Here is a 57,671-nt window from a genome sequence, read left to right as displayed (position 1 = left end):
GGGCACGTTGCTGGAAGCCAACGGCCGTGGCTACTGGGATACGAGCGACGAAAACCTCGATCGCCTGCGGGATCTCTACCAAGAAGTGGAAGACCGAATCGAAGGCATTGAATAACGTCTTCGGCTGGCATACCCAGCGCTGATTGCTAGCATGGAGATAGGTCTTCTGTCTCCATGCTTTTGTTTGTGGAAGGATATGGTTTGAAATGTATATAAAACGTCTAGCGCTAGAAAATTATCGAGGCTTTCAAAACCTCAACATCGACTTTCCAAAAGAAAATCGCAATCTAAGTGTTTTTGTCGGAATAAATGGTGCTGGCAAATCTTCCATCCTTGATGCTCTATCTGTAGCGCTGCAAGGTTTTGTTTATAGTCTTTACTCGCTACAAGACGAAAATGTTGAGTGGTCTCTTCGTGACTTGCACCAATTTGATATTCATCCTGATGATATTCAGGTTGACTCTGACCACCTCCTTATAGCAGCCGACTGGGGAGATGACTATAAAACAATTTCATGGTCGATTGGATATGCACAATACATCCAACAGTTATCACTTTTTGGCTTGGCGGATGTAGATAAACAAGCCAATACCGATTTTCTTTTGTCAATTCATGCTCAAGAGTTATCCGATTACTTTAAGTCAGTTGGTATCAATTCTGAACAATTTAATTCCTCAAAAGCAATTGATATCCGATTCTTGCCGGTAATAGCATACTATCGAGCTAGAAGAACAGAAGTTTATTCGTCGCATAATCGACGAACTCGACCCCCAATCTATAGCTTGCAGTCTCCTTATGGCGACTATCCCAACTCATTTAGCATTTCATCTCAAGATATTACTTCTCTTTCTGAATGGTTCAAGAGTGAAGAAGATATTGAAAATGCTGAACGATTAACATTCAATATTGAATATCGACGACCCAACTTACAAGTTGTCAGGTCTGCACTAGAAACATTTTCTAAGCAGATTGGTGGTAGTTTTTTTCGAGAAGTTCAGGCTTTACGATTACAGAAAAATCTTTGGAACCCTAGAACCTTACTAACAGTTCAAAAAGAGTCAGCCAGATTAAAGGTTCAGCAACTCTCTGATGGAGAGAAAATGCTGTTGGTGCTGGTGCTTGATATTGCTCGTCGCATGGCTGTTTTCAATCCTTTCTTTAGTACGCCTGAAGAGGCTTTGCAGGGAAAAGGAATTATTTTAATTGACGAAATTGATGCACATTTACATCCCACCTGGCAACGTATGGTTTTACCTGCGTTGACATCAACTTTTCCCAACTGTCAGTTTATTGTGACAACTCATTCACCTCAGGTCATTAGTTCAGTACCTAGCGAATCAATCTTTGTCCTAGATGGTGGCTCAGTGATCTACAATCCTGGCTATACCCACGGTAGAGATACCAATTCAATTCTTCGAGAATTAATGGATGTCTCTGATCGGATGCCTAAAATTCAGGAAAAAATTGATGAATGCTTTTGCCTCGTTGATGATGAAAATCTAGAAGAAGCCAAGCTAAAGCTGAAAGCACTCAACGAGGTTTTGGGTAACAATGATCCAGATATCATTCATCTTAAAACCATGATTGATTTTCTTGAGGAAAATCCTTCTTACCCTGAGCTAACGAGCTGATCGCAAAGATTTATGAAATATATCTCAAAAGCCAAAAAAGAGCCTACTTACTGGCAGGAATACTGTGCAAAGGTTCAAGCTTCTGGCATGTCTGCAAAAGAAGGCTATGAAGCCAGTGATGTGCCTAAAGCTAGACTCTTAGAAGACTTGGTAAAAGAGCAGGGAGCAATCTGTTGCTACTGTATGCGTAGAATTCAGAAAAATTCGAGCGCACCACCACATATCGAACATTATTTACCACAGTCCCTATACCCTGCTCTGGCTCTTGATTACAAAAACTTATTAGCTGTTTGCCAGGGGAGGTCAGCGGATGGAAAAAATATCTCCTATCACTGCGATCATGAAAATGCTAAATCTAATCAAGAATTAAATTGTCTCGATCCACGCGATCAGAGGTGTGAATCCGCTATCAGATACCGTCCCAGTGGAAGAGTAGACGGTCAAAATAACCTTGATGTAGAGGAAGATATTCAGACACTGAATCTGAATTCACCTGTTTTGGTCAACGGGAGACGTGACACCCTCAAGGAAATAGAGAAAATGATTCAGAAAGCTTTTAAAACAAAAACTGTTACCAAAGCATTTATCCAAAAGCAAATAGAACGATATAGTAGCCGTGACTCGGATGGATACTTTAAGGAGTATTGCCAAGCCATAGTTTATGTTTTGAAGAAACGCTATTTACCAAAAGCTCAGTGATCTACGAGGGCCGGAACACCAGACGGGAACCCTACCATGCGAGAAAATCGTTGGCTTTTGAAGTGAATCGGGCTGGCGGAATGGCGACCTAAGGATGAGCGATATCGCTTTGCTGACCTTTACGTTTATGGGTTTAATATGAACAAAAAAGGGATGCGATAAAGCATTTTGTTGATGTAGCTGGTTACGGGCTGGCCAAGATAGTACGGAACCGGGGATCAGGAAGAGCGTTGAAGAAACTACAAGCCGATCGCCCTGTTTAAGAATATCGATTTCATTGCTGATCTTAGTGTGGAAGTAATGCATCGCATCGCTTCCACACCAAAGTTTGCACCTATCAAAACCAATGAGTCAACAACTGGGCACTGTTAGAAATGACTTGCCAAAGTCCGATGAAAGCTAAGATTTTGGTGATGTAGGCTAGCCAGTCAGTTTTAGCTGTTGACCTAGCAGCAGCATGGCGCTGTTTCATGGTTGATGCTCCTGGTTACCATTTTTTGTAGGGCAGGAATTTTCCATTCATGGTGATTTTCACGCGATCGCCCTTGGGATCTTCTTCTTTTTCAATGTCCAAGGTGAAGTCGATCGCGCTCATGATCCCATCACCAAACTTCTCATGAATCACAGCTTTCATCGGCATTCCATAGACCTGCATGATTTCGTAGAACCGATAAATCAGCGGATCGGTAGGAACCACGGGCCCCAGCCCTTTGACCGAAGATTCTGTCAGTTCTGGCACTAAATCTTCGCTGAGTCCCAGAGCGTTGAGCAGCTTGCTAGCTTCATCAGCAGAGGCAGAAGCTTGGCGATAGATCACCGCTGCAATCCACACTTCATCCCGACCGATCGCCTGTTCTAGCTCCGTGAATGTCACCCCCTTTGCCTTTTTAGCTGCCAATAGGGTTGCGGTGATTGCGGGAATTTCAGTGGTAGACATATTTTTTCCTTTCAATGTTTGGGTTGCGTTGCTGATTTTGACGGGGTTGATTCTGTCTGCGGCCAACGGTGGTTATTTCCGCACCCGAGACTCTTCCACAGCCCGTGTTTCGTAGGACAAATGCTGTTCCATGGCCGCTTTCAGTTCGTGATAGCCCGGATATTGATCCAGTTCTTCCCGACGGCGCGGCCGAGGAAATGGCACATCCAGCACCTGAGCAATGCCCGCAGCCGGGCCCCGTGTCATCATCACAATCTTGTCAGACAACAGCAGCGCTTCTTCAATGCTGTGAGTAATCAAGATCACGGTCTTCCGTTCTTGCTCCCAAATTCGCTCAATTTCGTCTTGGAGAAAACCGCGTGTGAGCGCATCCAAAGCGCCAAAGGGTTCATCCATCAACAAAATTTGTGGATTGATTGCCAGCGCCCTAGCAATGCCTACCCGTTGCTTCATTCCCCCTGAAAGTTCATGGGGGTGTTTAGCCTCAGCTCCCCGTAGCCCCACCAAACCGATGTAGTCTTGGACGATCGATTTCCGTTGGGCAATTCCCATGGTTGGGTAGACTGTTTCCACCGCAAAATCGATGTTTTCGGCAACCGTCATCCAGGGCATCAGGGCATAGTTTTGAAACACAACGCCGCGATCGGGCCCAGGTGCAGAAACCGGCTGACCATTGATGCTGACTTGTCCCGTGGTGGGCTGAGATAATCCCGCAATAATGTTCAGCAACGTGGACTTTCCACAACCCGATGGCCCAATGATCGAAACGAAGGTGTTAGGCTCCACTTCCAGATCAATATCCGCGATCGCCACAAAAGATTTTGAGGTGCGCCGCAGCAATTTGTCCATTGTGCCCGTGCGTCCCGGGAATACTTTGGAAATACCGTGCAGTGTCAGATGCGCTACAGGCGTTTCAAGGGAGGGGAGCGCCATTTTAGATGCAGGAACTTGCATGGATTAAGACCTTTGACCAAAGGAAACTCGATGTTGTAATACACCAAATAGGTAGTCCATCAGCAGCCCTACCAGCCCAACAATCAAGATGGCAGTAATGATGCTGGTGATCTTCAAGTTATTCCATTCATTCCAAACGAAATAGCCAATTCCACCACTCAACAGAATCTCCGCCGCCACAATCACCAACCAAGCAATTCCTAGGCTAATTCGTAGCCCGGACACAATGTTGGGGGCAGCAGCCGGCAAAATCACTTTGGTAACGATTCGCCAGCGGGAAGCGCCTAAGGTGTGGGCCACGTTCAGATAGGCTGGATCTACATTACTGACCCCGAACTTGGTGTTAATTAGGGTCGGCCAGATGCTGGTGATTGCGATGACAAACAGGGCTGTTCTTTCCGAATCTCGCATGAGTGCCAAACCCAATGGCAGCCAGGCGAGCGGAGAAACAGGACGCAGAATTTGAATGAAGGGGTCAACGGCTTTGGAAACCACGGGCGATAGACCAATCAAAATTCCCAGGGGAATGGCGATCGCCGTGCCAATCAAAAACCCACTCAAAACTCGGCGCAAACTGGTCAATAACAAAAGACCAATGCCCTGATCATTGGGCCCATTATCAAAAAATGGGTTCGAGATCCAAAACCAAAGATCGGCGATCGTTTGGCTAGCAGAGGGCATGATGGGCAAGAAGAGTTTGGAATTTGCGCCCAACTCCCACAGACCCAAAAACACTAGCAGAATTCCCACAAACAACAAGAAGGCTTGTTGGTCGGTATTCAGCCGAAATGGCTTAACCTTTGATGGAGCAGAGCGGAGTACTTCATTGGTCACGATGGTAAACCTCGCTAGACTTTAAACCGCTTGATTTGCTCATCAACGTAAGCAGCAGGGTCTTTGGGATCGAAGGTGTCATACTTCAGCTTTTCAGACCGCTCGACAGTGCTGGGCGGCGTTTGACCCAGTTCTTTTTGCAGTTCCGCTGCCAAATCCGTCAAGAAGATATCTTGGGCCATCTTGTCGTAATCTGCCTTGTCTTTGGGCATCAGATCCCAGCGGACTAATTGTGCTGCAATCCACTTGGAAAAACTCTTCCAAGGATAGGGATCAAACCCGATGCGATCGGGCACATCCTGCGTATTGCCCAGCCCATCTTCAAATTTGCCCGTTAGCACAGCTTCCACCACAGGCAAGGGTTGATTGAGATACTTACGCTCAATCAAAGCCCTGGCAATTTCAGGACGATTAGCTGGCGTATTTGCATAGGCAGCCGCATCAATAATCGACTTGTTTACGGCCCGGAAGGTGTTGGGATTTGCATCAATCCACGATTGACTAGCGGCAAAAGCACAGCAGGGGTGTCCATCCCACAGATCTTTCGTCAACATGTGAATGAACCCAACCTGTTCAAAAACAGCCCGTTGATTGAAGGGATCAGGCATCAACATGGCATCAATTTCACCTGCTGCCATTTTGGCAACACTGTCCGGCGGTGGCACGGGTGAAATTTGCACATCCTTATCTGGATTCAGTCCCCCAGCCGCTAGGTAATAGCGAATCAGCATATTGTGCATCGAAAATGGGAAGGGCACGCCAATTTTGAAGCCCTTGAAGTCTTTGGCTTCCTTCACCTTGCCTTTATGCTTGGCAGCAACGGTAATTGCCTGACCATTGATGTTTTCAATGCTGGCCAGCTTGATAGGAAATGCTGCTGAACCTAAGCCGAGGGTGATCGCGATCGGCATGGGAGAAAGCATGTGGTAAGCATCGAGTTCACCCGCGATCGCGGAGTCCCGAACAGCGGCCCAGTTGGGCATCTTTTTCACTTGCACATTCAAGCCATATTTGCTGTAGAAACCCAGCGGCTCCGACATCACGATCGGGGTGGCGCAGGTGATAGGAATGAACCCGATCGTTAAATCCTTTTTCTCCAAATTCGTTGGCGCATCCGCCGCAGGGGACTGATCTGTTGTAGGGGCTTGACCCTGTTGTGGGCCGCAGCTAGCAGCGGCGATCAATGCTCCAGCCACCACCACCCGTTTTAGGAATTCTCGTCGGCTAAATTCACTGTTGTGAATGGTGTTGCTAAAAAATTCCGTGGAGTGAACACCGAATGCGGCTGCAAATACCTGATCAAGCCCGCCTGCTTCCTTAATCAGCGCCTGACAAAAGCGTTCTCGCTCTGGGTTGCCGCCCATTTGTCGCAGCAGCAGCGCTTCTTTCATCTCCACTTCAGTCAGTGTCCTGGCCAGCTCTAGGGTTTCAGGCTTGTACAAACCCATCCGAATGAGATCATTAACGAGTTCTGCTGGATCGTGGGGCATTCCTTCGGCCGCTTGCCAGTGATCCTGAGGAAAATGAGTTCCTCCGCAGGGACAACGACTGAGTTCGACTTGAGCCTGAGAGCGAATATCCACTGATGACATGAGCTGCTCCAATTGGTATTGCGCAGGACAACATTCGGGTCTGTTGCTTTGCACAATACCAAGGAACAATGGGCGATCGCATTAGAATTTTTTTGGCAAGAGTAGGATTTTTTTTCGCTCTTCAAAGAACAACCTAGAACTTTGTGGGAAGTTTAGAAAATTCTCATTTGGAAAATAATGCGCTAGAAGTCCCTAATTTCGGAAAAATTAAGCAAAAAGCGTCAATTTTTCTGAAATTCTGGAATCACATCTGCGCTTTATGCAGAGATAGTTCTATACACAAATAATTGATCTATTTTGTTGTATTCAATACCATTCCTATGCGAATCGTAGTCGCACAGAGTTTCGCCAGGACTGGGGCGGATCGCCATAGAGCTGCCGAAATTGGCGAGTGAAGTAAGCCACGTCTGCATAGCCCACTCCCGCTGCAATTTGGCGCACGGGTTGATCGGTTTCACAAAGTAACATTCGTGCCTGGGACATACGGCGTTCCGTAATCCAACGCTTGATGCTGTAGCCCGTTAGCTCTTGGGTCAAATTCGTTAAATAGGCAGGTGAATAGCCGACCGCCTTGGCCACATCATTTAACCCGATCGGGCGGTGATAATTAGCTTCAATGAATGCAAATACTTGTGATAAACGAGAACAGTCAGGAAAAATTCCGTTTTCGGATTGACTGTTTATTTTGCTTTCTGCTGGGGATGCATGAAAACTCGCTGCCAATTGGGCTTTTCGTTCTAGGCGAGTAGTGATCGCCGCCAACAATTGTTCAACGCTACAGGGCTTGGTTAAATAATCATCTGCGCCCAATTCCATCCCCTGGCGCAAATCTGCCATGGTTGCTTTGGCAGTGAGGAAAATAAATGGAATTGCAGCGGTGGCCGGATGGCGACGAATGGCTGATAGAACGCTGTAACCATCAAGATCAGGCATCATAACGTCGCAGATAATCAAATCTGGCAGATGCATTTGGGCTAACTTGATCCCGATCGAACCGTTCTCAGCCTGAATCGCACAAAACCCCTCAAACGTCAGACATCCCATGAAGATGCTGCGGGTTTGCGCTTCGTCTTCAATCACCAAAACTTTCGTCATGAACTGCCTGATTTACAGTAATGACCTGGGTGGTGTACCATGCCGGCCAAGTTTCGGGCGTATTCTCCAAACCGTGTAGTGTAAGAGGATACACATCCTCATCAGTCGCAAAATTTGTCAGGAATTCTGGACATCATGCGGCAATATTATTGGTCACAGCCTGTTTCAAAGCCGACCACGACACCGGCTGAGGCGCATATCTCCGCCTTACGAGCATCGCCGGAAACTGACCTAGAAACCCTGCGTCGCCAGCATGAGTTAATCCTGAATGCGGTGGGCGAGGGGGTCTATGGGCTGGATTTAGCAGGTCGAGTAACCTTTGTGAATCCAGCGGCGGCCAGCATGATTGGTTGGGAAATTCAGGACTTAATTGGTCAGTCTATGCATTCGGTTTTGCATCATTCCAAACCCGATGGCCAACCCTATCCCATCCATGACTGCCCAATCTATCAAGCTTTTCAAGACGGACGAATTCATCGTGCCAACACGGAAGTTTTTTGGCGCAAGGATGGATCGAGTTTTCCCGTTGAATATATCAGCACGCCCATGCAAGATCAGCAGGGAAATGTGATTGGAACGGTGGTTACCTTCCAAGATATTACCCAACGCAAATGGGCAGAGACTTTGTTGCAGCGAACCAATGAAGAGCTTGAGTTGAAAGTGCGCGATCGCACGGCTCAACTTCATCGTGCCAATCAAGAACTACAGGAGCTAAGCGATCTCAAATCTCGCTTTGTTTCGATGGTTTGTCATGAATTTCGTAATCCGCTCAATAATATTTTGCTGTCAGCATCATCGCTTGACCGTTACGATGCACAGCTTTCCCATGAGCAGCGCCATAATTATCTTCAGGGAGTCAAGAATGATGTAGAGCGAATGACTCAAATGATTGATGACATTCTAGTGATCGGTAAAACTGAGGCCCATAAGCTAATGGTTCAACCTCAGCCGATCGAGCTAGTGCAGTTTTGCCATGGCTTGGTAGCAGAAATGCAGGCGACATCTGCTCAACAGTCACTATCGATGTTGAGTCGGCATCGTCATGTGATGGCCAATTTAGACGAAAAACTATTGCGATCGATTCTGACCAACATTCTCTCTAATTCAATTCGATATTCCCATCACCATCAAAGCCCAATTTGTTTGCGACTGTCAAAGCGCAGTGGCCAGGTGACGTTCCAAATTTGCGATCAAGGCATCGGCATTCCCCGCGAAGATTTACCCCACTTATTTGAACCTTTTCGTCGAGGTAAGAATGTCAGTAATATTCCTGGAACTGGTTTGGGTTTGAATATTGTCAAGCGCTTTGTAGACTTGCAGCATGGAACAATCAAAGTAGACAGCAAGCTTAATGTGGGGACGACTTTTAAAATTACGTTACCGCTTGGTTGGAGCGAAACATAGAAATAAGCCATCAATTGCGAGATGAAGCGAGCGATCGCAGCGAAATCGCCCAAACAAGTATTTCTAATTTGCATGGGGCTGGCTGATCAGTTGCAGAGATTCAGAGGATTGGTTGCATGGGGATCGGGCGATCGCGCTAGAATCGGCTCCACTGTGCTATTTCAAGGGCCGATGGGCAACACCACCGACTCCTGCATGTCCCAATACGATATTCCGGCGCTGATTGCTGGCTATTCGCGCGGCTATTTTTTAATGGCCGATGAAACGGGTAACGATTTGGGCTGGTATTGCAGCCGGGAACGGACACTGATTCCGCTGGACGATCGCTTCCGATATCCCAAGTCCCTGCGGCGAGTACTGAATCAAAATCGGTTTACGGTGGCGATCGATCGAGCATTTCGGGATGTGGTGGAAGGCTGTGCCGATCGGGACACCACTTGGATCTCGGAAGAGCTAAAGGAAATTTATTGGGCGCTCCATTGCGCTGGCTATGCCCACAGTTTTGAAACCTGGCAGGGCGACCACCTGGCCGGCGGCGTTTTGGGGATTGTGATTGGTGGGGCGTTCATTGGCGAATCGATGTTTTATCAAATTCCCGATGGCTCAAAGGTGGCAATGGTCAAGCTGGTTGAGCATCTGCGCCGTCGCGATTTTCTGTTGTTTGATGCCCAGATGATGAATCCACACTTGGAACGATTTGGGGCTTATAACATCCGCGATCGCCACTACGAGGTGCTGTTGCATCGTGCAACCCAGCATCGCTGCTCATTTTGCTAGCCATTTTGCCAGGGGTTAGCAATGCAGTTAGCCAAGCGGTTAGCAACGCAGTTAGCCAGTTTGAAAAAGTCAGGGATCAAAAAGCGATCGACTCCCCTGTTTCAGGAATCGATCGCGCTATGCCAAACGGTGAGTAACGCTGGCAATTGTTCGGAAATTGTTCCGCAAACCACCGTTCATCGGGTGGTGGTAATGGGACGCTAATCAACTGAGATCAGTAATCAACTGGGAGTAATTACTTACCGACGGCGGAAGCTGCCAAAGCTCGATCGCATCCGCACGGGCGATCGCCCAAAGCTGCTGCCAAAGCTGCTGCGGGGCCGGGGAGCAGCCACGCGACGGTTAGGGGTGCTGCGGAAGGTGCTGCTCCCAAAGCCGGAGCCAGTGGCCTTGGCTCGGTTGTTGGCGGCCGGGCGGTTCAGCCCCGTGGCGTTGCGAGCCACATTGCCGGTGGCGCGGAACTGCTGGCGGTTGCGCTCGGCCACGGGGGCAGCGTTGTAGCGGTTTTGATAGCTGCTGATGGCATCACCGTAGCTGCGACCATAGCCGCCGTAGCCCACCAAGGGGCGACCGGGCAAATAGGCCGGGGGCAGCACGTAATGGGGTGCAAACAAAGCATTCGCCACCACTTGACCCGCGATCGCCCCAGCAAAGGGAGACCAGAAACTAGACTCACGGCGAACAATCACCGTTTGTTGCTCACCCGTTTGGGGATTGGTTTGGACAGCGGTTTCGCTATGGAGATATTCGATTTTGAAGTCTTCGTTGAGGTACAGCACGGGCCGACCGTCTTTCATGGCCAGGTAGGGCTTTTTCCCTTGGGCGATCGCCTCGTCATCCAGCCGGGCCATCTGCAACTCGGAGGTACGAAAAACCGGCGAAGCACCAGCGGGCGTGTTTAACAGCATCAGGGCATATTCCCCCGTGCCGTCGTCATAGGCGGCCTGCTGAACCGGATAGTCGCCCGTGGGCAGGGATTTGGCAGCACTAGGCGCGGCGGCCACAATGGCGCTGGGCAAGGCTTCCGCTCGCACCACCGTTGGTGAGCCGGTGATCGTGACCCAGGCGATCGCGATCGCCAGTACCAAAGCCAATAATTTTCGGAGCATAGGGCTATCTCAAAACAACAAAATCACGCTTGAGGCCATTGGGCGGCCAAGAAGCTGAGTTCTGTGGGCCAAGCCGGCAATGGGCCAAGTCTGCAATCCGCCAGCAACGAATCGATCGCGCGGTGGCGGCCGAACCAAGAGCCGCAGCCCCAAAACAGCAAGCCAAAACAGCAAGCGAGCATTGATTAAAAAAGACCGACCCTGATTTCTCGGATTGTGATTCCGATGGGACGGCATTCCTCCAAAAGACCCCCTAAGCGGGAGTTTCTACAGCGGAATCAGTTCCGGGAAATTTTGCAGGAGCTGATCATTCGTTAGCTCATCTCCCAGACGGGCAGGGGCAAAGTGTACCTGCACAGCCCGCAATTTTTGATTGTAGTGGAGGTTTGCCAGGGCCTTGAGACCCGTTGCTAAGGCTTCAGAATCGGCCAGGTTGGTTTCGAGGCTGGGGACTTCGCCTTCATAGCCCACCGTCAACATCACCAACAGGTTGCTCGTGGCCGGGAGGGTCAGCAGGTCGTCATCCAGTTGGCTGGGCAAATCCAGGTCAGGTTGACTGAGATAGCGGGCCGCCGAGTCGGTGAATAGGTCATTGAACCGATCGCCCGCTTCTCCTTCATCCCAAAACACATCCCCCTCATTGCTGGCGGACTGCCAATAGGTTCGATATTGCAGCAGGCTTTCGCAAAGGTCTGACAGGCCCTGGCCCAAAACGTCCAAGTCCCCTTCCGCTTCGATCGCCTCCCGAGCAATTTGGTTGAGCTTGCCCAGCAAGGGGGCCACTTCTGACCCAGCTAGATGCACAAAAATGCGGGTGACGACGAAGCGGCTTTTGCCCGTCAGTCGATTCCACTGATCACCTAAACTCATGGTTCTGGAACGCTGTTGACGCGATGTTGACGCGGTACTGATTCGGTCTTGATTCAGTCTTGATTCGGTACTGATTCGAGATCAAATCAATCCGGTTTGAATGCAAATTGAATACAAATTGAATGCAACAGGAGTGGCTCAAAATCCAAAAGCGTGCAAGCCTTGGCTTGCTTACTGTCCAGCTTATCCTGTGGAGCGGGGGTGGCTCTGGCGAGATAACCGACCGCTGGCCGCCTAGCGGAATGATGGCTAATCGGGTATCGACTGTGTTGCATTCCTGAGGCGTGGTGGGACAAAGGGAGTTTTAGGGAAGTGATCGATCGCGCGATCGGGGCAAATGGGCGGCGTTTGGGCGATGATTCGGCGGTAGTCGGGATTTGGGAATGGTGAAAGGTGTGCGGAGTGGTTGGTGTTGGCGAGCGATCGGGCTGGTGGGCTGCCTGGGATGGCTGTGGGGTGGAATCCTGACCCCAGCCGGGGCCGAGCCGGGGCCGGCTGTGCAAGCGCCCCAAACGCCCTTGGACTGGCGTTATCAATATCGCAAAGTGCGCCATCCCCAAGGATTTTGGGCGATCGAACTGCCGATCGATTGGAATATGCCGCTCCATCGGGATTATCACTCGGTGTTCTATAGCGAGCCGATCGCCCCGTCTCGAGGATGGCAACCCAAACCCCTGCCCCGATCGCTGATTCGGTTGGATTTGGTACTGCTAGATCAATCCATGGAAGCGGCGGAAACGGATTTAACAACTCGGGCAGAAGCGGCAGGCTTGACCTTAACCGAGCGATCGACTCTGAGCTTGGCCGGGCGATCGGCTGTGCGAATGGTTTTAGATCGAGTGATTTCAGATCGGGTGATTGCAGATCAAGTAATCTCGGATCAGGCGATGCCAAATCCGGTGAGTTCAGAGGCCAAAGACGCAAAGGACACAAAACCAGAAGCGGGCCCAGAGTTCGATCGCACCTGGCTCACCCTGATTCCCGTCACCCCGCGTTTGAGTTTGTTGCTGGTGGGGAGCTATAACCCCCGCGAAAATCCGACGGCGGAGGCGGTGCTAACCAAAATTCACCGCTCGATCGAGCTGTTTTTTGAGCAACCCACCGACATACGCACACCGGCCCAGCAGTTACTTCCCCTGGAGTTGCCGCCCTTGGAAAATTCACCCGGCGAGCAGGAACCCCAAACCCCCTAGAAATAATCCAATTCAAAACAACTCAACACAATTCAATTCAAAACCATCCCAACTATCAAAACCATCAAAAATGGGGCGATCGAGAAGTTCGATCGCCCCATTAGTTAATTCCTGGTTAATGCATGGGTCACTGATAACAGGCCCTTGGAATTAAGAACCCACCGTAGCCGGTTCCAGCTTTTCCAGCATCAGCTTCGATCGCTTCAACAGGGCTGGCACTGGAATTGGGTAGCGACCATTGAAACAAGCCGTACAGAAATTCTGCGTGGCATCTTGGGTCGCTTCCAGCATCCCTTCTTCGCTCAGGTAAGCCAGCGTATCCACACCAATTTGATCGGCAATTTCCTGCACTGACTTGGTGGCCGCAATCAGTTGCGATTGGTTATCCGTGTCGATGCCATAGAAGCAAGGATGGGTGACCGGCGGCGAAGAAATGCGCATGTGAACTTCCGTGGCTCCCGCATCCCGCAAGGCTTTTACGATCTTGCGGCTGGTGGTTCCCCGGACGATCGAATCATCCACAATAATCACCCGTTTGCCCGCGAGCACATCCCGCAACGGGTTCAGCTTCATCCGAATTCCCGATTCCCGCATGGTTTGGGTCGGTTGAATGAAGGTGCGGCCCACGTAGCGGTTTTTGATCAACCCTTCGGCGTAGGTGATGCCCGAAACCTGGGAATAGCCGATCGCGGCAGGAACACCGGAATCGGGCACAGCAATCACAATGTCCGCATCGATCGGGGTTTCGATCGCCAAACGCCGTCCCAACCGCATCCGATAGCTATAGAGGCTGTCGTTGTGGAACTTGCTGTCTGGGCGAGCGAAATAGATCATCTCAAAAACGCACAGCTTCGGCTCCGGCTGCGTGGCCCAAAAGAAGGAGGCGAGACCATCGTTCGTGATCCAAACCATTTCCCCCGGTTCCACATCCCGCAGATAGTCCGCGCCGATGATGTCTAGGGCACAGGTTTCCGAAGCCAGCACATAGCGCTCGGGCGCACCGGGCAGCGTGCCAATCACCAGCGGTCGCACGCCGTTGGTGTCGCGAGTGCCGATCATGCCGTCGGGAGTCCCAATGACCAAACTGAAGGCCCCTTGGCATTGCTGGAAGGCCCGAATGGCCCCTTCCATCCAACCCAAACCGCTGTCCACCTCTTGGCCAATGGCGATCGCGATCGCCTCGGAGTCCGTGGTGGTGGCAAATTCACAGTTGCGGGCGGCCAAGGAATCTCGCAGTTCCGCCGTGTTGACCAAGTTGCCATTGTGGGCCAGGGCCAAAGACCCCAAGCGCGTTTTCACCACGGCCGGTTGTGCATTGACACGACGGCTGGATCCGGTGGTGGAGTAGCGGGTGTGGCCCACGGCCAAATTTCCCGGTAGCTCTTGCAGAATTTTTTCGTTGAAGACTTGCGAAACGAGGCCCATGTCCTTGTGGACATGCACCGTTGAGCCATCAAAGGTGGCAATCCCCGCCGATTCTTGCCCCCGGTGCTGGAGTGCAAAGAGGCCAAAATAAGCAAGGGTGGCGATGTTTTCGCCCGGCGCGTAAACCCCAAAAACGCCACAGGCTTCTTCGGGTTTGTCGGGCCGATCGCCCATCAGATCGAACAGGTCTTCAGACTCGGAGGGAAACATTGGGCGACAATGACTCCTAGCAGCAAGAGCGGGTGAATTAGCAAAAAGACGGTCAGAATCGCGATCGAGTGAGGCTGGCGCGGCTGGTTAGCGCAATGTTTCCTGAGCCAGGTGATTCCTGGTGCAGCGATTGGAAGCCAAAAAATCGGCCACTCAGGAAGTTAACAAGCTCTTAACGATCCCGCCTTAACAGTAACAGAAGTTGCGGAATCGATCGGCTGTGGCGATGGCGAATTCAAGGGCAATCATCATCGGGGCAATTTCCATGGCATCCCGATCGCGTCTCCAATGATCCTGCTGGCTCCCGATCGGCTTGCTGGGCAAGCACCAAGCTCGCCCCTGTGGCTGATCAGCGGTTCATCGCCTGATTGCACTGCTGATTGATCGTTGTTGATCATCAAGTTGATCGTTATCGATCATCAACCTGACGATCGATGAACGATCAAACGATCAATCGATAACGATCAGCAGTGATCCTTGGTGGGCGATCGATCGGCGCGAGATGACGATGACGGGGCAATCTCCCTTAAACCAACCGCTCCATCCGGCGGGCGATCGCCTCGCTCCAGCCTTCGGTCATGGTTGCCAGGGCCGCATCGATCGCCGTTGCGCCGTCCGGTGCGTTGATCACCAGCCGATCGCCCCCGACGGTTCCCAGCTTGGCCCAATCGGAGCCGAGCTGCTCGGTCAACCAGGCTTCAAAATCAGCCGCCCGATCGCCCGCCACGGACACCACGATCCGCGCGCCGCCTTCGCCGAATAGGGCCGCATCCCAGCGATCGGCTCCGGGGTCGATCGTCACCGTTGCGCCCAGGTTGCCGCTAATGCAGGACTCGGCCAGGGTGACAGCCAGGCCGCCTTCCGCGCAGTCGTGGGCCGATCGAATCCAGCCCTGGCGAATGCCGTTGCGACAAGCGGCTTGCACGGCCCGCTCCCGATCGAACTCCACCACGGGCGGCCGACCGGCGATCGTGCCATGGATCGCCGCCAGATAATCCGACGCGCCCAGGGTGACAGGAGCTTGCGCGCCCAGCAGATAGATGCCATCGCCCGCCCCTTGGAAGCCCTGGCCGGCGATTTGGTGAATGTTCTCGATCGCCCCCACCATGCCCACCACGGGCGTGGGATAGATCGCCTGGGGATTGCCCTCGGAATCCAAGGTTTCGTTATAGAGCGACACGTTGCCGCCCGTGACCGGCGTACCCAACTCCCGGCAGGCATCGGCCAGGCCGCGACAAGCATTGGCCAACTGCCAATAGCCCACGGGCTTTTCGGGGCTGCCGAAGTTGAGGTTATCGGTCACGGCCAGCGGTTCCGCCCCCACGCAAGACAGGTTGCGGGCCGCCTCCGCCACCACACCCAAGGCCCCTTGGTAGGGGTCGAGGTACACATGGCGAGCATTGCAATCCACCGTGGCCGCCACGCCCTTGTTGAAGGGAGTGGTCGCGTCGGTCACCAGTTGGGGCCGCAGCCGCACCACCGCCGCATCGGCTCCACCGGGCACGATCACCGTGTTGTTTTGCACCTGGTGATCGTATTGGCGATAGACCCAGGATTTTGAGGCGATCGAGGGGGTTTCCAGCAGGCTTTGCAGCACCGCGCTCCAGGGGCGATCGCCCAACCCTGTCACCGAACAAGCGGGCAACGAGTCCGGCGACCAAGCCCAGGCCTGTTCGGCGTAGGCCGGCGCTTCCGCCATCAGTTCCCGGCGATAGATCGGGGTGTTGTCCGCCAGGGCCGTCGCCGGAATTTCCGCCGCGATTCCCCCCTGGAACCGAATCCGGACGATCGACTCCTCGATCACTTCCCCAGCCACCACCGCTTGCAGACCCCAGCGATGGAAGATGTCGATCAGCTCCTGTTCGCGGCCCTTGTGCGCCACAAACAACATCCGCTCCTGGGACTCCGACAGCAAATATTCGTAGGGAACCATCCCCGACTCGCGCACGGGAATCTTGTCGAGATCTAAATCAATGCCTACGCCGCCCTTGGCCGCCATTTCCGCCGTGGAGCAGGTGATGCCCGCCGCGCCCATGTCCTGGGCCGCTGCCACTGCGCCGGTTTTGAAGGCTTCCAAACAGGCTTCGATCAGGGACTTTTCGAGGAACGGATCACCCACCTGTACGGCCGGGCGATCGTCCATCGACTCATCGGTCAACTCCGCGCTGGCAAAGCTGGCCCCGCCCATGCCGTCGCGGCCCGTCGTGGATCCCACGTACAGCACCGGGTTGCCAATGCCATAGGCTCCCGCCTTGACGATTTCCGGTGTTTCCATCAGCCCCAGGGCCATGGCATTCACCAGCGGGTTGCCACTGTAAGCGGGGTCAAAATAGACCTCACCGCCAACGGTGGGCACGCCCACGCAGTTGCCGTAGTGGGAAATGCCAGCCACCACCCCTTCAAACAGGCGGCGGTTGCGGGCATCATCCAGGGAGCCAAACCGCAGGGCATTCAAAATGGCGATCGGGCGGGCCCCCATGGTGAAGATGTCCCGCAGGATGCCGCCCACGCCGGTCGCCGCCCCCTGGAAGGGTTCCACGGCGGACGGGTGGTTGTGGGATTCGATCTTGAAGGCCAGGTGCAGCCCATCGCCCAGATCCACCACGCCAGCGTTTTCGCCGGGGCCCACGAGGATGCGCGGGCCGCTGGTGGGAAATTGGCTGAGCAGGGGGCGAGAATTCTTGTAGCAGCAGTGTTCCGACCACATCACACCAAACATCCCCAGTTCGGCTTTGTTGGGGTGGCGGCCCAGTCGATTCACAATATCGACGTATTCATCGGGCTTGATGCCTTCGGCGGTGATTTCAGCGATCGGGAAGGGTGCGGATTCGAGAACGGTTTCGGGGGTTGACACGGCTTTGGTGGCGCGATTCAGAAAGCGCCCTAATTGTACAACCGAGGCGATCGGCGCGCCCGCCCCCACTTCCCTTACTCCTTCAGTAACTAAAGTTCAGTTTATCTTGTAGCTCGCAAGCACTATAGCAGCGCACAGCTAGTGAAGTAATGGTACGGCTCTACCAGAGTAGTGATCACAGGCACGATCAGGGACTATGTGGTAGTGGTAAAATTGTTGTAGACATCTAAAATTATTGTAGGCATCAGGGTTCTATTTAACCTTTACTCAGTTATTCGCAGCTCTTAATACTACCTTAAGACTGAAATCAACACAGGAACAATCGTAAGATGTGAAGCTTGTCCATCGTCAAGGTAAAACACTACTAAGCAATATCTGGGATAATAAAATGGCAACACTTCCTAACTTTTTGGAATCGCGAGAGAAACTAGCAGAATTCTTTTCTCAGCAGTTTACCGACAAGGAAAAAGGACAAGCCTTTGAAGATTTTTGCAAGGCATTAATTATTCAAATGCAAAATCCAAATCAATCTTCTTTGGAAGTAATTCCTGACCTGTCTCGAATTGAAACCACCAAGGGAAGTCATGACAAAGGAATTGACTTGAAAGGTTTTGGGGAAGAAGGACAGCTAGTCCTTATAGGACAATCTAAGTTCAGAATTAGAACCATTGAAGAAATTGATTCAGTTATTTCAAAATTCGAGGGATTTATCCAAGAGACTGATCATCAACAGCCTCCACAACAGCTCAGTCTTCTAAAACATAACTCATCTCTTGGTGATGGTTACGGCATCACCTTTATTGTTTTGACGATGAGTGATTTACGCAGTTCTGAAAATGGTCTTTTGGCAAAATACTCAAGAGCCAACTTGTCATCATGCGCCTTCCACAGAAGCTTAGAAGAGCGAAATAAAATACTATTCATTGATGGAACAGATATCCTATCTATCCTAAAGGCAAACTTTTCCAAGCTTTCCGGAAAACTGCCTGATATAGAACTACGTTTTTATGGGCAAATACTTCAAGTTGAAAATGCTTACATCGGCGTTGTTTCTGGATATGAATTGAAGCGCCTGTACCATGAATTTGGTGAAGCAATTTTCTTTGAAAATATCAGGCTCTTTCTTGGCGAAGGAAGCAAGGTTTCAAAATCTGGAGGTGATAGCGTAAATCAAGTTATTCTCAAAACGGTCAAACAGGAACCAGAAGTGATGCTGGCTCGCAACAACGGAATTACCTTTAGATCATCTAAAATTATTGCTGGTGACACAACAATACTTAATTTGTCCGAGGCAAGCATTATTAATGGTTGTCAAACAACTATGTGTTTCGTCAAGGGATTGATTGATGATGAATCTTTGGAGAAAGATAATATCTCTTTGTACGATAAGCCTCCTTTTGTATTAGTTAAAGTTGTTGAAACAAACAATTCTTGGGATATAGCAAAATCGGCTAATTTTCAGAATGAAGTCGTCCAGATTGATTTGGAGCTGGCAAGGTATTTCCGTCCGCAAATTGTACAGCGCGCCAGTGTAAACCTTGGTATCTTTGCTGAGCAGGCTTCTTTGGAAAATCAAAAAGACACGCCATATTCGATTATTAAAACCATGACGAAAGTAACAGTGGATTATGATTCAACAAGATCCACGTTTATTGGTTTATTTAGTCGAGTGCTAAACAATACAATTGCAGGAGACTATACAGCACTCAGGACAGACCTTCTTGAAGAATTTCTGAGTAATGATGACACCGGACAAAAAATATTTGGACTGATTTTTGATATGAACTCTAAGTTTCTTAGTGATTATTCAAAGATTAGTGAATTGAAATCCAGGAAGTCTCAAGAAAAGGATAAAAATCAAGAATCAGTAGCCGATACCCTCTGGTCTCGTCTGGAAAAGCCAAATTACCAAGCATTCATGAATATACTTGTTGCTTGCGTGATTAACCGTAGGAATATCTATGCTCAATCTCGTCAAATTGCATTCCATGAAATGGAAAGCTTTTTAGAAGGAGTTATCAATTTCAATGATAAACAAAGAACTAAGTATTATCTCGAGTGCTGGAAAGCGATAACAACAGTGGCAATTGAGAATAAGGTTGCTAGAGAAATAAACCTGAAACAACTGTTTGCCAAATTTCGCGATTTGGGAACTGGCGTTGGCTTTAGCAATCTCTATGAAACTATTACTAGTACATACCTTCTAGAACTAGAGCTTTAGGGTCACGTATTAATGTCGCGTATTAATTCTGTACGATATGGGTTGTCATTTCTCGCACAGCTAGAATCAGGGCAAATTGCGCGATCGCCCCAGTCATCCCATGCAAGTCCCCGATTTACCAGCAGCTCTGATTCCCATCACCCATCAACTGCGGGCATACTTTCAGCAAACCTACCCCGATCGCCTCGATCGACTAATGCTATTCGGCTCATGGGCACGGGGAGAGGCAACCGCTGATTCAGACCTGGATCTATTGGTGGTTTTACGCGATCCGGTTTCACCCAGCCGAGAAATTAGCCAAACCAGTGAATTTATTGGTCAACTTTGCTTAGATCACAACATTTTGATATCGCGACTCTTTATGGGGCGATCGCGCTTTGAATTTGAGAATTCTCCTCTGCTGCGAAATATCCGGCGCGAGGGAATTACACTATGACCCCAGAGCAAGCCGCTCTTTTGGTAAAGTCACAACGCAGCTTGCAAGCAGCCGATAGCCTATTAACGCAGGGCTTCTACGATTTTGCAGTTTCTCGGGCTTATTACGCTGCCTTTTATATCGCAGAAGCCTTGCTAGATCGCGAAGGGTTGGCCTTTTCGAGTCACGCAGCAGTCATCGGTGCTTTTGGACAGCACTTGGCCCGGACAGGGATTGTTCCTGTGAAATTTCACCGGTTTCTAATCGATGCGCAGGCTCAAAGAACTCGCGCTGATTATGACACCAGTTCTGACCTTTCCCTCACTGATGCTCAAGCGCTAATTGATCAGGCACAGGAACTCTATTCCGTTGCGGTAGACCTGCTGCGCGACGAATAGCTACACACGTGATCGCGACAGGATTCGCACCACTTGATCGGGTTGGCCCGTGGGGACGGCGGGACTCCACAGGATGGTTTCGCCGATGCCGCAGAGGTGCAGGCTCTTGACAAGGTGATCGACCCACTCGCTTTGACCCACGAGGATGATCCGGTTGCAGCGATCGTCCAGATGGTTCAGGCGTTCCAGAATGGGTCGATCGCCGTTGGTTGGGGTAGTCATATCGATTGAGTGCTGCGAATTGACAACAAACTTACTGTAGTCGATCAAGTTGTCAACTCGCAACCTTTACGCGATTTCCCGAGTTTGACACCATGAGCGGCATGGGAAAAGCCGGGAAAGCACTACGCGAAACGCTACAGCAACACAACCTCACGCAAAATCGTTTAGCCGTAACGATGGGAATTGCGCGCGGCACGATGAGCCATTGGGTGGCGGAAACGCGCGACCCGACGGCGGAAGCCATCCCAACCATTGTGGATGCCCTAGAGCAGTTGAACCCGGAAGCGGCGCGGGCCTTTGTTGAGGCGTATTTAGGCCGGGCGATCGGGGAACTGTCACCCAAGCAGATTGAAGATGGAAGCTGAATGGGAAAAGCCGGGAAAGCACTACGCAAAACATTGCAGCAGTACAACATCGCCCAGAATCGACTGGCGGTGAGCATGGGCATCAATCGCGCCACCATTAGCCATTGGTTTGCGGAAACACGCGACCCGACGGCGGAATCGATTCCGGCGATCGTGGATGCGCTGGAGCATTTGAACCCAGAAGCGGCGCAGGTTTTTGTTGAAGCCTATTTGGGCCGGGCGATCGGGGAGCTGGCTCCTAAAGAGTCTGAGGGCGAGGGCTGAGCGGAAACGGCCGGAAAAGCATTACGCGAAACACCCCACAGTTAGCCTGCTGTCCGAAGTCAGCAGACGAGGGCTATGGGTATTGGTTGGCCGGCCAAGAGCGGGCCGCAGATGAGCTGTTGATCAGGTCATTCAACAGTTAATTGATCGTGGGCAAAAATGTTAACTGCTGTTAGATTTGTTGTATCTTTCTCAGTCTAATTTAAAAATTTAGCATCCATAAATTTAGGACTCAATTATGTTTTTATACCTCGTGATTTTGCCATGTGCCTTAACAAGCGTTTCAGACTAGGTTTTCTTTAGTTAAAGAGGTGCTTCTTTATACTTTGCACAGTTCACCACTGAGGCTACTGGGCTAAGCAATGACAAGCCATTCAACCCAAAACGGTCTAACCGTTCCGGCTAAATCAATGAAATTTGGACTTCGTTCGATCGGCACTCGCTTGTTTGTGGCGGTGATTTCTGCCGCTTCTATTGGTCTCGGCAGCTTAGGGTATTTATTTTATAGTGAGCTGAAGTCTGTTCGGATTTTGCAACTAACGTCGGAAACGGATAACAAGGTTCGACATCTTGATGCGGAGCTGCTCAGTGGTGAAACCTTTTTAAAGAGTTTGGTTTCCGCAACGATCTTCTTGCACGATAGTGGTGTGCGATCGCCTGAGGCCTACGAGAAATTAGTACTTTCATTTATGTCAGCTCGTCCTAAGCTGATCACTGGATTTGGGGTGATGCAGTTCCCCAAGGGCTTGGTCGATCGTGAGTGGTTTGGGCCCTATATTGAAGAATCTATTCCCGATCGCGGGGTTAGCCTGGCTCAAAATCCTAAATTTACGCTGGTTGATCTATGGGCAGTAGATCAATATCCCAAGATGCAATATTTTAAAGACGCGGCTAAGGCCGATCGCTATCTTTGGTCAGAGCCTTATATGAATGATAATTATCCCATTCCGCTCATGACCTTTTCAGGGACGATTCGTAATCAAAAAGGTCAATTAATTGCCGTGATGAACGGAGATATTAATATTGATGATCTTAATAAAGATATTGATGCTAGTGATCTTAATTTGAGTCAAGATGATCCTTCATTCAATAGCAATGGCTACCATGCCCTAATCACAAAAAATGGGCAACTCTTGAGTTATTCTCTTGATCCTCGTCAGGCTGCCCAAATGGCTAATGTTTCATCCATTCCATCCCTAAAACCGGTTTGGGAACAAATTCGTTACCAAATTAACCAAGGCATTGAAAAATCACATTTTGAATCTGATTCAATCTATTGGGTTTATCAAACAGTTCCCAGAACCCAATGGGTGATGCTGGAAGCGATTCCCTATGAGACGGTTGCCAAGCCTGCTCTGCTAGGAGCCATTAGCGCCACAATCATTGCAGCCGTCTTTTTGCTTTTGGTTGTTTGGTTATTTATTCGATTTTTAAATCGCCGTTTGCAACCCATTTTAGATGTTTGCGATCGCACGATCGGGGATCATAGGGACATCAACAATTCAGGCGATGAAATTAGCCACTTGTCTGATGTCTTTTTCAATATGGTTAATCAGCAGCAAACCCTACTGCGAAAGTTGCAAACAGCCAACAATCAACTCGCGCAGTCAAATCGACTGAAAGATAATTTCTTGGCAACCATGAGCCACGAACTCCGCACTCCGTTAAATACAATTTTGGGAGTGGCGGAAATTTTGCAAGAGGGTATCTTTGGTGGAGTTAATAAGCAACAGCACAAAGCCTTAGAAAATATTGAAAAAAGCGGCGCGCATCTTCTGGCTCTAATTAACGATATTTTGGATATTGCCAAAATCGAGTCGGAATTTTTGGAGCTGAATTGCACGACCGTCGCGATCGGGGCGCTTTGCGCATCAAGTGTGGCATTCATTCAGCCCCAAGCCGAACAAAAGAATATTCGACTGGAAACCAATCTATCGCCTAATTTGCCAGATCTATATATCGATGAACGTCGTATCCGCCAAGTTTTGTTGAATTTGCTCAATAATGCCTTTAAATTTACGCCAGAAGGGGGACACATCACCCTAGAAGTGACTTGCCAAAAGGAAGAGGGCGAGGACGAGGCAGACAAAAATGGAGAATTACAAAAATATTTTGTGCGAATTTCGATCACTGATACGGGTATTGGGATTGCGCCAGAAGATATCAAGCGTCTTTTTCAGCCGTTCGTGCAAATTGATAGTGCCCTCAATCGTAAATATGAGGGAACGGGTTTGGGTTTGGCTCTAGTGAAGCGAATTGTTGAACTTCACGGTGGTCGTGTGGGGTTGACCAGTGAAGTGAATGTGGGTAGTTGTTTTACGATCGATTTGCCTTATATTGAAACGCGATTTTCCGTTGGGCGAGAACGGGAAGGCAAGCCCAATTTACAGAAAGATCGGGAAACCTGCACTGAAGTAGCCCGAGAATGAGGACTGAAAAGGAATCGCCTAGATTTTTTCGATCGCCAGGTCGCGCAACCAAAAGAAGCGATCGTCCCGCCACTCACGACCCTTTTCGCGGCTTAGATAACCGGTGAGTGGGGAAGCCAGTTCGATCGCCACGCTGTGCAGATCTTCCATTTCCAGTAATTTTGGTGGCTGGGAAGTGATATAGACCGCGTGAAGCTCGACTGTGCTGGCTCCTCTATTTTGATTGTTACTTGTTAGTCGTTTCAGGCAATCAATCAAAAATGCACGAATTCGCAATTGTTCGATTTTTTCATCTATAAAGTTATTGATTTGGTCATCGGCTTCTTGAGCATAGGGCGGATTTTTTAGGCAATTTTCTAGCTCCCATAAATTCAACGAACCAGGATAGGAAACATTGAGCTTAACCAAGCGTTCTAGGGTGGTGGGTTTAATCAAATTCATACGGTTGCCTTGGGCTGTTTTTTGAGCATGGTGGTTGGGTTTACCAACAGAAATGACTAATTTTATGGCTTGTTCATAGTCTTCAGGATTGAGATATTTGTTACCAAGTTTCATAAGCTGCGAAAACACCCCATCGGGTAGCGTATCGCGGCTGCTGGATTTACATTCACCGATGATTAAATAGGGCGATTCACAAACAAAATCTAGACCGCCTGCGCCGCCAACACTATCGGGATCAAGGCTAGCTTTGGGGTTTTGATTGCGGTTAGAAAATCCCAAAGAAATCATGGCTTGGCGCACCAGCCGCTCGAATTCATTGCCTTCGCTGGATGCGCCGACTTTAGAAATTTTGCTCATCCAGGGACTGAGACGGGACGATCGCCCTGGCACGCGCCACCCCAAAAAGGCTTGGATGCGGTTGTCTAATTGTGTGGCGCTGGGCAGTGTGTTGGCTAAATCAGCAAGGGTGGATTGGAGGGCTTCGAGTTCTGAATGTTCGGGCGGCTGTCGATCGCGCAGTTGTTGCGATCGCCGTTTGAAAACCGCTTCTGGCAGCACCGGCTCAGGATTTTCGCCTGTGAAGGGACGGGGCATCACCACGCATTTTCCGATCGCGCTGAGGTCTTCAAAATCGTGCTCCAGCGGGTGGGGGGTGAGCAGTCGAAAAGCACGGACGGTGGCTAGGAATAAATGTCCTTTGGTGGCGATCGAGCGAGCGAGGAAATCCTCAGACCAAATGGTGAGGGCGGCGATCGCGTCAACGGCCGCCAAGTCGTCAATAATTTGGCATTCCACACAGGTGACGATCGCCCGGATGGCAGGGGGAAAGCTCTCGGAACCCAAATCTGCGAATCGGTAGGGGCGATCGTGTGATCGGGGATTGAGGCGATCGGGAATCGGCTGAAGCGCCAACATACGCTGGGGCTTGATGAACGTGGCGGACAACATCGCCAACATTCGCCCTTGCAACAGTGCTGAAATCTCAGATTCTGGCAAGCAGAGGGCGGCGGTGGGTTTGGGTTGTAGTTCCATGTGGCTGGATTACTAATTAATTTTGTCAACCACTTGCAAAGTCAATTCGTCCTCCAAATACCCCAGAGGAGCTAGCAGTTTTTCCGTGAGGGTTAGAACGCTAGAAATTCCCAAATCTGTTTCAATGTATAGCTCTACCTTTTCTAGGAAGATAGGCTTAAACATCCCCTCAGTTTTTTGAGAAAACCGAGCCTTTCGGCCATTGGATTCCAGCGCAACTTTGACAAATTTCTCGGCGTGTTTCTCTGCCAGTACTTGGTTAATGGTGATAAAGAACTCGCGCCAGCTCTTGACCGAATAATTTTCGCCACGCAGGGTAAAAGCACAAAGTTTTTTGCCTTTGTAATCAGACTTGAGAGTGAGTGACTGAATTGTCGATGCATCAGTGGGTGGAGTTGCGGGCTGGCTCGCGCCGTCTGGTTCTAAATCATCGTCGCCACTACCCACCAAAAAATCGATCAGGTCTTCTTCGTTGTCCTCGATCGCGCTGGTATCGATCAAATCATCGTCACCAATAATGATGCTGACGAGGGTTTCATCATCGATAATGCTCGGATCAATCAAACCCGATGGATCACTGAGAATTTCCAGTAAAATTTCATTATTCAGTGCAATTTCGCGAGAAAACTCCTGTACTTCTGCTTCCGTCAAGCCATAAATTGAAGCGCTTTCAAAGACGGCTTTTAGAGCCATCAAGACTTTCAACTGTTCCGGGTCAGGTTCAATATGTTCGCCGCCTTGGCGCTGGATAAAGTTCTGGTAGGTTTTGTAGGAATCCCAGAAGGTCTTGATCTTGAAGTCTGCGCCACGAATCAGACAGCCGCGCGTCAGCCCATAGGTTTTGTAGTCCACTAGGCGATTCAAACCGGCGGCAAAGGAGAGGCCCGATTGTTGCAGGACGGCTACCCCGATCGCGAAGGGTTTGTCCTGTTCGGTTCCGACAATCTTGAAGTTGATGTAGCCAGCATTTTTGGCTTTGGGTTCAATATTGGCGATCGCGGTAATCGTAGCCCCTTCGATTTTCTCGCCGGATTTTGTTTCACCGCTGATGGTTTGATTGACGACCAACTCAAAACAATAGCGCAGGTTTTCTGCAACAGTGGCGCTATCAGCCATTGCTTCGCGATAGTCGTCTTGCAGCTTCTCTTCGAGTCCTTTTTGAAAGCGCTCTTCCGGTGGAATCGGTGGTGCTGTCACCACAAAGTTCTCAGCACACCAACGTAGGGCATAACGAATTGGCGGTCGCTCCTTTTTACCAAGTTCCCTCAGCTCATTTTCATCAAAGGGATAAAATGGATCAGGCGGAGTTAAGCCTCGCGGCTCATAGAATTTCTTGGCTAGTAAAAACCTAACAAGCTTCGGCAAAGATTGACCATCAAGCTGTTTAAGGTTAATCGGATCGCCTGTACCAGCCGTCATACGATCAGCAGCGCCTGCTAATGGAACTACTTCAGTAGACCATGCGTTGGCAAACATAAATGATGAAAGAACTAGACCCCCGGCATCTACACCCTGATGTAATGAATCAAAAATTTGCTTAATTAAATAAGCCAGAATTTGTGTTGAAGAAAATCCCTGATCACTGACTTGCGGGATTTCTGTTTCATCAAAGCAAAGCAAAATAGGTCTATGTGCTGATAGCAACTTGAGTAGTGCCAGAGAAATCTTGAATGATTCAGGTTCCTTGGAAACTTCCGCCGTCGCCATGCTCGGAAGCCCCATTTCTTCTACACGCGCAGAAGATAGCTCATCACCACCCAGCCACTTGATGGCGTAGGGCGCATGAGGTTCCGAAAGCGTCCACAACAACGCCCGCAGCACATCAGGATCGACCTCTGGAAACAGTCCTTGGCATTTGTTCACCAAGGTTGTAATCAGGTCACGCCCCTGGGCCAAATGGCTGCGATAGAGTTTCCCAAAGCGCTTAGAAAAGACCGCAGGATCAAAAACTTGCTGACTCTTGGGATCGAGCAACGCTTTCTCGATTACGGATGCCGCCAGCAGTTGCCACTGAGAAATGCCCAGAATGGTTGACTGAGAGCTAATTCATAAAGAGAAGCTAAAGCCGACTTGGCAGCTCTAAATTCGGTTTTAGGCTAGACCTACCCGAAGTATCACCCAGCTCATGAGTCGTCTCCCGGTCATTGCCAATCCTACCCGCAAAGCCTATCCCAGTGATTTGAGCGATGATGAGTGGGTGCTCCTCCAGCCGCTGCTGCCCGCTCCTAAAGGCTTTGGACATCCGATAGAAGTTGATTTCCGAGAAATCCTCAATGGCATCTTTTACGTCCAGCGCACTGGCTGCCAGTGGGAAATGCTGCCTCACGATTTACCCCCTTACAGCACGGTCTACCATTACTTCCAGAAATGGCAACGGAAAGGAATTTGGCAGCAAATGCATGACCAGATGCGAGAGCAACTGCGGAGCAAATTAGGTCGTTCAGAGCAATCTAGTGTCAGTATCGGTGACTCTCAGTCGGTGAAAACGACGGAAAAAGGGGGTGGTCTACGGCTTCGATGGTGGCAAAAAGGTTAAGGGACGTAAACGCCACATTATCGTTGACTCGCAAGGGTTCCTAATGGGGGTGTTGGTGACTGAAGCGAATGCTTCTGAGCGACTGGGAGCGATTGTGGTGTTAGAGGAAGTGAAGGAGAAGCTATCTCGGCTAGAAGTTGTTTGGGTCGATCAGGGGTATTCCGGGAAAAAGTTTGCGGATGCTGTGAAGCGTGTGTGTGGTGAGAGTGTGCGCGTGGAGGTGATCAGCCGAATCGGTAGAGGGTTTGAGAGGTTGCCCAAGCGATGGATTGTCGAGCGGACGTTTGGCTGGCTGAACCGATTTCGGCGATTGAGCAAGGACTATGAGTTGTATTCGGAGACGAGCGAAGGGATGATCTACGGCTGCTTAATGCATTTGATGGTGAAACGATTAGCGGGGATGGCTGATTAATATTGTCTTTATAAATCAGCTCTGAGACAAGCTGCGTGCGATCGCCTGCCTGAGTTCGTAGTGAATTAAATTGATGTCGCCACAGAGCGAAAAGCTCATGTAAAGAAAAAAGCCATTTTGTCCCTCATAAATCCGTCGATGTAATCGACGAATCAAGTGACTTTTACCCACCCCCTGTTCAGCGGTGATCACAAACGAAGAAATTTTCTTTTCCGGATCTTTTACTGCTTGAGTTTCTTGCAGCTTACCCAGGATCAAATCAGATACCTGAGCGTGCAAGAAATCAACATCAACAAAATCGACATTCCAAACATCCTGGTGTTTAACAACAGATCGCAAGTTGAACGGGTTATATTCCTGAATAGCCTGGTGAATTTCATGCAGAGGGGAAGCACTTGTCATAACCCAAAACTCAACTTTGCGATCTGGTGTGCAAGGAACAAAACAGGAGCAATCAAGCCGCTCTACAGCAATTTGGCATAAAACCGAAGTCCACTAGTTTTTGTTTCAATTGAATCTTTGACCTGATCTTTTGAAGCCTCGGAGACGTTGCCCTTTTCCAGTTGGAAAACTTCGCTACTCTGCATTTCCAACAGCCATTCATCGAATTGCGTACGGGAGATGCGATCGCCCAGTTGCCGACGAATTTGGTAGATCGGCACAAAATTTTCGCAGCGATGTTCCTCATTCAAGAACTTGTGGGTGTCCAAAACCACCGTCTTGAATTCGTCGTAGGACGTAATTTTTTCGCCCGCCAAAACAGCCCCAGCCGCCGGAGCGGGAGCCTGTTGCAACCAATTCAACGCCGCCTGAGCATTTTTGGCACTCACCACCGTGCCCTTTTGTCCCTTTGTCCAAAACGTCAGTTTGCCCGCCCGCAATTCTTGATCCAGCCGCGCCTTGCCCGCCGCCGTCAGGGATAACCGTCCCCCGTTCTCGCTCACAGCTCCCGCTTGGAGCAGTGCATCCACCGCTTCCTCAAAATCCGAAACCTTGACCTTGCTGCCACAGCGAGATCGCGCCGTGTCGTCCTTACCCTTGCCACTAACTTTGCCTTTGCGAGGTACGCCCGCCCCCGTCATGCGTTCTAGATCCCACAAGACCAGCAACAGCAGCGTTGATTGCATCTCGCCTTACTCCTTTGTGACCCGTGCATGGATGAATGGATCACGTAAACCATGGTAAACGATTTTGCTGATTGCGGTTTGCGAAATCTAGAAAAAGTGAATTTTGAAAATGATTTTTTGAGATTTGCTTTAAAGGCGAAATAAAAATTAAACCTGTGATGAATCTATTACCAGAGGATGAAATTGATTTCTCAGGAAGCAAATAAGGGAGATTTTCGGCTGTTTTCTAAGCAGAACGCGCCTATTTGCGCTGGGAGGCTCAATCGTGGCTGATTGTGCTGATCACCTCATAAAAATCCTCCAACCGATGGCTAGATTGGAGGATGGGACTGAAGGAAAGGGCGATCGAGTGGTTGGGGATGGATTAAACCAAAACTGGTTTTAGGCGATCGGCTTGGTGTCCATGGCGGCAAGTTGGGCGATCGGTTGCCATGCGGTCACATCAGCCAGGAGACTTTCATAGCCCAGATCATTGGGGTGCAAACCATCGGAGCCGAGGCGCTGTTCAACCCAGGAAGCCCCACGCGCGAGCCACAATTCAAAACAGTCTAAAAACGGAATCCGTCGCGTCTCACAGGCCCGACGGATCACTTCTTTATATTGATACTGATCGGCGTGGTTGTAATACAAACACTCTAAGAAGGGCATTTTGCTGGGGTTGACGGGAATCATGCCCACAAACAAGACGGGACAGAGGCCCTGGGCCCGATCGAGCAAGGCTTCCACTTGCGGGCCAAAGATTTCAATGGGGGTCATGTTTTTGCCATCGGCCCGGCCCACTCGCGGCGAATCATTGGTGCCCACGGAAAGAATCAGGCGATCGGGCAGGCGATTGCGCAACTCGCCCCGGCTGCGAAATTCCAACTCCAGTCGATCGCTCACTTGGCTCACCTTGTCGCCCCGAACGCCCAAGTTATAAATCACATGGCCGGCTGAGTCGGGAGCCATCCACTGGCGGCGCAATCGTTCAACCCAACCGCCGCCACTGAGATCGCCGTAGCCATAAATCACACTGTCGCCCATGGCAATGATGCGGAGGGGTTGCGGTTGCTTGGGCCGAAATGGAGTCACCACGGCGTTATGGCGCATGACAGGAGACGCGATCGGAGCTTGCATAGGCTGCGGCGTGGAACGCGATCGAGAAAGGAATTGAGCCGGAATGTATCACTGCTGGGATGCTTGAGGCAATCACCCATCCCTAATCATCCTCACAGTGGGATTGAGCCTGATTCCGGGTCAAAGGAGCCGATCGGGACAGTTTTGGCGATGGTTGTGGCGATGGTTGCGGCGGCTGGGTCAAGGCTGGACAAATTCGGTTGGGGCAAAGTTGGGGGACATTCAGGGCGAATCCGGAGCGAATCCGGAGCGAATCCGGTTTGAACCAAAAGAACGCAACAGGCTACATCGGCCACCAAGGGAGTTTGCTAATCTCTCGATCGCCCTTGATAATACGCCCCGGACTGCCCAGGCCCCGACCGCCTCTCCCGCCAAACTCCGCTGAACCACCTTCAACCACCCGCAAGTAACCTGCCGTTTCCCATGAGCAAAGTCTTCCGCGAGCTGCTGAAAACCATCGGCAGCGGGCCCCACACAGGCAAAAATTTGGATCGATCGCAGGCCGCCGAAGCCATGCGACTGATGTTGACCCAGGCGGCCACCCCAGCCCAAATTGGTGCGTTTCTGATTGCCCATCGGATTAAGCGGCCCACGGGCGAAGAGTTGGCGGGCATGTTGGATGCTTACGCTGAGTTGGGGCCGCGCTTGGGGCCGATCGACCTCGATCGGCCCTTGGTCAGCTTTGGGATTCCCTATGACGGGCGATCGCGCACGGCCCCTTTGGGCATCGCCACGGGGTTGATCTTGGCGGCGGCGGGGTTTCCCTTGCTGTTTCATGGGGGCGATCGCATGGCCACGAAATATGGCATCACCCTCACGGAACTGTGGCAGGCCTTGGGTTTGGATTGGACTCGGGCCCGTTGGGAGCAGGTGGAACGGTGCTTGGTAGAACAGGGCCTAACCTACTGCTACCTGCCGAAGCATTTCCCCGAAACCTTGCCCCTGGCGGCCTACCGCGATGAAATTGGCAAACGGCCGCCCCTGGCCACCCTGGAGCTGTTGTGGTCGCCCTACCAAGGGCTCCAACATCGGGTGATGGGGTTTGTGCATCCGCCCACGGAACAGATGATGCGTGATGCCTTGGCGCTGCATCAAATTGAGTCTTTCACCACGGTCAAGGGCCTCGAAGGCAGTCCCGACTTACCGCACGATCGGACAGTAATCACGGGATTGGGGCAACCGGGCCGGTTCGATCGCCTCTGTCTCAACCCCTGGGATTTGGGATATAGCCAAAGCAATTTGCCCCTGGGGACGGCTGTTGAATGGGCTGAAAACTTGAGTTCCCTGTTCCAAGGGAACCATGGCCAAGATCACCCCTGGCGCACCAGTGTGATTTGGAATGCGGGTTTCTATCTTTGGCGACTGAGCAGCGCTGGCTCCGATCGGCCCGATGACTTCACCGATCGAACGCCATTGAAGAATTACTTGGCTCAGGCGGCCACGATTTTGGATCAAGGATTGGCCTGGCAGAAGCTTTTGGATCTGCGATCCCATCTGGCGATCGCCCCAGAATAGGCAAGAATGGGCAAGCAGAATCAACCCCAAACCGGTTAACAATTCCGGCCCAGAGGGGTCTGACTCCCATGTTAGACTCGCATGTGACTCATCAAAACGATCGACTATCGCTCCTCTGCACACGAGCGTCCCATCGGTGGGGCGCTTTTTCGTAGGTGAGCGATCGCTTGCAGGATACCAGACTCGTTGAAACTTTGGGGCTGGGAATCCCGATCGGGGCCCCAAGAGATCCACAAACCATGCATCAATCCAGACTGGATCAATTTAGACTGAAATCTAGACTGAGATTCAGATTGATGATCAGTTTGATGATCAGTAAATTCCTATCGGTGATTAACCATTGGCTATGAACCGCAAACGGCAACCCGCCCGCGATCCCTACCGCGATCGCGACAGTTATCGCAGTGATTATCGGGGAAACGCTCGCGAGTCGGCCGGGCGCGACGCGGATCGCGAACCGAGATCGGAAGGGCGATCGCCCGAACCACCCAAGAAAAAAGGCTTTAACTACACGGTGGTGGCGATTTTGGCCGGCGTGTTCATCCTGGGTATGGGCGTGGGCATTGGGTTCAGCTCTTCGGCCAGTGTTGATCCGCAAAATGTGGCTTCGCGGGAATTTATCGATCGGGCGGCTCCCAACCCGGAACTTTGTGCCCAATTTGGAGCCAGCGCCATTTCCATGAATGCGCGCATTTTTGTGACCCTCAGCCCCTTCAGTGTTTACGTGTCCCAGCCGGAAATGCAGCCCGGTTGCGTCATGCGCAGCAACAACTGGGCCGTGCTGCAACAACGGGGCGTGGTGACGGATAAACAGGTTTCCGAATGCAAAAACCGGATGAATACCTTTGCTTTCACCGGCAGCATTGACAGCAAACCCCGTGTGGACTGTGTTTATCAAAACGACTCGGCGGGGAACCTGTTCTTGAATCAGCCCGGCGTGGTTCCGGCCCAAGAAAGCGATCGTTTCTAGCGTGACCCACGGGGGAATAAAGACGGGATGTTGGCTTATGGATTGGCGATTTTAGTGGCGATCGGGAGCCTGTTGCTCTACGCGATCGCCCTGCGGTTTCCGATCCTGTCACGGCGTAGTGACGTGATTTGGAGCAGCTTTGGCCTGTTTTATGCCCTCGTGTTGTGGGTTTGCAGTGGTCAACTGCATGGGGCCGTGCTGCTCAGCCAAGGGGTGGTGGTGGGGTTGATGGCCTGGCAAGGGTGGCAAACCCTGGTGCTGCGCGAACAAGTGGCGCGATCGAGCCTGGATGAGGTGCTGGTTGCCGCGTTGCCCCAGTTCGATCGCTGGGCCGGGTTGCTGAATCTCTTTCGCCCCAGCCAGCCTAACTTGACCGGTTGGCAAGCTTTCCGCCAATCCCTCACTGGTTTTGGGATCGTGCTTTGGATCCAGATCCAGACCCAATTGGCCAACCTGCGAGCTTCCCGATCGCCCGGCAGCAGTCCTGCCCCAACGCCTAGCCCAGCACCCAAACCAACGCCCAGCCCAACGCCACCCCCGACCAACGCCGCAGCCGCGCCGCCCGCTCCGGTCAGCCCCACCACAGGCAGCGAAGGGCAAAGCACAGGGCAAAGTGCAGAGCAAAGCACAAGGCAAAGTGCAGAGCAAAGCACAGGGCAACCGGTTTACGTGCGCAAGAAATATCGCCAACCGCCGGAAGGTGCGCCCCCCAATCAGACTACGCCGTCGCCTGCTCCTTCCCCTGAGCCTGTGCCCGAGGGTTCCAAGCCCGTTTACGTGCGCAAGAAATATCGTCAGGCCCTGGAAAACTCATCTCCTGTCCCCAGTCCAAATTCTGTCCCCAGTGCAAACCCCGTAACGCCTGCCAATGCGTCGGCGGATTCACCGTCGCCCGCTGCTGCAAGACCGGACAACTCAGAACCGATCGCCCCCAGACCACCCCGCCCCCGACCCACCCCCTCGCGCACGGTCAAACTCGACGGGGCCAATTTGCCCGATGAAGTGGTGGTGGATTACGAAGAGTTGCCCCCGCGCCCGCCACGGCCCCGTCGCCCACCGGCCGGGTAAGGGGAGTTTGGGTGGTTCGGGAGGAACCGATTCGCACTCCTTCGCTTCCCAGACCGGTCAAAGCAAGCCGCTACAATGGTTAACAGCCGTGCTGAACGGTCGTTGGCCGCGTTCTGGTGAACAGCAGGAGCCAACCATGCTGGTTAACAGCGCTGAAGTTTGTTTTTGAGTGCCTGCCCCGTGAGTTCCACCGTTCCTCCAGTGCGATCGACCTTGCAACCCGCCATTTCCCTGAGCAACGTCACCAAGGCCTTTTCCACGGGAACCGTTGCCCTACAAGATGTGTCCCTCACGATCCACGAGGGCGAATTTTTGAGCTTGGTGGGGCCCTCTGGTTGTGGGAAAAGCACCATTTTGAGCCTGATTGCGGGTCTGAGCAGTCCCACCCAAGGAGATTTGACTTGGCAGATGCCGGACGCTCGCCGGAATTTGGCCTTTGTGTTCCAAGATTCTGCCCTGCTGCCTTGGGCAACGGTGCAGGAAAATATTCGGTTGCCATTGAAGTTGGCGGGAATTTCCCGATCGGCCAGCGAAGACCGCGTGGCCGAAGCGATCGAGCTGGTGGGGTTAAAGGGGTTTGAAAAATCCTTTCCCCGGCAACTCTCCGGCGGGATGAAAATGCGGGTTTCGATCGCCCGGGCGATCGTCACCCAACCCAAGGTGTTGTTGATGGATGAACCCTTTGGGGCCCTTGATGAAATTACCCGCAACAAACTGAATGAAGACGTGATGAATTTGTGGCATCAAAAGCGCTGGACGATCGCTTTTGTGACCCACAACATCTATGAAGCCGTTTATTTGTCAACGCGGGTGGCGGTGATGGGGGTTAATCCCGGGCGCATCGTCACGGAGCTGGACATTCCCGAACCCTATCCTCGATCGGAAACTTTCCGTCAATCTCCAACTTTTGGCCAATATCGCTACCAACTGGCGGAAGCGTTGGCCCTCGGCATGGGTGCGACGGTTCCCTTGTAAGGGTGTCAATGGGAATGGTGCAAATGTCGATTTCGCAAAGTTGACCCAATTTACTCAAAATTGACTGAGCATTAACTGAGCTTGAATTGCAAAATTCTGGTTTTGAATGGCGGGGAAACTCCCTACAATGATTCCAGAGCCACCCAGCAATTCCTTAAAAACTGCTTGAGAACTGCCGAAAACCCGCTGAAAGATCGGTTTTGAGCATTCCTTCCTGATCCTGAATCTTCTGAATTATTCCCGCAATTTAAAGCCTATGAGTCGCAGTCGTTCTCCCCTAATTTCCAAGCGATCGCTCATTCAGCGCGTTTTTTCCGCCGACGTGCTGGCCCCCTTGGGGGTGGGACTGACTTTTCTGTTGGCTTGGGATTTATTTGTGCAAATCACCGGACTGCCACCCTATCTACTCCCTCGGCCTGGCTTGGTGTTGCAAACCCTATTTGAAAACTGGAATGAGCTGTTTTCGGCCCTAATGGTGACGCTGCAAATTACGATCATTGCGTTTTTGGCGGCGGCAGTTTCTGGACTAGGGATTTCCGTGCTGTTTACGGTGAACAAGTGGATTGAACGGAGCCTGTTTCCCTATGCGGTGATTCTGCAAACCACACCCTTGGTGGCGATCGCGCCGCTGATTGTGATTTGGCTCAAGGATAATACGTTGGGAGCATTGGTGCTTTGTGCCTGGATTGCGGCCTTTTTTCCGGTGGTTGCTAACACCACCTTGGGGCTGAACAGTGTCGATCGCAACCTAACTAACCTCTTTAAGCTCTATAACACCAATCCTTGGCAGCGATTGATTTATCTCCGGTTACCCAGCGCGTTGCCCTACTTCCTAGGGGGGTTACGAATCAGCGGTGGCCTGTCCTTAATTGGAGCCGTGGTGGCGGAATTTGTGGCTGGAACCGGTGGCGCAAAATCAGGCATTGCCTATCAAATTCTAATTGCCAGTTATAACCTGCAAATTCCGAAAATGTTTGCAGCATTGTTGTTGGTGACGGGCTTGGGGATTTTGATTTTTGTGGGTCTTTCGGCCCTGTCCGATGCCCTTCTCAAAGACTGGCATGAAAGTGCTGTCAAGCAGGAAAGTTAGGTGGCTTGAAAGGGGAGCTTGAAAGCGCTTAAAAGTGGCTGACTTCCAATCCCTAATTTGCAAACAATCTCCCAACAATCAAACTCCCAACAATTAAACCCTGAAATTGAGCCTTGAAATTATCCCCATGACCGCCCCCTCACCCGTTGAAAATGCTACTCAGTCGATCGCCCTGGTGGCTCCGACCCTGACGGAAGGGTTTGAGTTGCCCTCAATGGTGAGCGATTTGGCAGGGCTGCAACGGGCGATCGCCCAGGATCCCGATCGCTGGCGACCGTTGGTGTTCACCAATGGCTGCTTTGATTTGCTCCATGCGGGCCACGTGCGCTACCTGAATGCGGCACGCGCATTGGGGCGATCGTTGGTGGTGGGGTTGAACAGTGATCAATCGGTGGCGGGCTTGAAACCAGCGCGGCCCGGGTTTCCCCCTCGCCCGATCGTGCCCCAAGCCCAGCGGGCGGAGGTGTTGTTGGCGCTGCGGGCGGTGGCGGCGGTGGTGATTTTTGAGCAACCCACAGCCACGGCACTGATCGAAGCGTTGCAGCCCGATATCTATGTCAAAGGGGGCGATTATCGGGTGGAAACCTTGCCGGAAGCGCCGGCCGTCTTTGCCGGAGGTGGCCGCATTGAGCTGGTGAAAATTGAAGTGCCCAGCAGCACCAGCGGTTTGGTGGAGCGGATTTTGGCGGCCCGTCCCCAGGAGCCATAGGCCATGGCGGAAGATTGGGCTGCGGAGTTGGCCCCCAGCAGCGCCACGGAACCTTGGTCAGTGGCCACCCTCAACCAGTGGCTGAAGGATTGCGTGGAGGCGGAACCGGCGCTTCATCGGGTTTGGGTGATTGGGGAGGTGTCCAGCGCCAAGCCATTTCCCAGCGGCATCTATTTCACTTTGACCGATCGGGAGGCAACGGCCGCGATCGGCTGCGTGGTGTGGCGAGGCCAGGTCGATCGACTGGCGAGCTTGCCCGAACCGGGTCAGCAGGTGATCGCCTTGGGAGAATTGCAGCTTTGGCCCAAACGGGGCGAGCTGAAGCTAGTGACCTGGCAACTGCTGCCGGCCGGGGCGGGTTTGCAGGCGCTGCGAATGCAACAGCTCCACGATCGCCTGGCTGCCGAAGGATTGTTTGATCCCGATCGCCGTCGGCCGCTGCCCGCTTTTCCCCAAACCGTGGCGGTGATCACGTCTCCTCGCGCGGCGGCCTGGGGAGACATCCAGCGCACCTTGCTTCAGCGCCATCCCGGCTTACGGGTGTTGTTTGTGCCCGCTTTGGTGCAGGGCGATCGGGCCCCAATCAGTCTGATGCGGGCGATCGCGCAAGTGGTGGTGGATGGTCGAGCCGATTTGCTGATTTTGGCCCGGGGTGGCGGGGCCACGGAGGATCTATCCTGCTTCAACGATGAGCAACTGGTGCGCACCCTGGCAGATTGTCCGATTCCCGTGATCACCGGCATTGGTCACCAACGGGATCAATCCCTTTGCGATCGGGTGGCGGACTGGTGTGCCCACACGCCCACGGCCGCAGCGGAACGGGCCGTGCCGAGCCTGGCGGAGTTGCGCAACCGCTGGGCTGAACAGGCTTTGGGCCTGAAGTTAGCCATGGATCGCTACTTACAGGATCGACTCGATCGGGTGGATCTGCTCCAGCAACGGTTGGGACGGCTACGCCCCGATCGTCAATGGCAGCGGGAAACGGAGCGGCTGACGGATCTTCGGCGGCGGTGTTGCATGGCCATGCAACACCGGCTCGATCGGGAACAGCAACGGCAACGGGCTCTCAACCAGACCCTGCGATCGCTGGATCCAAACCAAGTGTTGCAACGGGGCTATAGCTTGGTGCGCGATGATCAAGGGGCGATCGTTCGGCGGGCGGCCCAAACCCAACCGGGCGATCGACTCCGAATTCAGTTGGCCGATGGGTGGTTAGAGGTGAAAGTGATTCCACCCCCAACCGAGATCGCGCAACTCTCGATCGACCTTGATCCGTCGCCCTGAGAGGATGTCTGCACAGTCAAAACGGCAACCTTGTGAATCTCGAACACAGACAATCGATCAGTTACAGACAAGGGGCTTAAGCCCCTTGCTTAGACGACGACTGGTGTTTTGCAAGCGTCCCAAGGACTTCTCAGATATCCTCTGGGGCTGTCTAAATCTGCCCTAAACCGTTTCCGGTTCGCGTTCCTGGACTTGCGGTTGGAATTGGAACAGGGAATAAACCACATTCCGGCGCATGTTGGTCATCATGTCCAAGAAGAGTTCATAACCTTCGCTCTTATATTCCACCAGCGGATCCTTCTGGCCATAGCCGCGCAGGCCCACCGTTTCCCGCAGCGCGTCCATCTGCTGCAAGTGCTCGCGCCAGAGGGTGTCAATTTGCTGAAGGATGAAATAGCGTTCCGCGTCGCGCATCAGGCCAGGGCGCAGGCTGTCGATTTGCCCTTCCTTGATGTCGTAGGCAATCCGCACTTGCTCGGCCAGGAAAGTCTTGATTTCCGTAGGGCTGAAGTCCTCAATCTGTTGGGGAGTTAGGTCTTGGATGGTGCTGACAAATTCCTTTACCTTGTCCACCATCTTCTCCAGATTCCATTCCTCCGCTGGCAAATCGGGGTTCACGTAGGCATCCACAATGTCGAACATTGTCCGCTCGGCATATTCAATCACCCGCTCTTTCAGGTCTTCCCCTTCAAGGACGCGGCGGCGCTCGGCATAGATGGCCCGACGCTGGTTATTCATCACCTCGTCGTATTCAAAAACCTGCTTCCGAATGTCGTAGTAATAGGTTTCGACTTTCCGTTGGGCCCCTTCGAGCGATCGGGTCAGCATTCCCGACTCGATCGGCATGTCCTCTTCCACGCGGAACATTTGCATCAGGCCGGCCACCCGATCGCCCCCAAAGATCCGCAGCAGGTTATCTTCCAAGCTCAGGAAAAACCGAGTGGAACCGGGGTCACCTTGGCGACCCGCCCGCCCGCGCAACTGGTTATCAATCCGGCGCGATTCGTGGCGTTCCGTACCGATCACATGCAGGCCACCCAGTTGGATCACCTCTTCATGTTCACTGTCGGTGAAGGCTTCGTATTCCCGGCGAATTTGGTTGTAGGCTTCCCGCAGACCTTGCACCACTTCATTATCGGTGGGGGCCTTTTCCGAGGCGATCGCCAACAGTTCTTCGGCTTCTAGCTCCGGGAGCGATCGCTCGCCATAGGTCTTGACCGCAAAGGCCACCGCATCCTTCAGCATCTTTTCCGCCTCGGAGGTAATCGGCGTGGGGAAAATTTCCGGAGCCGCTTGCCAGGTTTTGCGCTTCTTGTTCGAGTTGCCAAAGCCCTGGGCCTTTTGCCGGCCACTCAGGCCCGCCACCTGCATCACCTCAAACTCATCTTCCTCTTCCAGGCGCACCAGCTTGGGCATCAGGTATTCCCGCACCTTCAGCCGGGCCATGTAGTCCGCGTTCCCGCCCAAGATGATGTCCGTGCCGCGACCGGCCATGTTCGTGGCGATCGTCACGGCTCTGCGCCGCCCCGCCTGGGCCACGATTTCCGATTCCCGCTCCACGTTTTCCGGCTTGGCGTTCAGCAGGTTGTGGGGAATGTTGCGCTCCGCCAGCAGTTCCGACAGCAATTCCGACTTTTCAACGCTCGTAGTTCCCACCAACACGGGGCGACCCATTTCGTGCATTTCCAAGCACTCTTCGGCCACGGCCTTCCACTTGGCCACCTCGGTTTTGTAAACCACATCCGAGTAGTTCTTCCGCGAGTTGGTGCGGTTGGTGGGAATGATCGTCACTTCCAAGTTGTAGATCTTCTCAAACTCGGCCTCTTCGGTTTTGGCCGTGCCGGTCATGCCCGCCAGTTTGGGATAGAGCAGGAAGAAGTTTTGATAGGTGATGGAGGCGAGGGTTTGGGTTTCGTTCTGGATTTCCACCCGCTCCTTGGCTTCGATCGCCTGGTGCAAGCCATCGCTCCAGCGGCGACCCGGCATCACCCGCCCGGTGAATTCATCCACAATCACCACTTCCCCGGCCCGCACGATGTAGTTCACATCCCGCAGGTAGAGTTCCTTGGCCTTCAGGGCGTTGAAGATGTAGTGGGCCCAGGGATCTTCCGAATCAAACAGATCCGTAACCCCCAACATTTGCTCGGCGGCGATGAAGCCCTCATCACTCATGATCACGTTGCGGGCTTTTTCGTCCACTTCGTAGTGGTCATCGCGCACCAGTTGCCGCACCAGCTCATCGGCGGTCAGATATTTTTCGGTGGGGCGATCGACCTGGCCAGAAATGATCAACGGGGTGCGGGCCTCATCAACCAACACCGAATCCACTTCGTCAATCACGCAATAGTTAAAGGGCCGCTGCACCACTTCGTTGATGGTGGTGGCCATGTTGTCGCGCAGATAATCAAACCCTAGCTCACTGTTGGTGGCGTAGGTGATGTCGCAAGCATAGTTCCGGCGGCGCTCTTCGGGACTCATGCCCTGCTGAATCAGCCCCACGGACAGGCCCAGGAACCGATGCACCTGGCCCATCCACTCGGCATCCCGGCGGGCCAAGTAATCGTTCACCGTCACCACATGCACCCCACGACCCGTGAGGGCGTTCAGGTAGGACGGCAGGGTGGCCACCAGGGTTTTTCCTTCCCCGGTTTTCATTTCTGCAATTTGCCCGTTGTGCAGCACAATGCCGCCCAGGAGTTGCACATCAAAGTGGCGCATTCCCAACACCCGCTTGCCCGCTTCGCGAACCACGGCGAAGGCTTCGGGCAGGATGTCGTCTAGCAGTTCCTTGCGTTCGCTGTCGTTGCGGGCTTGGGCCAGTTTTTGGCGAAATTCGGCGGTTTTGCCCCTGAGTTCGTCGTCCGACAGCTTCGCGATGTCCTCTTCAAGGAGGTTGACTTCCACCACGTCGGGTTGGAACCGCTTGAGTTTGCGGGCGTTGGGGTCTCCCAGCAGAGCTTTCAACATGGCAGGCGATCGGGTGGCGTACTAGGCGAGATAATGGGGGCCAATGCAGTTGGCCGGTGGCGATCGCCCGATCGAGCGTCATGACGCGATCGAGCTGTGGCGCGCCTCCATCGTATCACCGCACCTTTGCGCCGGGCCGGTTCGGTTTCCCGTCGCGGCCGGTGCAGGAGCACGATCGACCGGAGGCCCAGGGCCCACAACGCCACTCAACCGCATTGGCCCGCCGTTGCACGCTATTGAGATTGAGGCCGATCGAGCCATGACCACCACCCTTGACAATCAGATGAACCAACCGGAATGGAAACAGGGGGCGGCGATCGAGCTGGAAATTACCGACCTGGCCGATTCGGGGGATGGCGTGGGCCGTTGGGCCGATCGGGTGGTGTTTGTGCCGGAAACCGTACCGGGCGACTACCTATCGGTGCGGCTGTTGCAGGTGAAACCCACCTTTGCCCGGGCCAAAATTTTGTCGATTCTGGATCCTTCGCCCGATCGCGTCCGACCCGGCTGCATCGTGGCGGACAAGTGCGGCGGTTGCCAATGGCAGCATGTGGCCTATGGATCCCAACTGCTGGCCAAACAGCGACAGGTGGAACAGGCCCTCACCCGGCTCGGCGGCTTTGAAGAGCCACCCGTTTTGCCCATTTTGGCCGCCGCTGCCCCCTTGGCCTACCGCAACAAAGCCACCTATCCCGTGGCTCCCGGCCCCGATGATCAAATTCGGGCGGGCTATTACCAAAAGGGCAGCCACAAAATTGTGAACCTGAACCAATGTCCCGTACAGGACGATCGACTCGATCCCCTGCTGCGACAGGTGAAGCAGGACTTGACCGCCAGCGGTTGGGAACCCTACGACGAAACCACCCACACGGGCACAGTGCGTCACTTGGCCCTACGAATTGGGCGGCGCACGGGCGAAATGCTCCTCACCCTGGTGGTACGCGACTGGGAAGCGCTGCCCGGTTTGGCCACCCAAGCGGAACTGTGGCGCGAGCAATTTCCGCAGTTGGTGGGGGTCTGTGTGAACCAGCAGCCCCAGCGCAACAACGTGATTTTTGGGCCCGAAACCCGCTGCGTTCTGGGGCGGACGGCCCTGGAGGAACACCTGAATGGATTGGTGTTTGAAATTCGCCCGGAAACCTTCTTTCAGGTGAACACCGACCAAACGGAAGAACTGCTGAAAACCATTCACCAACAACTGGCCCTGACCGGCCGGGAAATTTTGGTGGATGCCTATTGCGGCGTGGGAACCCTGACCCTACCCTTGGCCCAGCGAGCCGGCCGGGCGATCGGGATTGAAGCCCAAGCGGAAGCCGTCACCCAAGCCCGCCACAACGCCGAACGCAACCAGCTCACCAATGTTGAATTTCAGGTGGGGAAAGTGGCGGATCTGCTGCCCCAATTGGGACTGCAACCGGATGTGGTGTTGTTGGATCCGCCCCGAAAAGGTTGTGAGCCGGGCGTGATTGAAGCCTTACGGGCGATCGCCCCATCCCGCATTGTTTACATGAGCTGCAAGCCGGCCACCCTGGCCCGAGATTTGAAGCTGCTCTGTGAACAGGGACAATATCAGCTCGATCGGGTGCAGCCAGCGGACTTTTTCCCCCAAACGCCCCATGTGGAATGTGTCGCCTTTCTGAGTGAGCGCCGTTAAGATGATATGGGCGATTGAACTCCCTTAACTGTCCTATGGCCAATGAACCAGTCCTAGCTCAAGCACTCCGCACTGTGCCCGCTCCCGCTCCTGAGGCAGTTGTCATCCAGAACTTTGTTGACACTCTGATGGATGTCTTGGGGTTCGACAAGCAAAAACGAATTCCCCAATTCGCCACGGGCCAGGGTGCAGATCACGTTGACTTTGCCGCACGTTATGACGATTCAGAAGGGCGATCGTTCATTCAATCTCCCGTGGATCCCTACTTCCTGGTGGAAGCGAAGGGAACCGATAGCAATTTAAGTTATGGCACGCCGCAATATCGATCAACCTTCAATCAATTGCGGCGCTATCTGCTAGCGCCCAAGTGCAAAAACGCCCAATGGGGATTGATCATTAATTCAGTCCACATGCAACTTTTTCGGAAGCACCATAAGGTGATTTTTCCGGCCACTCCCTGCTTGGAAATTAAACCCGAAACGATCGATCAAGTGGTTCATGACCAGATTGCTCCCCTGTTGCGCCAACCGTCCCGCGCCTTGGTGGTTGCGGTTTACAACAACAAAGGCGGCGTAGGCAAAACCACCACCACCATTAACCTAGCCAGCCTTCTCAACTTCATTGGCTATTCAACCTTGGTGATTGATTTTGACCCAAACCAACGGGATTTAACCGAAACCCTGGAGGTTACCAGTCAATCGCCAACTCTGTTTGACTGCTTGGATGACGATCGACTTGATATTCATGAGGCGATCGCGACCTATCGCAAGCTCGACAAAAAAGCCAACAAAGAATATGGCATTGACATCCTACCTGCCCCAAAAGTTGAAGATCTCAAGACCGATGACCCGAATAGCAAGGGCATTGACATCAACGATTTGATTCGCAAAATTGGCTATCACAAACTCAAGAAAGCCATCGACTCCCTGCGTTCTGAGTATGACTACATCTTCATTGATTCACCACCCAACTGGCAATATTTCAGCCAAGAGGCGGTTTATGCATCTGACGTGATCTTGATGCCAGTCAAGCCCAACAATGTCTACTCGATCGACAACGCCGCCGAAGCAATTCGCGAATTTTTTCCAGCCATTCAGGCCAAGCGACAAGATGGCGGCCCGATCGCCCTTCCGATTTTCTTCAATGGCGAAAAACTCTCCAATTCTCAGCACCAGCGCGTGCGAGTTTACCTAGAAGAGTTAATTGCACGCCATAAGAAAGACTATAAATTTGACCTTACACCCTACTTTTTTCCGCGATTGACCAATGCTCGAAAAGACTATCGGGTTTTTGAGCTGGAAAATCATGCCGAAATTTCTGGAGCCAGCTTCTCGCGCTTGCCAGCGGTCTATGCCCACAAAACCGCTCGTGACTATTACCTGAATCTTGCCAAGGAGTACTTCATCCAATGAGCAATGTTGGGAATCTGATGCATCTTTGGATGCACAAAGTTCGGTCTGGATTGCCCACAGCCGCGCCCAGCTTTTTGGTGCAAGGCGCAGCAGACATTCTGACACGATCGGGCGGATCAAACTGGTTGCCCGTGGTGGTTCGAGAAATTCAAGACCCTGAATATGACTATGAAGTAATCGGCAACTCTTTTGTTTATTCAGCAGCCGCAGAAGCCGGACTCGATCGCATTTGGTGCGTGGTGGCGGAAGATAGCGAACTCGCGATCGAGGTGGCGCGGGTTTTATCGCAGGAAATTGCACCCCGCATTAACCTTAGCTCTGCATCCTATGACCAAATTATTGAAGCGCTAGAATATGTGGTGAGCCAGCCAGACACACCGCTCAAAACCTTGAAAGTACAGCTCGCAGCTCCCCGGATCAGCGAAGCCCCCCGAGAAACTTGGTCAGATTTGGAGCCAATCACAAAGCTAAAGTGCGGCATCACCAAGGGACCAAAGCTGGATTATTTACAGCGCGTTTTTTACATTACGCCGCCGCCATTGCCTCCAATTCCAGAATCATCAATTTTGAAATCCTTGAAGGTCAAAGAACTCAAGGATCTGGCGCGGTTGCATGGTCTGGCGAGCAAACCGAACCCCAAGAAAAACGACTTGGTTGCTTTGTTGGATCAGGCACGCTCAAGCTAACAAAATTCGTCAAGCGGGTTGACCGAGTGATCATGCAGCCCCCAATGATTCCCGATACGGTGATTGAGTTTTCAATCATCGATCGGGAAATTTATTGCATTAAACCGAAATTCTAAAAGCACCTTTCTGGTTCCGAAATCTCATCCAATTTCAATCCTAATCATGCCATTCACACATTACAAAACCATCGCGGATGTTTTGGCGGAGTTCCCGATGACTTATCAGGAAACATCTTTCCTTGAACATCACGACCTCGCGATCGATCCCAGCTTTGTGGATCGCTTGCAACTGGTTTTGACCGAAGGCATGGTTTTCAATTCGGAATATGCGATTTGCGAAAATATTATTTCGCCGATTTTGACAGAAGTGTGGCGATCGTATGTGGGAGAGTTGCTGATTTGGAGTCATCAACCGTTGCGCTACAGCGATCAGCTTTCGGGCACGCCGGATTATGTGGTGGCGCGGCGATCGCCCCGAGGGAAGGTGTTGTTTGAGCAGCCTTATTTGATTCTGATTGAAGCCAAGCGAGATGATTTTGAAGCGGGCTGGGGTCAATGTTTGGCGGAATTGTGGGCGGCGCAACGGTTGAACCAAGAGGGCGATCGCCCGTTGTTTGGCATTGTCTCCAACGGGAAGTTATGGGAATTTGGGCGGCTGTGGGGCGAAACCTTCACAAAACACCCGACGGGCTACACACTCGATCGATTGGCTGAACTGATGGGGGCGATCGACTGGATTTTCGCCATGAGTACCAGGTTGCCCATCATGTCATCGGGGCCAGCCAATTGATCTGCCGCGTAGTCATTTTCATCACTTACATTCATCACCAGAATTTCAAATTCATTGCCCAAATTATTTCTACGGAACCGTAACAGGATTAGCCAACTCTGATCGCGTTGCGAGTTGCTTTTGATGGAACTGTTCGAGCCAGTGTTTGACCCGATAGGTGGCCAAACAATCGTCTTCGTTGTAGGTGACGATCGCCTCTAAATAGGAGCGATCGCCCGTTTTCAGCCAGCGATCGTACCAATAAACCGCCTGGGAACCATTGGCCGTGCTGTCTCGCCACCCAAACCCCAAATACCCAGCGATTTGCTTCAGGGCATAGCCTTCCACCGGCAACACCACCGTTTGCGTCACCCAAGCATGGACATCCACAAACCGATCGAGCAGACGCTCTAGCCGCTGACTGGCGCAACCATAGAGCTTGGCCAGGCGCTTGCTCGCATCCCGCTCATACTCACAAAAGTGGAAAATCGGCGCGGTGGGGTAGCGATCGACCAGCGCCAAAAAGTCATCCCAAACCCGCTGCTCATCCTCGGGGGTTTCCGCCAGGAAGCGGTGAAACGTCGGCTCCGGCTGCGATCGATCCACCACCAACACGCCCAGCAGGTAATCCAGCGAAAGATCCGGCTCCGCTTCGATGTCGAAATAGAGTTCCACCGGAGCGGCGGGCAGGCGATCGGGCGACCAGGCCTCGCGGCTGGCCAGGGCGATCGGCTGTTGGGTCAAGGTGGCGCGGGTTTGCACCAACACCGCTTCCGCCGCGCCGTCAAACTCGGGAAACTCCTGGAGCCGATCGAGCGGTGTGGCCGCCAACTGTTCGATCGTCTCGATTTTCAGCCGCTCCAACACCCGGTAGCGGGCAGGAGTCACGCCCGGGATCAGCGACAGGTGCTTGGCTTGCCGCGCTCGATCGGTGCAGTCGCCCACCCAATGGCAGAGGGAACAGCGGTTGCGGGAAATGAACAGATCCGGCTCCCGATCGTCCTCCATCAGCGTGTCGATTAGGTTCGCCAGCAAGTCTTGCACCTGCTTCAGCCGTGTCCGCAAGTCCACCCAATGGGGCGATCGACCGCGCAGCACCACCCCCGCCTTAGCCGGAGCCGCTCCCTGAATCATTGTCAACAAATCCGCATGGAGCGCCGCCACGAGCTGATATTCCAGCTTCGGCTTCTTGCCCAACCGGATATCCACCGGCTCATAAATCCAATCACCAAAGGCCGACTGGCCCGGCCGTTTCACCAACAAATCGGGATGGCCCACCAGCTCCACGCCGGGGATTTCCTCCACCCGCAGCAGCCCCCCGACAATCAACCCTGCCCCCGCTTCCATCAGGGCCAAAGTAGCCGCCGCGCCCGCATCCCGATCGCCCCGGCGAAACTGCGGCCGCACTAGCTCCAGTTCCAGCTTCTCGGCAATTTGCTGGGCCGCATCGCGCTTGTGGCGATCGCTCTCGTCGTGGAGTTTTTGGATAAAACCGGCCGTGGGGGCGCGCCGACGGGGATCGCCATAGAAATCCAAAAAGACGCGCCGGGGGCAGCGCTGAAAAAAGAGTAGGTCGTCAGCGGTTAGCAGCATGAAACTAAAGTTAACCGATCGCACGATAGGATAGGAGCGCAAGTCGCGGGTTTGCTCCAGTCCATGAAAGTTGGCGTTATCGTTTTTCCGGGTTCCAATTGTGATCGGGATATGCAGTGGGTGTTTCAGGGGCTATTGGGCCTGCCCACGCGCATGGTTTGGCACCAAGACAGCGACCTGAGCGATCTTGATGCAATTGTGATTCCCGGCGGCTTCAGCTATGGCGACTACCTGCGTTGCGGGGCGATCGCCCGGTTCTCGCCGGCCATGCGATCGGTGATTGAAGCGGCGGAGCAGGGCAAGCCGGTGCTGGGGGTTTGCAATGGGTTCCAAATCCTGACGGAGGCGGGGCTGCTGCCGGGCGCACTGATCCGCAATGAGAATTTGCACTTTGTGTGCGATCGGGTGCCGGTGAAGGTGGAACGCAGCGCCCGCCTGTGGACGGAAGGCTACGCGGCGGGGCAAGTGCTGAACCTGCCGATCGCCCATGGGGAGGGTCGCTACTACGCCGATCCGGACACCCTGAAGCAAATCGAAGACAATGGCCAAGTGCTGTTCCGCTACGCAGGGCGAAATCCCAACGGCTCTTGGAACCAGATCGCGGGCATCTGCAACGATCGGGGCAATGTGTTGGGGATGATGCCCCACCCGGAACGGGCGGCCGATGCGGCGTTGGGCAGTACGGACGGGTTGGCACTGTTCCAAACCATGACGGCAGCGTTAGTGAGTGTCTAGGACGCTCAAGGATTGGCTCTGAATCTATGACCCTGCGATCGCCCGATCAACCGGATTTGCCGGATCTATTTGTTGCAGTGGCTCACAAAATAACTCGATCGCTCCTGGTGTTGGGGGCGATCGGCTTGATGGCCTGTGCGCCTTTGGAGGCGAGCACACCGGAGCCGGGCGGGCAGCAGTTGCCGATTCAAGCGCGCACCCTGATTGGGACTCAGGAAATTTTGCTGGAGGTGGCCCGCACGCCGGAGCAACAGGAAATTGGCCTGATGTTTCGGCGCGATTTGCCGCCCGATCGGGGGATGTTGTTTCCCTTTGAGCAATCGCGGATGGCGCGGTTTTGGATGAAAAACACGCTGATTCCGTTGGATATGGTCTTTTTACGGGAGGGGCGCGTGGTGGCGATCGAGGCGAATGTGCCGCCATGCCGTGAAGATCCCTGTCCGAGTTACGGCCCAAGTTTGTGGGTGGATGCGGTGTTGGAGTTACCAGCGGGGCGATCGGCTCAGTTAGGTCTCAAAGTGGGCGATCGGCTCACCATCACCCCGGCTCCACCCGCCAAACCCTAGTCAGTATTAGTTTTCCAATACATGATTGTCCTCTCTCACATGGTGCTCAGATTCGTCGAGTGATGAGGCACTGCGATCATTGCAATATCGAATCATGGATTATTGGTCTTCGTGTGATCGCTCTTTCACTTTACTTCAGATTTTTAAGAAAAAGTCTATTAAATTTAGGGTGCTTCCAAGAAGTTAGTTTAATTAACGCTCCTTAATGGCTATTTGATTCAGTTACTTTTGTTAATTTTTATAAAAGAATTCTTTTTCACAGAAATATTCCTGTATTTTTGATCTCGTAGTTTTACCAAGTCGTAGCGGTCATGGCCCTTCTAAGTCTTTTCACTAATGAAAATGTCCGATTGGAAAGCAAAGGCGTAATAACTGTCACAAGAAAAACAGTAAGATTTTCAAGAACAGTATATCAAACCCATAATATTTCTGAAATAAGTGAAGGTTATGTGAGTATAGGACTTGTTCCATGGGGACTCCTAGTGATGGTCTCGATAACTGGTCTTGTAATTGGAATTTTAGGGCTTTTTATTTATCAAGCTGATCAAAATTCCATAGGAAGTCTAGTGATGCTAGTTGGTTATGGTCTTGTTGCATTGGGTTCGGCAGGATTTGTTTGGAATTTGGTAGACCCTAAGTACTATGGGCTTTTAATTACGCTTAATTCAGGTGACAAGAGGTTATTTGTAACACAGGATATGAAAGGACTAAAACAAGTCATTTTAACGATTTATGAATTTATTGAAACAGATAGTGGCGCAGTCTACCAAATTTCAATCAAAAATAGTCAAGTCAGTGGCAACTTCATTCAGGGTAGTGCTCAAAATGTCTCATTTAATACAGACTAATGATGAACTACTAAATGGTGATTGTTGTAATTTTCATTCTTAGCGTGTAAAGATGCAACACAAATCTGTCAATGTTAACAACAGCGAATTTTCTGGAAACATTATCCAAGGTAATGTTACTGGAAATGTTGTAGCTCAAGCCAACCAATCTGAGCAAAAGCAGACCCTTGCACAAGCAGCAGCAGAAATCCAGCAGCTTCTAAAACAGTTAGAGCAGACTAATCCAACTGCAACTGATAGCGAGAAGATCAATCACGTCAACGACGAAACAACACCCAGCTTCAAGCGCCGCGTAGTTAGCGCCTTACAAGCGGGTGGCGAGACTGCCATCGATGAATTTTTGGACAATCCCTACTTCAGCGTTGCTAAAGCAACTGTTAAAGGGTGGCTGAAACCCGAGTAGTATCAATTGCCAGCCGTCTCGGTTGATAAAAGAAGCAAGGCAGCCAAACTGCATAGCCCAACCAGTCCTCACGCTGAATACAGATACCGATCATCCATGAATCGGTATCTGTTTGTTGATCCATAGCCCAATAGCGATCAGATTCATTAAATGATAGGTTACGGGTAGGCAGTGCCCGCCCCACTACTATCTCTGACTAGATTGATAATTCAGTTTCGCTGACAATGAAACTCAAGAATATTGAGATTTCGGTGAATCAAATTTCGCGGATTTGTCAACGGTGGCATATTTCCAAGCTGTCACTGTTTGGTTCAGTACTGCGTGATGACTTCACCCCAGCCAGCGACGTTGATGTTTTAGTCGAGTTTGAACCTGGCTTCACCCCAGGATTTCTAAAACTCCATCAACTCCAAGAAGAACTATCCGCTTGCTTAGACAACCGGTCAATTGATTTAGTCACCTTCAAATCGCTAAATCCCAGAATTCGCGACCATATTCTAGAAGCTGCCGAAACCTGCTACGTTTCAGAAAAATGATGACTACTGAACTTTTTACTTAACTCATAAGAGGCAAATCATGATCGCTGCTAGAGAAAATCATCACGCCTTTACACCAGAAGAATACTTTCTTTGGGAAGAAAAACAACTAGAAAAACATGAGCTAATTGACGGCCAAGTCTATGCCATGGGTGGTGGCAGCGTTAACCATGGTCGCATTGCCATTCGGTTAACTGGTTTGTTTGATGCTCATTTGGGCGATCGCAACTGCATCACGGGTAACTCTGACGTTCGGGTAAATATCCTAGGAACCAACGATTACACCTACCCCGATGCCAGCGTCAGTTGTGACGATCGCGACAAAACCACCAGCCAATACATCACCTATCCTTGCCTCATTGTTGAAGTGCTGTCCGAGAGTACCGAAGCCTACGATCGCGGTCAAAAATTCCGCCGCTATCGCCAAAATCCCATGCTGATTGACTATCTCTTGGTCAGCTCCACCAGCATCGCCGTAGACTTGTACCAAAAAAATGAGGCCGGCGATTGGCTGATTTTCAACTATCAAGCCGGTGACACGATCGCCCTGAAAAGCATTGATTTGCACTTCCCGATCGAGCAGATCTATCGCGGCCTCAACCTAACCCCAGCCGCCGACTCTCAAGAATGAGTCAGGAAGCTGACTGATTCAGCCAGATCAAGGCTATTTTCTGCGGCTCCGACAGCGGAATGAACTGCCCACCCTCAACCACATTGCCAAAAGAACCAACCTTCGGGTTTGTCAGCACCAAATCGCAGAAAAATATAGCCAATGCCGCCATCACCAAAGTTCGGCCCCTCGCAAATCCAAGTATTGTCTGCTTCATCCCAAAAAATATCGACTGGACTAGTGGGCTGCTCTAAAAATTGGTATGAATCACTGAGTTGACCCACAAAAACCCAGCCTTCCCCAGGGCCCTCACTCGGGCTTTGCAACCATGCCGGAACGCTACCTAACTTGGTCACACAATCAACGCTGTCGGTGGCAGCATCGGGCAAGTCCCAATATTGATCATCATCAAAAAATGCTGGTTTTTGATTCTTGGTCACCGCATCTTTTTTGGGAATCCAGGTCGTAATTCGGGCTTCTAGCTCTAGCGGCGGTGAGTCGGCCGGCATGGGCACAAGCCGATCGGACAATACTTCCGGATCCAGAATTAGACAGGCGTTGGCTCCTGATCCCCCTTCCCAGGTGGGGCATGTGCCCGGGTCGTGATTGCACTGAAAAACGAGCAGCACACGACCCGATCGCCCCAAATCTAGTCGCTTTGGATGGTGAACCAGTTGTGCCAAAAGGGACTGACTTTTTCCACAGTGACTACAGATTGGATACTGCTCTGGCGGTAGGCCCCAAGGGAGTCCCCCCAGCTTATCTTCTAACTGATTTTGAGGCGGTAGATCGGCACTGAGCTTGAGGTTCGGTACAAAATATTTCATGGTTTGACTTGAGTGAAAAAATGGATGAAACCCGCTTGAGTTGTTGATGAATCATGCGGGTATGAATTCCTATTAAATTCCTAGACTTGGGGGCGATCGTCCTGAATCAACGCCGCCGACTCCGATCGACCCAACCGATCGAGCTGGTTCAGGGCCACATAACTGATCCCCACGGCCGCCACACCGTTAATCGCAAAGGCCACTCCCGCCATGCTCAGGGAAAGCGGATCAGAAACAATCCCCATCAGCATCGGAGCCACAGGGGTCATTAGCCAAACCCAGTCCCAAGCATTCGTCCACCCGATCGCATCGCGCGATCGCATCATCAGACCCAACAAGAGCGAACCAACGATCGCCGCCCCCACCAATCCCGCGGCCCAGGCGACCGGTCGGCGCACCTGCCACAGCAAGGCCCATTGGGCCAGCGCTCCATAGAGCAGCATCAAACCCGTGGTGCAGCCGATCGCCACCAACACCAACAGGCCTTGGGTGGAACTATTGAAACAAAAGGCCAGGGCCCAAGGCGACCAAAGGGCGATCGTCAACCCACCATTCACCAGCAAGGCCAACAGGGGCGGGCTGTTTTCTCCCCAAAGCCAGTCATCGATCGCCCGTTGGCTCGATCGCGCGTCTCGGGTTCTTTGAAAATGGCGATAGCGGGCCCAATCCAACAGGGTTTGGCGCGTCGGCAACAGCAACACAACCCAAGCGAACATTTGGATCAGCCAAAAGAAGCCCACCACCGCCCAGCCTTGGAAGTGGTTGGCATTCCAGGGCATAAAGAAGCCCATGGCCAACAGGTTGAACCCGATCGTCAGCCAATAGCTTCGCACTTTGGTGATGAAGGTGTTGGCGGGGTTCTGAAAACGCCGAATCACAGCTTGCCAAAAGGTCAGCGCCACCCCCGCACACCCCGCGATCGCGATGGCGGCGCAAAGCTGCGGCTGGAGGATTAAATCTTGACCAAACCAGAACCAGGAAGGGGATACGGGGGTGTCCATTGTGCCTCGGATCATCACCCCTCGGGCGATCGTCAGGGCGGGGGCAAACAGGAAGAGGCCCAGAATGCCAAAGGCCCAGCTTGATATGGCCTGTTTGCTGTCGCTGACGCTGGCATAAAACAGCCCCAACAGATAAAGCGCACCCAGAAAAGCCACCGCCACCCCATCCACCAGCAACAGGCCACCGAGGCCAAGGCCCGCTTGCAGGCCGGCGAGGGTCTGGAGGGGCAAGGCCAGCAGCACCGCCCAATGGATCAGGGCCGGCGCACCTAAGAGTTTTCCCCACAGGATCCGGTGGCTGGGTTCCGGGGTCATGCGAATGAAGTCGAGGGTTCCCTGTTTGCTTTCCTCAAGCCAGTTGGTGATCAGGGCTTGCGTGCCACCCAGCACTAACAGGCCCACCAAAATTGAAGACAGCCAAAAGAACAAGTCCAACCACCACAGGGGCCAATTCACCGCAAAGGTTGAGGACGACAGCAATTCACAAGCTCGCAGTTCTTCATCGGCCTGGCCGGTGCAATAAAACCGCAGGATGCCTTCGGTTTCGGTGGAAACGGTGGCGGTTTCAACGGCGATCCTTTGCCAGCTCATCCAAAAGGCTGCTTGGGCAATCAGGGAACTGAGGGTGGCTAAGGTCAAGTTGCGCGAGGTGCAGTTGCCTTTCAGTTCTCGCAGCAGTTGGGGATTCCAGTTTCCGAGCCGATCGAGCCAGCGATCGAGCTGAGTTTTGAGCGATCGTTGGCTGGTTTGCAAGCGATTCAGCCAGCTTGAGGGGCGGGGGTTCATGAGGCTTGTTGGTGTCCCAGTTTCAAGAAAATTTGCTCCAGGCTTTCTCGATCGCGCCGGAATTCCACAATCGGAATTTGGGCCCGCACCATTTCCCCGAGCAGGTCGGCACAGTCGGTTTCATCACCCTGAAAGTCCACAGTAATGCGGCCGGTGGTGGGATGACATTCCCAGGCGATCGCCCTGGGGTCGGTTCTCAGGATCGTTTGCAAATCATTGAGCCGATCGAGGGCTGTGATCACCAGGGTGTGACGGGCAAATTGGGCGTAAAGGGCTTCCAGAGGTGCGCTGGCCACCAACCGCCCCAGTTCCATCACCCCGATCGCGGTGCAAAGTTCCGCCAAGTCGCTGAGCACATGGGACGAAATCAGCACGGTCATGCCAGCCCCTTGCAGAATCCGCATCAGGTTGCGAAATTCCAAACGGGCGATCGGGTCAAGGCCGGAAACGGGTTCATCCAACAGGAGCAAAATCGGCTCGTGAATGATAGTGCGAGCTAGGCTCAACCGTTGTTTCATGCCGCGCGAAAGGGTGGCGATCGGGCTATCGCGCTTCGGCAACAGTTGCACCAAATCCAGCACCTCATAAAGCCGCTGCCGCAAGTGCGATCGCCGCAGGCCATAGAGCCGCCCAAAATAGTCTAAATAATCCCAAACGGTCAGATCTTCATAGACCGGGAAATCGTCCGGTAAAAAGCCAATTCGCTGTTTCAGTTTTGCCCGCCGACTGCGCCGATTGGGATCTTCACCGCTGAGGGATTCACCAGTTAAATATTCACCATCAATCAAAATTTTTCCAAGGGTTGGTTCCTCCACGGCTGCCAACATCCGAATCAGGGTGGTTTTGCCTGCTCCGTTGGGGCCAATTAGCCCATAGACTTCCCCAGGGGAAATTTTCAGATCCACCTGATTAACGGCCAGCTTGCGATCGAACTGTTTACTTAAACCACGGGTTTCAATTGCCCAGTTCATGGCCAGGTTCTCGATTGGGGTGTCTTGCCTGGGGTGTCCGCCTGATTGATGCGATGGCGAAGGGGCATGGTGAAGGGTCAAGCATTCAGCGGCAACGTTCAGCAACCTTCAGCCTCTTCCGAACTTACCCAATTTCACTGCTATCGATCGCAGATTGGCTATTCAATCCCCTAAGGCAGGCAACCGGATCGCTTGAAACAGTTTCCCGATCAGCGGGGGCCAAAGGCACGGTTCGCAAACGGCTGGGAATCTTCAGAGTTCGTTGTCTTTTGAGTTAAGAAATATCAAGCAAGATTGCAATCACCCCGGATTCGTAACCTATGATGAATGCAGGGCGCAGGATTGCGCCCTGAGGTTTTTCAAAACTCAATCCTAAAACTCAATACCCTGCTGGGCAGGAATTCCCTGGGCGATCGGGTGTTTGATGCGGTTCATTTCAGTCACCAAATCCGCCATTTCAATTAACCCCTGAGGAGCATAGCGACCCGTGCTCGCCACGTGGCAATGGGGCGGCCGGTTTTGAATTCCCGCTTGCACCGGTTCCAGGGCCAGTTGCTGATGCTTGAGGGCAATGTGCAACTCATCAAGTACCACAAGGGAAATTTGCGGATCTTGGATATAGATCAGGGCCTGTTCCCAGGCAGCCGCCGCCATGGCCCGATCACGATCGGGATCCTGGGTTTCCCAGGTGAACCCGCCGCCCATGGTGTGCATTTGCACCGGAAATCCCAAGTTTTGCAACCGGGTGAGCAACAGGCGATCGCCATCGGGAAACGCCTCGTTATTTTTCACAAATTGCACCACCGCCACGGGTAAATCATGGGCTAAATGGCGATAGACCAGGTTCATGGCGCTGCTGGTTTTGCCTTTGCCCAACCCGGTGAATAGCAAATATAATCCCCGTTCATTTCCAGCTCGATTGTCGCGGGCTGCATCCTTGGCGGCCTTAATTTTTTGCAGGCGATCGGGCTTTTCCGCTGGCGTTGTCTCAGGTTCTAAACTGGGGTGATGATCACTCATGGTTAATTGAGATCTTTTGGTACTTCATTCACTTTCAAATTTTAATCCTGAAACCATCTTTGATCAGGCTTCAGGGGGATCAAATTGGTGGTATGCTGAGGCGGCCAACCCAGTTCGAGTCATCTGATCAAGGTTTAGGTCAATTTAGATCAATCTTGAATTTTGATTAATTATAAAATCATGAGAAAAATTGAAAAAATCATGAAAGATTGCCAATTTAATCATCAAAAATTCAATCATCCAGAAAAAAGTAAGCAAAAGAACCGATTGAATTCTAAAATTGGTGATCGATTCTTGATCGTGATTAGTTCACTTGTGGGTTTCTGCTGTTTGAGTTTTTCCTTGCCTGGTTTAGCAACAACCAATGAACAACTAGTTAACCCGTCGGTGACCGATCAAAGATTCCTACCAAAACTATTGATCCCAAAATCTCAACCACAACCTGTGATTGAGCGGCGAGTGGTTCCTGAATTCGGTCAACATTTTCAAGATCTCAAAGTTGAAGGCTCCATTATTATTTACGATCCCCAGAAAAATCAAATTTATGAACATAACCCAAAGCGCAACCAAACGCCGTTTTCTCCTGCTTCCACTTTTAAGATTTTGAATTCGCTGATTTCCCTCGATGCCCAAGTGATTCCCGATCAGGATGTGCGGTTCACTTGGGATGGCATTCAGCGCCCCTTTCCCGGCTGGAACCAAGATTTGAACATGCGCGAGGCCTTCAAGGTTTCAGCCGTCTGGTTCTACCAAATTTTGGCTCGGCGTATCGGCTATGAACGCATGAAAGCTGGGGTAATTGGGGCAAATTACGGCGATCGCAACATTGGCGATCCTGCGAATATTGATCAATTTTGGCTATCGGGCCCGCTCAAAATCACGCCCGAAGAACAAATTCAGTTTCTTCAGCGTCTTTATTTGAACCAGTTGCCTTTTTCTGAACGCTCGATCGCGATCGTGAAAGAGATCATGATCACGGATCAAACGGCGCAATATACCGTCAGAGCGAAAACGGGCTGGGCCATGAGCGCAAACCCCCAAATTGGCTGGTATGTGGGCTATTTAGAGCAAAATCAGCAGGTCTATTTCTTTGCCACAAACTTGGAACTTCCGGAGCCGGCCCAAGCAACTGCTCGCAAGGAAATTACCTACCGCTGCCTCAAAACTTTGGGACTGCTGTAGCCCTGGCGTTCAATTGCAAATAAATTCCTGCAAGTAAATTACAGAATCCTAAGGTTGACAAAATTGGATCGATAGATTTCTTCCTAATTTTGTGCTTGGGAGCTTTGATTCTCGTCCTGTTAGTCTTGCTGAGCTAGGTTCTCTGAAAATTCAGTAGAATCATATTACTTATCCATTGACGATCGGTTACCAAGCAACTGGCGATCGATCAATTGACAAGCTATCAAAAAATCAATTTGGGTTGATGCCGTGAGCAATTCCGTAAACCATTCCCAAGGGCGGAACTGGCGCGATCGCCTCATACAAATTTGTTTTGATCGATCGGGGCGATCGCCCTGGCCCTTGTTGTGGAGTCTCGCGATCGCGGCGCTCTATGGTGGCCTGTCTCTGCATCAAGGATTCAGCGGTGAATTTGTGGTTCAAGATGACGCTCGCCAGCATGTGTTTTGGATGCAGCGATTTTTAAATCCTAGCCTTTTTCACAATGATCTGATTGCCGATTATTTTGAATCGATCGCCCCGATCGGCTACACAAAACTCTATCAACTGGCCGCTTTTTTCCAAATCAATCCCCTAATTTTTAATAAACTCCTACCGCCCATTCTTGGACTGATCATCACTTTCTTTACCTATCGGGTCACTTTTGCTATTTTCCCAGTTCCGGTAGCCGGTTTTCTAGCAACCGTCTTGCTCAACCAAAGTCTTTGGCTAAAAGATGACCTGGTTTCTGGTACGTCGCGTGCTTTTGCCTTTCCACTCTTTTTAGCAGTTTTGGATGGATTAGCTCGCAAGTCGCCTCAACTGTTGTGGAGTTCCATTGCCCTTCAGGGGTTAATTTGTCCAACCTATGCCTTGGTTTCCGGTGGTTTAATCTCGCTGAAACTTGCTTGGGTGGGCTATCAAAAGCTGGAACGCGCCTGGTTGTCAGCCGCT

At 52.1% G+C, this 57,671-nt stretch carries 53 protein-coding genes and 1 pseudogene (2 of these 54 only partly in view); 33 read left to right on the top strand and 21 right to left on the bottom strand.

The window, feature by feature from the left end; all coding sequences use genetic code 11:
• From ACZA91_RS18845 to ACZA91_RS18835, 3 genes and pseudogenes are all read left to right on the top strand, one after another.
• A pseudogene (locus tag ACZA91_RS18845) lies at positions 1 to 115 on the top strand (magnesium chelatase subunit H) (it extends 3,895 nt beyond the left edge of the window).
• Between the two features lie 91 nt (positions 116 to 206).
• Positions 207 to 1,631 (top strand): AAA family ATPase, encoded by a 1,425-nt coding sequence (locus ACZA91_RS18840; RefSeq protein WP_463184060.1) that lies wholly within the window; start codon positions 207 to 209, stop codon positions 1,629 to 1,631.
• A gap of 12 nt (positions 1,632 to 1,643) precedes the next feature.
• Entirely contained in the window at positions 1,644 to 2,330 is a 687-nt protein-coding gene (locus ACZA91_RS18835) for a retron system putative HNH endonuclease (protein ID WP_463184058.1), read from the top strand.
• A 487-nt stretch (positions 2,331 to 2,817) separates the two neighbouring features.
• Here ACZA91_RS18835 and cynS read toward each other — a convergent pair whose 3' ends face one another.
• The 5 genes from cynS to ACZA91_RS18810 all read right to left on the bottom strand — a co-directional run bounded on the left by cynS (position 2,818) and on the right by ACZA91_RS18810 (position 7,742).
• Positions 2,818 to 3,267 carry a cyanase gene (gene cynS / locus ACZA91_RS18830; RefSeq protein ID WP_190355131.1) on the bottom strand — a complete coding sequence of 150 codons (450 nt, stop codon included), beginning with the start codon at positions 3,265 to 3,267 and terminating at the stop codon, positions 2,818 to 2,820.
• Between the two features lie 72 nt (positions 3,268 to 3,339).
• Entirely contained in the window at positions 3,340 to 4,200 is an 861-nt protein-coding gene (locus ACZA91_RS18825) for an ABC transporter ATP-binding protein (protein WP_463186479.1), read from the bottom strand.
• A gap of 24 nt (positions 4,201 to 4,224) precedes the next feature.
• Positions 4,225 to 5,055 carry an ABC transporter permease subunit gene (locus ACZA91_RS18820; RefSeq protein ID WP_190355129.1) on the bottom strand — a complete coding sequence of 277 codons (831 nt, stop codon included), beginning with the start codon at positions 5,053 to 5,055 and terminating at the stop codon, positions 4,225 to 4,227.
• Positions 5,056 to 5,069: 14 nt separating this feature from the next.
• The gene (locus ACZA91_RS18815) at positions 5,070 to 6,545 is read right to left on the bottom strand and encodes an ABC transporter substrate-binding protein (RefSeq protein WP_463186478.1); all 1,476 of its coding nucleotides are present in this window, start codon (positions 6,543 to 6,545) and stop codon (positions 5,070 to 5,072) included.
• Positions 6,546 to 6,965: 420 nt separating this feature from the next.
• Positions 6,966 to 7,742, bottom strand: coding sequence for a response regulator transcription factor (locus ACZA91_RS18810; RefSeq protein ID WP_463184054.1), 777 nt, complete (start codon positions 7,740 to 7,742; stop codon positions 6,966 to 6,968).
• A gap of 114 nt (positions 7,743 to 7,856) precedes the next feature.
• Here ACZA91_RS18810 and ACZA91_RS18805 point away from each other — a divergent pair, with 114 nt between their 5' ends.
• The 3 genes from ACZA91_RS18805 to ACZA91_RS18795 all read left to right on the top strand — a co-directional run bounded on the left by ACZA91_RS18805 (position 7,857) and on the right by ACZA91_RS18795 (position 10,127).
• Positions 7,857 to 9,146: a PAS domain-containing sensor histidine kinase gene (locus ACZA91_RS18805; protein WP_463184052.1), complete on the top strand. Its 1,290-nt coding sequence runs from the start codon at positions 7,857 to 7,859 to the stop codon at positions 9,144 to 9,146.
• 195 nt (positions 9,147 to 9,341) lie between these two features.
• Entirely contained in the window at positions 9,342 to 9,923 is a 582-nt protein-coding gene (aat, locus tag ACZA91_RS18800; protein ID WP_099532922.1) for a leucyl/phenylalanyl-tRNA--protein transferase, read from the top strand.
• A 21-nt stretch (positions 9,924 to 9,944) separates the two neighbouring features.
• Positions 9,945 to 10,127: a hypothetical protein gene (locus tag ACZA91_RS18795; protein ID WP_463184050.1), complete on the top strand. Its 183-nt coding sequence runs from the start codon at positions 9,945 to 9,947 to the stop codon at positions 10,125 to 10,127.
• 35 nt (positions 10,128 to 10,162) lie between these two features.
• Here the strand turns inward: ACZA91_RS18795 and ACZA91_RS18790 are convergent, their stop codons facing one another.
• Together ACZA91_RS18790 and ACZA91_RS18785 are read right to left on the bottom strand one after the other, a co-directional pair.
• Positions 10,163 to 11,032: a hypothetical protein gene (locus ACZA91_RS18790; RefSeq protein ID WP_463184049.1), complete on the bottom strand. Its 870-nt coding sequence runs from the start codon at positions 11,030 to 11,032 to the stop codon at positions 10,163 to 10,165.
• A 267-nt stretch (positions 11,033 to 11,299) separates the two neighbouring features.
• Entirely contained in the window at positions 11,300 to 11,902 is a 603-nt protein-coding gene (locus ACZA91_RS18785; RefSeq protein ID WP_099532910.1) for a DUF1517 domain-containing protein, read from the bottom strand.
• 383 nt (positions 11,903 to 12,285) lie between these two features.
• Between ACZA91_RS18785 and ACZA91_RS18780 the strand changes: the two genes are divergently transcribed.
• A complete protein-coding gene (locus tag ACZA91_RS18780; RefSeq protein ID WP_463184047.1) occupies positions 12,286 to 13,095 on the top strand; it encodes a hypothetical protein in 810 nt (269 codons plus the stop codon).
• A gap of 150 nt (positions 13,096 to 13,245) precedes the next feature.
• Here ACZA91_RS18780 and purF read toward each other — a convergent pair whose 3' ends face one another.
• Together purF and purL are read right to left on the bottom strand one after the other, a co-directional pair.
• Positions 13,246 to 14,730: an amidophosphoribosyltransferase gene (purF, locus tag ACZA91_RS18775; protein ID WP_190355122.1), complete on the bottom strand. Its 1,485-nt coding sequence runs from the start codon at positions 14,728 to 14,730 to the stop codon at positions 13,246 to 13,248.
• A 526-nt stretch (positions 14,731 to 15,256) separates the two neighbouring features.
• Positions 15,257 to 17,584, bottom strand: coding sequence for a phosphoribosylformylglycinamidine synthase subunit PurL (purL, locus tag ACZA91_RS18770; protein ID WP_463186477.1), 2,328 nt, complete (start codon positions 17,582 to 17,584; stop codon positions 15,257 to 15,259).
• Positions 17,585 to 17,915: 331 nt separating this feature from the next.
• Here purL and ACZA91_RS18765 point away from each other — a divergent pair, with 331 nt between their 5' ends.
• The 3 genes from ACZA91_RS18765 to ACZA91_RS18755 all read left to right on the top strand — a co-directional run bounded on the left by ACZA91_RS18765 (position 17,916) and on the right by ACZA91_RS18755 (position 20,618).
• Complete coding sequence (locus tag ACZA91_RS18765) at positions 17,916 to 19,805, top strand: AIPR family protein (protein ID WP_190530557.1); 1,890 nt, start codon at positions 17,916 to 17,918, stop codon at positions 19,803 to 19,805.
• A 100-nt stretch (positions 19,806 to 19,905) separates the two neighbouring features.
• A complete protein-coding gene (locus ACZA91_RS18760) occupies positions 19,906 to 20,241 on the top strand; it encodes a nucleotidyltransferase domain-containing protein (RefSeq protein ID WP_190530558.1) in 336 nt (111 codons plus the stop codon).
• Positions 20,238 to 20,618: a HEPN domain-containing protein gene (locus ACZA91_RS18755; protein ID WP_190530559.1), complete on the top strand. Its 381-nt coding sequence runs from the start codon at positions 20,238 to 20,240 to the stop codon at positions 20,616 to 20,618. The genes ACZA91_RS18760 and ACZA91_RS18755 overlap by 4 nt, the downstream gene beginning before the upstream one ends.
• On the opposite strand, the gene ACZA91_RS18750 is transcribed toward ACZA91_RS18755, so the two are convergent.
• Positions 20,619 to 20,840 carry a hypothetical protein gene (locus ACZA91_RS18750; RefSeq protein ID WP_190530560.1) on the bottom strand — a complete coding sequence of 74 codons (222 nt, stop codon included), beginning with the start codon at positions 20,838 to 20,840 and terminating at the stop codon, positions 20,619 to 20,621.
• 92 nt (positions 20,841 to 20,932) lie between these two features.
• Between ACZA91_RS18750 and ACZA91_RS18745 the strand changes: the two genes are divergently transcribed.
• From ACZA91_RS18745 to ACZA91_RS18735, 3 genes are all read left to right on the top strand, one after another.
• Positions 20,933 to 21,205 (top strand): helix-turn-helix domain-containing protein, encoded by a 273-nt coding sequence (locus ACZA91_RS18745; protein WP_463184043.1) that lies wholly within the window; start codon positions 20,933 to 20,935, stop codon positions 21,203 to 21,205.
• Complete coding sequence (locus ACZA91_RS18740; RefSeq protein WP_463184041.1) at positions 21,206 to 21,469, top strand: helix-turn-helix domain-containing protein; 264 nt, start codon at positions 21,206 to 21,208, stop codon at positions 21,467 to 21,469. It abuts the gene before it with no gap.
• A gap of 410 nt (positions 21,470 to 21,879) precedes the next feature.
• Entirely contained in the window at positions 21,880 to 23,898 is a 2,019-nt protein-coding gene (locus tag ACZA91_RS18735) for a sensor histidine kinase (RefSeq protein ID WP_463184039.1), read from the top strand.
• An 18-nt stretch (positions 23,899 to 23,916) separates the two neighbouring features.
• On the opposite strand, the gene ACZA91_RS18730 is transcribed toward ACZA91_RS18735, so the two are convergent.
• Both ACZA91_RS18730 and ACZA91_RS18725 read right to left on the bottom strand, forming a co-directional pair.
• Positions 23,917 to 25,371, bottom strand: a complete 1,455-nt coding sequence (locus tag ACZA91_RS18730) for a DUF1802 family protein (RefSeq protein WP_463184037.1) — start codon at positions 25,369 to 25,371, stop codon at positions 23,917 to 23,919.
• Between the two features lie 12 nt (positions 25,372 to 25,383).
• A complete protein-coding gene (locus tag ACZA91_RS18725; RefSeq protein WP_463184035.1) occupies positions 25,384 to 27,345 on the bottom strand; it encodes a hypothetical protein in 1,962 nt (653 codons plus the stop codon).
• Positions 27,346 to 27,496: 151 nt separating this feature from the next.
• On the opposite strand from ACZA91_RS18725, the gene ACZA91_RS18720 reads away from it, so the two are divergent.
• Positions 27,497 to 28,319 (top strand): IS5 family transposase gene (locus ACZA91_RS18720; RefSeq protein ID WP_463184033.1). Its coding sequence is split into 2 segments (ribosomal slippage): positions 27,497 to 27,864 and positions 27,863 to 28,319, totalling 825 coding nucleotides; the frame shifts between segments, so codons are not numbered across the junction.
• 15 nt (positions 28,320 to 28,334) lie between these two features.
• On the opposite strand, the gene ACZA91_RS18715 is transcribed toward ACZA91_RS18720, so the two are convergent.
• The 3 genes from ACZA91_RS18715 to ACZA91_RS18705 form a co-directional block, all read right to left on the bottom strand.
• Positions 28,335 to 28,721 (bottom strand): hypothetical protein, encoded by a 387-nt coding sequence (locus tag ACZA91_RS18715; protein WP_463184031.1) that lies wholly within the window; start codon positions 28,719 to 28,721, stop codon positions 28,335 to 28,337.
• Positions 28,722 to 28,783: 62 nt separating this feature from the next.
• Positions 28,784 to 29,446: a hypothetical protein gene (locus ACZA91_RS18710; protein ID WP_463184029.1), complete on the bottom strand. Its 663-nt coding sequence runs from the start codon at positions 29,444 to 29,446 to the stop codon at positions 28,784 to 28,786.
• 381 nt (positions 29,447 to 29,827) lie between these two features.
• Positions 29,828 to 30,535, bottom strand: coding sequence for a GDSL-type esterase/lipase family protein (locus ACZA91_RS18705; protein ID WP_242030771.1), 708 nt, complete (start codon positions 30,533 to 30,535; stop codon positions 29,828 to 29,830).
• Positions 30,536 to 30,985: 450 nt separating this feature from the next.
• Here ACZA91_RS18705 and ACZA91_RS18700 point away from each other — a divergent pair, with 450 nt between their 5' ends.
• The 7 genes from ACZA91_RS18700 to xseA all read left to right on the top strand — a co-directional run bounded on the left by ACZA91_RS18700 (position 30,986) and on the right by xseA (position 38,173).
• The gene (locus ACZA91_RS18700; protein ID WP_190530567.1) at positions 30,986 to 32,077 is read left to right on the top strand and encodes an anthranilate phosphoribosyltransferase family protein; all 1,092 of its coding nucleotides are present in this window, start codon (positions 30,986 to 30,988) and stop codon (positions 32,075 to 32,077) included.
• Positions 32,078 to 32,423: 346 nt separating this feature from the next.
• Positions 32,424 to 33,047 carry a DUF3172 domain-containing protein gene (locus ACZA91_RS18695; RefSeq protein WP_190530568.1) on the top strand — a complete coding sequence of 208 codons (624 nt, stop codon included), beginning with the start codon at positions 32,424 to 32,426 and terminating at the stop codon, positions 33,045 to 33,047.
• Between the two features lie 27 nt (positions 33,048 to 33,074).
• Positions 33,075 to 34,115, top strand: a complete 1,041-nt coding sequence (locus tag ACZA91_RS18690) for a Ycf66 family protein (RefSeq protein WP_190530569.1) — start codon at positions 33,075 to 33,077, stop codon at positions 34,113 to 34,115.
• A gap of 180 nt (positions 34,116 to 34,295) precedes the next feature.
• On the top strand, positions 34,296 to 35,090 hold the full coding sequence (locus tag ACZA91_RS18685; RefSeq protein ID WP_347278325.1) for an ABC transporter ATP-binding protein: 795 nt from the start codon (positions 34,296 to 34,298) through the stop codon (positions 35,088 to 35,090).
• A gap of 256 nt (positions 35,091 to 35,346) precedes the next feature.
• A complete protein-coding gene (locus ACZA91_RS18680; RefSeq protein WP_190355109.1) occupies positions 35,347 to 36,180 on the top strand; it encodes an ABC transporter permease in 834 nt (277 codons plus the stop codon).
• 214 nt (positions 36,181 to 36,394) lie between these two features.
• On the top strand, positions 36,395 to 36,889 hold the full coding sequence (locus tag ACZA91_RS18675; protein WP_393014999.1) for an adenylyltransferase/cytidyltransferase family protein: 495 nt from the start codon (positions 36,395 to 36,397) through the stop codon (positions 36,887 to 36,889).
• 3 nt (positions 36,890 to 36,892) lie between these two features.
• Positions 36,893 to 38,173 (top strand): exodeoxyribonuclease VII large subunit, encoded by a 1,281-nt coding sequence (xseA, locus tag ACZA91_RS18670; protein ID WP_463184025.1) that lies wholly within the window; start codon positions 36,893 to 36,895, stop codon positions 38,171 to 38,173.
• 162 nt (positions 38,174 to 38,335) lie between these two features.
• Here the strand turns inward: xseA and secA are convergent, their stop codons facing one another.
• Positions 38,336 to 41,140, bottom strand: coding sequence for a preprotein translocase subunit SecA (gene secA / locus ACZA91_RS18665; RefSeq protein ID WP_463184023.1), 2,805 nt, complete (start codon positions 41,138 to 41,140; stop codon positions 38,336 to 38,338).
• Between the two features lie 283 nt (positions 41,141 to 41,423).
• Here secA and rlmD point away from each other — a divergent pair, with 283 nt between their 5' ends.
• The 4 genes from rlmD (at position 41,424) to ACZA91_RS18645 (ending at position 45,681) form a co-directional block, all read left to right on the top strand.
• A complete protein-coding gene (rlmD, locus tag ACZA91_RS18660; RefSeq protein WP_463186476.1) occupies positions 41,424 to 42,794 on the top strand; it encodes a 23S rRNA (uracil(1939)-C(5))-methyltransferase RlmD in 1,371 nt (456 codons plus the stop codon).
• 35 nt (positions 42,795 to 42,829) lie between these two features.
• Positions 42,830 to 44,206, top strand: a complete 1,377-nt coding sequence (locus ACZA91_RS18655; protein ID WP_190355106.1) for an AAA family ATPase — start codon at positions 42,830 to 42,832, stop codon at positions 44,204 to 44,206.
• Between the two features lie 29 nt (positions 44,207 to 44,235).
• On the top strand, positions 44,236 to 44,892 hold the full coding sequence (locus ACZA91_RS18650) for an SAP domain-containing protein (RefSeq protein WP_190355105.1): 657 nt from the start codon (positions 44,236 to 44,238) through the stop codon (positions 44,890 to 44,892).
• A 162-nt stretch (positions 44,893 to 45,054) separates the two neighbouring features.
• On the top strand, positions 45,055 to 45,681 hold the full coding sequence (locus ACZA91_RS18645; RefSeq protein ID WP_463184021.1) for a hypothetical protein: 627 nt from the start codon (positions 45,055 to 45,057) through the stop codon (positions 45,679 to 45,681).
• Between the two features lie 69 nt (positions 45,682 to 45,750).
• Here the strand turns inward: ACZA91_RS18645 and ACZA91_RS18640 are convergent, their stop codons facing one another.
• Entirely contained in the window at positions 45,751 to 47,253 is a 1,503-nt protein-coding gene (locus tag ACZA91_RS18640) for a TM0106 family RecB-like putative nuclease (protein WP_463184020.1), read from the bottom strand.
• A gap of 63 nt (positions 47,254 to 47,316) precedes the next feature.
• Here ACZA91_RS18640 and purQ point away from each other — a divergent pair, with 63 nt between their 5' ends.
• The 6 genes from purQ (at position 47,317) to ACZA91_RS18610 (ending at position 50,972) form a co-directional block, all read left to right on the top strand.
• Entirely contained in the window at positions 47,317 to 47,988 is a 672-nt protein-coding gene (gene purQ, locus ACZA91_RS18635; protein WP_463184018.1) for a phosphoribosylformylglycinamidine synthase subunit PurQ, read from the top strand.
• Positions 47,989 to 48,014: 26 nt separating this feature from the next.
• Complete coding sequence (locus ACZA91_RS18630) at positions 48,015 to 48,554, top strand: DUF192 domain-containing protein (RefSeq protein WP_463184016.1); 540 nt, start codon at positions 48,015 to 48,017, stop codon at positions 48,552 to 48,554.
• A gap of 311 nt (positions 48,555 to 48,865) precedes the next feature.
• On the top strand, positions 48,866 to 49,402 hold the full coding sequence (locus ACZA91_RS18625; protein WP_463184015.1) for a DUF6232 family protein: 537 nt from the start codon (positions 48,866 to 48,868) through the stop codon (positions 49,400 to 49,402).
• Between the two features lie 52 nt (positions 49,403 to 49,454).
• The gene (locus ACZA91_RS18620; protein WP_463184013.1) at positions 49,455 to 49,805 is read left to right on the top strand and encodes a hypothetical protein; all 351 of its coding nucleotides are present in this window, start codon (positions 49,455 to 49,457) and stop codon (positions 49,803 to 49,805) included.
• A 224-nt stretch (positions 49,806 to 50,029) separates the two neighbouring features.
• Complete coding sequence (locus ACZA91_RS18615) at positions 50,030 to 50,341, top strand: nucleotidyltransferase family protein (RefSeq protein ID WP_463184012.1); 312 nt, start codon at positions 50,030 to 50,032, stop codon at positions 50,339 to 50,341.
• Between the two features lie 40 nt (positions 50,342 to 50,381).
• Entirely contained in the window at positions 50,382 to 50,972 is a 591-nt protein-coding gene (locus ACZA91_RS18610; RefSeq protein ID WP_463184011.1) for a Uma2 family endonuclease, read from the top strand.
• A 74-nt stretch (positions 50,973 to 51,046) separates the two neighbouring features.
• Here the strand turns inward: ACZA91_RS18610 and ACZA91_RS18605 are convergent, their stop codons facing one another.
• From ACZA91_RS18605 to ACZA91_RS18590, 4 genes are all read right to left on the bottom strand, one after another.
• Positions 51,047 to 51,778 (bottom strand): hypothetical protein, encoded by a 732-nt coding sequence (locus ACZA91_RS18605; protein WP_463184009.1) that lies wholly within the window; start codon positions 51,776 to 51,778, stop codon positions 51,047 to 51,049.
• Positions 51,779 to 51,858: 80 nt separating this feature from the next.
• The gene (locus ACZA91_RS18600; RefSeq protein ID WP_463184008.1) at positions 51,859 to 53,565 is read right to left on the bottom strand and encodes a hypothetical protein; all 1,707 of its coding nucleotides are present in this window, start codon (positions 53,563 to 53,565) and stop codon (positions 51,859 to 51,861) included.
• Entirely contained in the window at positions 53,562 to 54,542 is a 981-nt protein-coding gene (locus ACZA91_RS18595) for an ABC transporter ATP-binding protein (protein WP_370567771.1), read from the bottom strand. The genes ACZA91_RS18600 and ACZA91_RS18595 overlap by 4 nt, the downstream gene beginning before the upstream one ends.
• Before the next feature lie 366 nt (positions 54,543 to 54,908).
• The gene (locus ACZA91_RS18590; RefSeq protein ID WP_099533185.1) at positions 54,909 to 55,556 is read right to left on the bottom strand and encodes a cob(I)yrinic acid a,c-diamide adenosyltransferase; all 648 of its coding nucleotides are present in this window, start codon (positions 55,554 to 55,556) and stop codon (positions 54,909 to 54,911) included.
• 201 nt (positions 55,557 to 55,757) lie between these two features.
• Between ACZA91_RS18590 and blaOXA the strand changes: the two genes are divergently transcribed.
• Complete coding sequence (gene blaOXA / locus ACZA91_RS18585) at positions 55,758 to 56,738, top strand: class D beta-lactamase (RefSeq protein ID WP_463184006.1); 981 nt, start codon at positions 55,758 to 55,760, stop codon at positions 56,736 to 56,738.
• Positions 56,739 to 56,987: 249 nt separating this feature from the next.
• Positions 56,988 to 57,671, top strand: the beginning of a protein-coding gene (locus ACZA91_RS18580) for a hypothetical protein (protein ID WP_463184003.1). It continues 1,275 nt past the right edge of the window; the window shows 684 of its 1,959 coding nt (coding positions 1-684); it begins with the start codon at positions 56,988 to 56,990; the stop codon falls past the right edge of the window.

The organism is Limnothrix sp. CMB-01, assembly GCF_055193175.1.
This window is presented reverse-complemented; position numbering and strand designations above follow the sequence as displayed.

Coding starts and splice junctions, on each gene's coding strand:
- ACZA91_RS18840 (WP_463184060.1), top strand. CDS start 207: ATGTATATAAAACGTCTAGCGCTAGAAAATTATCGAGGCTTTCAAAAC.
- ACZA91_RS18835 (WP_463184058.1), top strand. CDS start 1,644: ATGAAATATATCTCAAAAGCCAAAAAAGAGCCTACTTACTGGCAGGAA.
- cynS (WP_190355131.1), bottom strand. CDS start 3,267: ATGTCTACCACTGAAATTCCCGCAATCACCGCAACCCTATTGGCAGCT.
- ACZA91_RS18825 (WP_463186479.1), bottom strand. CDS start 4,200: ATGGCGCTCCCCTCCCTTGAAACGCCTGTAGCGCATCTGACACTGCAC.
- ACZA91_RS18815 (WP_463186478.1), bottom strand. CDS start 6,545: ATGCCCCACGATCCAGCAGAACTCGTTAATGATCTCATTCGGATGGGT.
- ACZA91_RS18810 (WP_463184054.1), bottom strand. CDS start 7,742: ATGACGAAAGTTTTGGTGATTGAAGACGAAGCGCAAACCCGCAGCATC.
- aat (WP_099532922.1), top strand. CDS start 9,342: ATGTCCCAATACGATATTCCGGCGCTGATTGCTGGCTATTCGCGCGGC.
- ACZA91_RS18795 (WP_463184050.1), top strand. CDS start 9,945: ATGCAGTTAGCCAAGCGGTTAGCAACGCAGTTAGCCAGTTTGAAAAAG.
- ACZA91_RS18790 (WP_463184049.1), bottom strand. CDS start 11,032: ATGCTCCGAAAATTATTGGCTTTGGTACTGGCGATCGCGATCGCCTGG.
- ACZA91_RS18785 (WP_099532910.1), bottom strand. CDS start 11,902: ATGAGTTTAGGTGATCAGTGGAATCGACTGACGGGCAAAAGCCGCTTC.
- ACZA91_RS18780 (WP_463184047.1), top strand. CDS start 12,286: ATGGTGAAAGGTGTGCGGAGTGGTTGGTGTTGGCGAGCGATCGGGCTG.
- purF (WP_190355122.1), bottom strand. CDS start 14,730: ATGTTTCCCTCCGAGTCTGAAGACCTGTTCGATCTGATGGGCGATCGG.
- ACZA91_RS18760 (WP_190530558.1), top strand. CDS start 19,906: ATGCAAGTCCCCGATTTACCAGCAGCTCTGATTCCCATCACCCATCAA.
- ACZA91_RS18755 (WP_190530559.1), top strand. CDS start 20,238: ATGACCCCAGAGCAAGCCGCTCTTTTGGTAAAGTCACAACGCAGCTTG.
- ACZA91_RS18750 (WP_190530560.1), bottom strand. CDS start 20,840: ATGACTACCCCAACCAACGGCGATCGACCCATTCTGGAACGCCTGAAC.
- ACZA91_RS18745 (WP_463184043.1), top strand. CDS start 20,933: ATGAGCGGCATGGGAAAAGCCGGGAAAGCACTACGCGAAACGCTACAG.
- ACZA91_RS18740 (WP_463184041.1), top strand. CDS start 21,206: ATGGGAAAAGCCGGGAAAGCACTACGCAAAACATTGCAGCAGTACAAC.
- ACZA91_RS18735 (WP_463184039.1), top strand. CDS start 21,880: ATGAAATTTGGACTTCGTTCGATCGGCACTCGCTTGTTTGTGGCGGTG.
- ACZA91_RS18730 (WP_463184037.1), bottom strand. CDS start 25,371: ATGGAACTACAACCCAAACCCACCGCCGCCCTCTGCTTGCCAGAATCT.
- ACZA91_RS18715 (WP_463184031.1), bottom strand. CDS start 28,721: ATGACAAGTGCTTCCCCTCTGCATGAAATTCACCAGGCTATTCAGGAA.
- ACZA91_RS18710 (WP_463184029.1), bottom strand. CDS start 29,446: ATGCAATCAACGCTGCTGTTGCTGGTCTTGTGGGATCTAGAACGCATG.
- ACZA91_RS18705 (WP_242030771.1), bottom strand. CDS start 30,535: ATGCGCCATAACGCCGTGGTGACTCCATTTCGGCCCAAGCAACCGCAA.
- ACZA91_RS18700 (WP_190530567.1), top strand. CDS start 30,986: ATGAGCAAAGTCTTCCGCGAGCTGCTGAAAACCATCGGCAGCGGGCCC.
- ACZA91_RS18695 (WP_190530568.1), top strand. CDS start 32,424: ATGAACCGCAAACGGCAACCCGCCCGCGATCCCTACCGCGATCGCGAC.
- ACZA91_RS18690 (WP_190530569.1), top strand. CDS start 33,075: ATGTTGGCTTATGGATTGGCGATTTTAGTGGCGATCGGGAGCCTGTTG.
- ACZA91_RS18680 (WP_190355109.1), top strand. CDS start 35,347: ATGAGTCGCAGTCGTTCTCCCCTAATTTCCAAGCGATCGCTCATTCAG.
- ACZA91_RS18675 (WP_393014999.1), top strand. CDS start 36,395: ATGGTGAGCGATTTGGCAGGGCTGCAACGGGCGATCGCCCAGGATCCC.
- xseA (WP_463184025.1), top strand. CDS start 36,893: ATGGCGGAAGATTGGGCTGCGGAGTTGGCCCCCAGCAGCGCCACGGAA.
- secA (WP_463184023.1), bottom strand. CDS start 41,140: ATGTTGAAAGCTCTGCTGGGAGACCCCAACGCCCGCAAACTCAAGCGG.
- rlmD (WP_463186476.1), top strand. CDS start 41,424: ATGAACCAACCGGAATGGAAACAGGGGGCGGCGATCGAGCTGGAAATT.
- ACZA91_RS18655 (WP_190355106.1), top strand. CDS start 42,830: ATGGCCAATGAACCAGTCCTAGCTCAAGCACTCCGCACTGTGCCCGCT.
- ACZA91_RS18650 (WP_190355105.1), top strand. CDS start 44,236: ATGCACAAAGTTCGGTCTGGATTGCCCACAGCCGCGCCCAGCTTTTTG.
- ACZA91_RS18645 (WP_463184021.1), top strand. CDS start 45,055: ATGCCATTCACACATTACAAAACCATCGCGGATGTTTTGGCGGAGTTC.
- ACZA91_RS18640 (WP_463184020.1), bottom strand. CDS start 47,253: ATGCTGCTAACCGCTGACGACCTACTCTTTTTTCAGCGCTGCCCCCGG.
- purQ (WP_463184018.1), top strand. CDS start 47,317: ATGAAAGTTGGCGTTATCGTTTTTCCGGGTTCCAATTGTGATCGGGAT.
- ACZA91_RS18630 (WP_463184016.1), top strand. CDS start 48,015: ATGACCCTGCGATCGCCCGATCAACCGGATTTGCCGGATCTATTTGTT.
- ACZA91_RS18625 (WP_463184015.1), top strand. CDS start 48,866: ATGGCCCTTCTAAGTCTTTTCACTAATGAAAATGTCCGATTGGAAAGC.
- ACZA91_RS18620 (WP_463184013.1), top strand. CDS start 49,455: ATGCAACACAAATCTGTCAATGTTAACAACAGCGAATTTTCTGGAAAC.
- ACZA91_RS18615 (WP_463184012.1), top strand. CDS start 50,030: ATGAAACTCAAGAATATTGAGATTTCGGTGAATCAAATTTCGCGGATT.
- ACZA91_RS18610 (WP_463184011.1), top strand. CDS start 50,382: ATGATCGCTGCTAGAGAAAATCATCACGCCTTTACACCAGAAGAATAC.
- ACZA91_RS18605 (WP_463184009.1), bottom strand. CDS start 51,778: ATGAAATATTTTGTACCGAACCTCAAGCTCAGTGCCGATCTACCGCCT.
- ACZA91_RS18600 (WP_463184008.1), bottom strand. CDS start 53,565: ATGAACCCCCGCCCCTCAAGCTGGCTGAATCGCTTGCAAACCAGCCAA.
- ACZA91_RS18590 (WP_099533185.1), bottom strand. CDS start 55,556: ATGAGTGATCATCACCCCAGTTTAGAACCTGAGACAACGCCAGCGGAA.
- blaOXA (WP_463184006.1), top strand. CDS start 55,758: ATGAAAGATTGCCAATTTAATCATCAAAAATTCAATCATCCAGAAAAA.